The organism is Serratia sp. N21D137, from assembly GCF_047530005.1.
Taxonomy (GTDB): Bacteria; Pseudomonadota; Gammaproteobacteria; order Enterobacterales; family Enterobacteriaceae; genus Chania; species Chania fonticola_B.
In genome coordinates this window covers 1-55,059 of the sequence record NZ_JBLJAJ010000018.1, presented here as the reverse complement: position 1 = coordinate 55,059, position 55,059 = coordinate 1, and the positions used below count along the sequence as shown (strand labels likewise).

Annotated in this window: 61 protein-coding genes and 2 tRNA genes (1 of these 63 only partly in view); 25 read left to right on the top strand and 38 right to left on the bottom strand. The window is 53.7% G+C overall.

Annotated elements, in window-relative coordinates; translation table 11 throughout:
- The 6 genes from sufB to ACMV5H_RS15295 all read left to right on the top strand — a co-directional run.
- Positions 1-480, top strand: the final stretch of a protein-coding gene (gene sufB, locus ACMV5H_RS15320) for a Fe-S cluster assembly protein SufB (RefSeq protein WP_414822056.1). Its footprint begins 1,020 nt before the window's first position; only the last 480 of its 1,500 coding nucleotides appear in the window; its start codon lies beyond the left edge, outside the window; the stop codon is at positions 478-480.
- 43 nt (positions 481-523) lie between these two features.
- The gene (sufC, locus tag ACMV5H_RS15315) at positions 524-1,270 is read left to right on the top strand and encodes a Fe-S cluster assembly ATPase SufC (RefSeq protein ID WP_021804565.1); all 747 of its coding nucleotides are present in this window, start codon (positions 524-526) and stop codon (positions 1,268-1,270) included.
- Positions 1,245-2,531, top strand: a complete 1,287-nt coding sequence (sufD, locus tag ACMV5H_RS15310; protein ID WP_179247406.1) for a Fe-S cluster assembly protein SufD — start codon at positions 1,245-1,247, stop codon at positions 2,529-2,531. The genes sufC and sufD overlap by 26 nt, the downstream gene beginning before the upstream one ends.
- Positions 2,528-3,748: a cysteine desulfurase SufS gene (sufS, locus tag ACMV5H_RS15305; RefSeq protein ID WP_209523580.1), complete on the top strand. Its 1,221-nt coding sequence runs from the start codon at positions 2,528-2,530 to the stop codon at positions 3,746-3,748. Before sufD ends, sufS begins: the two co-directional genes overlap by 4 nt.
- 17 nt (positions 3,749-3,765) lie before the next feature.
- Complete coding sequence (sufE, locus tag ACMV5H_RS15300) at positions 3,766-4,182, top strand: cysteine desulfuration protein SufE (RefSeq protein ID WP_021804562.1); 417 nt, start codon at positions 3,766-3,768, stop codon at positions 4,180-4,182.
- 281 nt (positions 4,183-4,463) lie between these two features.
- A complete protein-coding gene (locus tag ACMV5H_RS15295) occupies positions 4,464-5,483 on the top strand; it encodes a L,D-transpeptidase family protein (protein ID WP_414822055.1) in 1,020 nt (339 codons plus the stop codon).
- A gap of 148 nt (positions 5,484-5,631) precedes the next feature.
- Here the strand turns inward: ACMV5H_RS15295 and ACMV5H_RS15290 are convergent, their stop codons facing one another.
- The 6 genes from ACMV5H_RS15290 to ACMV5H_RS15265 form a co-directional block, all read right to left on the bottom strand.
- Entirely contained in the window at positions 5,632-5,868 is a 237-nt protein-coding gene (locus tag ACMV5H_RS15290; protein ID WP_005165631.1) for a major outer membrane lipoprotein, read from the bottom strand.
- 307 nt (positions 5,869-6,175) lie between these two features.
- Positions 6,176-7,588, bottom strand: a complete 1,413-nt coding sequence (gene pykF, locus ACMV5H_RS15285; RefSeq protein ID WP_021178107.1) for a pyruvate kinase PykF — start codon at positions 7,586-7,588, stop codon at positions 6,176-6,178.
- 429 nt (positions 7,589-8,017) lie between these two features.
- The gene (locus ACMV5H_RS15280; RefSeq protein ID WP_414822054.1) at positions 8,018-8,323 is read right to left on the bottom strand and encodes a cupin; all 306 of its coding nucleotides are present in this window, start codon (positions 8,321-8,323) and stop codon (positions 8,018-8,020) included.
- Between the two features lie 122 nt (positions 8,324-8,445).
- Positions 8,446-8,522: transfer RNA gene (locus ACMV5H_RS15275), tRNA-Val, on the bottom strand.
- Between the two features lie 21 nt (positions 8,523-8,543).
- Positions 8,544-8,620, bottom strand: a tRNA-Val gene (locus tag ACMV5H_RS15270).
- Positions 8,621-8,812: 192 nt separating this feature from the next.
- Positions 8,813-10,189: an MATE family efflux transporter gene (locus ACMV5H_RS15265; protein ID WP_115158436.1), complete on the bottom strand. Its 1,377-nt coding sequence runs from the start codon at positions 10,187-10,189 to the stop codon at positions 8,813-8,815.
- Positions 10,190-10,522: 333 nt separating this feature from the next.
- Here ACMV5H_RS15265 and ACMV5H_RS15260 point away from each other — a divergent pair, with 333 nt between their 5' ends.
- Positions 10,523-11,173, top strand: a complete 651-nt coding sequence (locus ACMV5H_RS15260) for a riboflavin synthase subunit alpha (protein ID WP_414822053.1) — start codon at positions 10,523-10,525, stop codon at positions 11,171-11,173.
- 36 nt (positions 11,174-11,209) lie between these two features.
- Positions 11,210-11,503 (top strand): I78 family peptidase inhibitor, encoded by a 294-nt coding sequence (locus ACMV5H_RS15255; RefSeq protein WP_179247409.1) that lies wholly within the window; start codon positions 11,210-11,212, stop codon positions 11,501-11,503.
- A gap of 40 nt (positions 11,504-11,543) precedes the next feature.
- Here the strand turns inward: ACMV5H_RS15255 and cfa are convergent, their stop codons facing one another.
- Both cfa and punC read right to left on the bottom strand, forming a co-directional pair.
- A complete protein-coding gene (gene cfa, locus ACMV5H_RS15250; protein WP_115158438.1) occupies positions 11,544-12,695 on the bottom strand; it encodes a cyclopropane fatty acyl phospholipid synthase in 1,152 nt (383 codons plus the stop codon).
- 340 nt (positions 12,696-13,035) lie between these two features.
- Positions 13,036-14,241, bottom strand: coding sequence for a purine nucleoside transporter PunC (gene punC, locus ACMV5H_RS15245; protein ID WP_059200715.1), 1,206 nt, complete (start codon positions 14,239-14,241; stop codon positions 13,036-13,038).
- Between the two features lie 125 nt (positions 14,242-14,366).
- On the opposite strand from punC, the gene punR reads away from it, so the two are divergent.
- Entirely contained in the window at positions 14,367-15,287 is a 921-nt protein-coding gene (punR, locus tag ACMV5H_RS15240) for a DNA-binding transcriptional activator PunR (protein ID WP_021804553.1), read from the top strand.
- A 32-nt stretch (positions 15,288-15,319) separates the two neighbouring features.
- On the opposite strand, the gene purR is transcribed toward punR, so the two are convergent.
- Complete coding sequence (purR, locus tag ACMV5H_RS15235; protein WP_021804552.1) at positions 15,320-16,345, bottom strand: HTH-type transcriptional repressor PurR; 1,026 nt, start codon at positions 16,343-16,345, stop codon at positions 15,320-15,322.
- Positions 16,346-16,669: 324 nt separating this feature from the next.
- On the opposite strand from purR, the gene ACMV5H_RS15230 reads away from it, so the two are divergent.
- Positions 16,670-16,759, top strand: a complete 90-nt coding sequence (locus ACMV5H_RS15230; RefSeq protein ID WP_158006235.1) for a YnhF family membrane protein — start codon at positions 16,670-16,672, stop codon at positions 16,757-16,759.
- Between the two features lie 64 nt (positions 16,760-16,823).
- Here ACMV5H_RS15230 and sodB read toward each other — a convergent pair whose 3' ends face one another.
- Positions 16,824-17,402 carry a superoxide dismutase [Fe] gene (sodB, locus tag ACMV5H_RS15225; protein WP_021178097.1) on the bottom strand — a complete coding sequence of 193 codons (579 nt, stop codon included), beginning with the start codon at positions 17,400-17,402 and terminating at the stop codon, positions 16,824-16,826.
- A gap of 214 nt (positions 17,403-17,616) precedes the next feature.
- A complete protein-coding gene (locus ACMV5H_RS15220; protein ID WP_021804551.1) occupies positions 17,617-18,432 on the bottom strand; it encodes a C40 family peptidase in 816 nt (271 codons plus the stop codon).
- A 410-nt stretch (positions 18,433-18,842) separates the two neighbouring features.
- Here ACMV5H_RS15220 and ACMV5H_RS15215 point away from each other — a divergent pair, with 410 nt between their 5' ends.
- A complete protein-coding gene (locus ACMV5H_RS15215; protein ID WP_172413932.1) occupies positions 18,843-19,190 on the top strand; it encodes a Grx4 family monothiol glutaredoxin in 348 nt (115 codons plus the stop codon).
- An 84-nt stretch (positions 19,191-19,274) separates the two neighbouring features.
- Here the strand turns inward: ACMV5H_RS15215 and rnt are convergent, their stop codons facing one another.
- From rnt to ACMV5H_RS15185, 6 genes are all read right to left on the bottom strand, one after another.
- Positions 19,275-19,955, bottom strand: a complete 681-nt coding sequence (gene rnt, locus ACMV5H_RS15210) for a ribonuclease T (protein WP_021178094.1) — start codon at positions 19,953-19,955, stop codon at positions 19,275-19,277.
- Between the two features lie 69 nt (positions 19,956-20,024).
- Positions 20,025-20,432 carry a lactoylglutathione lyase gene (gene gloA / locus ACMV5H_RS15205; RefSeq protein WP_414822052.1) on the bottom strand — a complete coding sequence of 136 codons (408 nt, stop codon included), beginning with the start codon at positions 20,430-20,432 and terminating at the stop codon, positions 20,025-20,027.
- Between the two features lie 310 nt (positions 20,433-20,742).
- Positions 20,743-21,840 (bottom strand): alkene reductase, encoded by a 1,098-nt coding sequence (locus ACMV5H_RS15200; RefSeq protein ID WP_021178092.1) that lies wholly within the window; start codon positions 21,838-21,840, stop codon positions 20,743-20,745.
- 82 nt (positions 21,841-21,922) lie between these two features.
- Positions 21,923-22,528, bottom strand: coding sequence for a TetR/AcrR family transcriptional regulator (locus ACMV5H_RS15195; RefSeq protein WP_021804550.1), 606 nt, complete (start codon positions 22,526-22,528; stop codon positions 21,923-21,925).
- 161 nt (positions 22,529-22,689) lie between these two features.
- Complete coding sequence (gene eptA / locus ACMV5H_RS15190) at positions 22,690-24,321, bottom strand: phosphoethanolamine transferase EptA (protein WP_414822051.1); 1,632 nt, start codon at positions 24,319-24,321, stop codon at positions 22,690-22,692.
- A 122-nt stretch (positions 24,322-24,443) separates the two neighbouring features.
- Positions 24,444-25,085, bottom strand: a complete 642-nt coding sequence (locus ACMV5H_RS15185) for an NAD(P)-dependent oxidoreductase (protein WP_021178089.1) — start codon at positions 25,083-25,085, stop codon at positions 24,444-24,446.
- Positions 25,086-25,223: 138 nt separating this feature from the next.
- On the opposite strand from ACMV5H_RS15185, the gene ACMV5H_RS15180 reads away from it, so the two are divergent.
- The 4 genes from ACMV5H_RS15180 (at position 25,224) to sodC (ending at position 28,247) form a co-directional block, all read left to right on the top strand.
- The gene (locus tag ACMV5H_RS15180; protein ID WP_037374794.1) at positions 25,224-26,153 is read left to right on the top strand and encodes a LysR substrate-binding domain-containing protein; all 930 of its coding nucleotides are present in this window, start codon (positions 25,224-25,226) and stop codon (positions 26,151-26,153) included.
- A gap of 21 nt (positions 26,154-26,174) precedes the next feature.
- Positions 26,175-26,414, top strand: a complete 240-nt coding sequence (locus tag ACMV5H_RS15175; RefSeq protein ID WP_021804547.1) for a DUF1289 domain-containing protein — start codon at positions 26,175-26,177, stop codon at positions 26,412-26,414.
- Positions 26,415-26,522: 108 nt separating this feature from the next.
- On the top strand, positions 26,523-27,419 hold the full coding sequence (locus ACMV5H_RS15170) for an aldo/keto reductase (protein ID WP_021804546.1): 897 nt from the start codon (positions 26,523-26,525) through the stop codon (positions 27,417-27,419).
- 303 nt (positions 27,420-27,722) lie between these two features.
- Positions 27,723-28,247 (top strand): superoxide dismutase family protein, encoded by a 525-nt coding sequence (gene sodC, locus ACMV5H_RS15165; RefSeq protein ID WP_021804545.1) that lies wholly within the window; start codon positions 27,723-27,725, stop codon positions 28,245-28,247.
- A gap of 14 nt (positions 28,248-28,261) precedes the next feature.
- Here sodC and ACMV5H_RS15160 read toward each other — a convergent pair whose 3' ends face one another.
- From ACMV5H_RS15160 to ACMV5H_RS15150, 3 genes are read right to left on the bottom strand one after another with little or no spacing between them, the layout of a single operon-like run.
- Positions 28,262-30,289 carry an FUSC family protein gene (locus ACMV5H_RS15160; RefSeq protein ID WP_059200719.1) on the bottom strand — a complete coding sequence of 676 codons (2,028 nt, stop codon included), beginning with the start codon at positions 30,287-30,289 and terminating at the stop codon, positions 28,262-28,264.
- Positions 30,290-30,292: 3 nt separating this feature from the next.
- Complete coding sequence (locus tag ACMV5H_RS15155; protein WP_059200720.1) at positions 30,293-31,156, bottom strand: HlyD family secretion protein; 864 nt, start codon at positions 31,154-31,156, stop codon at positions 30,293-30,295.
- A gap of 3 nt (positions 31,157-31,159) precedes the next feature.
- Positions 31,160-31,396 (bottom strand): DUF1656 domain-containing protein, encoded by a 237-nt coding sequence (locus ACMV5H_RS15150; RefSeq protein ID WP_024486868.1) that lies wholly within the window; start codon positions 31,394-31,396, stop codon positions 31,160-31,162.
- 179 nt (positions 31,397-31,575) lie between these two features.
- Here ACMV5H_RS15150 and slyA point away from each other — a divergent pair, with 179 nt between their 5' ends.
- The gene (gene slyA, locus ACMV5H_RS15145; RefSeq protein WP_021178082.1) at positions 31,576-32,010 is read left to right on the top strand and encodes a transcriptional regulator SlyA; all 435 of its coding nucleotides are present in this window, start codon (positions 31,576-31,578) and stop codon (positions 32,008-32,010) included.
- Positions 32,011-32,098: 88 nt separating this feature from the next.
- Here slyA and ACMV5H_RS15140 read toward each other — a convergent pair whose 3' ends face one another.
- On the bottom strand, positions 32,099-32,563 hold the full coding sequence (locus ACMV5H_RS15140) for a glycine zipper 2TM domain-containing protein (protein ID WP_021178081.1): 465 nt from the start codon (positions 32,561-32,563) through the stop codon (positions 32,099-32,101).
- Positions 32,564-32,931: 368 nt separating this feature from the next.
- Here ACMV5H_RS15140 and anmK point away from each other — a divergent pair, with 368 nt between their 5' ends.
- The 4 genes from anmK (at position 32,932) to tyrS (ending at position 36,558) form a co-directional block, all read left to right on the top strand.
- Positions 32,932-34,053, top strand: a complete 1,122-nt coding sequence (gene anmK / locus ACMV5H_RS15135; protein WP_414822050.1) for an anhydro-N-acetylmuramic acid kinase — start codon at positions 32,932-32,934, stop codon at positions 34,051-34,053.
- Positions 34,054-34,097: 44 nt separating this feature from the next.
- Positions 34,098-34,400, top strand: a complete 303-nt coding sequence (locus ACMV5H_RS15130) for an MliC family protein (protein WP_021178079.1) — start codon at positions 34,098-34,100, stop codon at positions 34,398-34,400.
- Between the two features lie 88 nt (positions 34,401-34,488).
- Complete coding sequence (gene pdxH / locus ACMV5H_RS15125; RefSeq protein WP_021804541.1) at positions 34,489-35,142, top strand: pyridoxamine 5'-phosphate oxidase; 654 nt, start codon at positions 34,489-34,491, stop codon at positions 35,140-35,142.
- A gap of 141 nt (positions 35,143-35,283) precedes the next feature.
- On the top strand, positions 35,284-36,558 hold the full coding sequence (gene tyrS, locus ACMV5H_RS15120; RefSeq protein ID WP_024529915.1) for a tyrosine--tRNA ligase: 1,275 nt from the start codon (positions 35,284-35,286) through the stop codon (positions 36,556-36,558).
- Positions 36,559-36,612: 54 nt separating this feature from the next.
- Here tyrS and gstA read toward each other — a convergent pair whose 3' ends face one another.
- From gstA to ACMV5H_RS15095, 5 genes are all read right to left on the bottom strand, one after another.
- A complete protein-coding gene (gene gstA / locus ACMV5H_RS15115) occupies positions 36,613-37,215 on the bottom strand; it encodes a glutathione transferase GstA (protein WP_021178076.1) in 603 nt (200 codons plus the stop codon).
- A gap of 97 nt (positions 37,216-37,312) precedes the next feature.
- The gene (dapA, locus tag ACMV5H_RS15110) at positions 37,313-38,194 is read right to left on the bottom strand and encodes a 4-hydroxy-tetrahydrodipicolinate synthase (RefSeq protein ID WP_021804539.1); all 882 of its coding nucleotides are present in this window, start codon (positions 38,192-38,194) and stop codon (positions 37,313-37,315) included.
- Between the two features lie 357 nt (positions 38,195-38,551).
- A complete protein-coding gene (locus tag ACMV5H_RS15105) occupies positions 38,552-38,815 on the bottom strand; it encodes a DUF3811 domain-containing protein (RefSeq protein WP_021178074.1) in 264 nt (87 codons plus the stop codon).
- A gap of 71 nt (positions 38,816-38,886) precedes the next feature.
- Complete coding sequence (locus ACMV5H_RS15100; RefSeq protein ID WP_094981782.1) at positions 38,887-39,552, bottom strand: HD domain-containing protein; 666 nt, start codon at positions 39,550-39,552, stop codon at positions 38,887-38,889.
- A 38-nt stretch (positions 39,553-39,590) separates the two neighbouring features.
- The gene (locus ACMV5H_RS15095) at positions 39,591-39,860 is read right to left on the bottom strand and encodes a hypothetical protein (RefSeq protein ID WP_094981781.1); all 270 of its coding nucleotides are present in this window, start codon (positions 39,858-39,860) and stop codon (positions 39,591-39,593) included.
- 187 nt (positions 39,861-40,047) lie between these two features.
- Between ACMV5H_RS15095 and ACMV5H_RS15090 the strand changes: the two genes are divergently transcribed.
- Complete coding sequence (locus tag ACMV5H_RS15090; protein ID WP_115158448.1) at positions 40,048-40,359, top strand: hypothetical protein; 312 nt, start codon at positions 40,048-40,050, stop codon at positions 40,357-40,359.
- A gap of 31 nt (positions 40,360-40,390) precedes the next feature.
- Complete coding sequence (locus ACMV5H_RS15085; protein ID WP_021804535.1) at positions 40,391-40,771, top strand: nuclear transport factor 2 family protein; 381 nt, start codon at positions 40,391-40,393, stop codon at positions 40,769-40,771.
- A 10-nt stretch (positions 40,772-40,781) separates the two neighbouring features.
- On the opposite strand, the gene ACMV5H_RS15080 is transcribed toward ACMV5H_RS15085, so the two are convergent.
- Positions 40,782-41,159 (bottom strand): RidA family protein, encoded by a 378-nt coding sequence (locus ACMV5H_RS15080; protein WP_037374920.1) that lies wholly within the window; start codon positions 41,157-41,159, stop codon positions 40,782-40,784.
- A gap of 123 nt (positions 41,160-41,282) precedes the next feature.
- Here ACMV5H_RS15080 and ACMV5H_RS15075 point away from each other — a divergent pair, with 123 nt between their 5' ends.
- Entirely contained in the window at positions 41,283-42,137 is an 855-nt protein-coding gene (locus ACMV5H_RS15075; RefSeq protein ID WP_037374919.1) for an aminoglycoside phosphotransferase family protein, read from the top strand.
- Between the two features lie 6 nt (positions 42,138-42,143).
- On the opposite strand, the gene ACMV5H_RS15070 is transcribed toward ACMV5H_RS15075, so the two are convergent.
- Positions 42,144-43,328, bottom strand: coding sequence for a benzoate/H(+) symporter BenE family transporter (locus ACMV5H_RS15070; RefSeq protein ID WP_414822049.1), 1,185 nt, complete (start codon positions 43,326-43,328; stop codon positions 42,144-42,146).
- Between the two features lie 111 nt (positions 43,329-43,439).
- Between ACMV5H_RS15070 and ACMV5H_RS15065 the strand changes: the two genes are divergently transcribed.
- Positions 43,440-44,003 carry a helix-turn-helix domain-containing protein gene (locus ACMV5H_RS15065; RefSeq protein ID WP_059200724.1) on the top strand — a complete coding sequence of 188 codons (564 nt, stop codon included), beginning with the start codon at positions 43,440-43,442 and terminating at the stop codon, positions 44,001-44,003.
- Between the two features lie 93 nt (positions 44,004-44,096).
- Here the strand turns inward: ACMV5H_RS15065 and ACMV5H_RS15060 are convergent, their stop codons facing one another.
- From ACMV5H_RS15060 to rsxD, 6 genes are all read right to left on the bottom strand, one after another.
- Complete coding sequence (locus tag ACMV5H_RS15060; RefSeq protein WP_059200725.1) at positions 44,097-44,249, bottom strand: Hok/Gef family protein; 153 nt, start codon at positions 44,247-44,249, stop codon at positions 44,097-44,099.
- A 293-nt stretch (positions 44,250-44,542) separates the two neighbouring features.
- Positions 44,543-46,051, bottom strand: coding sequence for a dipeptide/tripeptide permease DtpA (dtpA, locus tag ACMV5H_RS15055; protein ID WP_414822048.1), 1,509 nt, complete (start codon positions 46,049-46,051; stop codon positions 44,543-44,545).
- A gap of 594 nt (positions 46,052-46,645) precedes the next feature.
- Entirely contained in the window at positions 46,646-47,287 is a 642-nt protein-coding gene (nth, locus tag ACMV5H_RS15050; RefSeq protein ID WP_414822047.1) for an endonuclease III, read from the bottom strand.
- Positions 47,284-47,985, bottom strand: coding sequence for an electron transport complex subunit E (locus ACMV5H_RS15045; protein ID WP_059200728.1), 702 nt, complete (start codon positions 47,983-47,985; stop codon positions 47,284-47,286). Before ACMV5H_RS15045 ends, nth begins: the two co-directional genes overlap by 4 nt.
- Positions 47,982-48,611, bottom strand: coding sequence for an electron transport complex subunit RsxG (gene rsxG, locus ACMV5H_RS15040; protein ID WP_021804527.1), 630 nt, complete (start codon positions 48,609-48,611; stop codon positions 47,982-47,984). The genes ACMV5H_RS15045 and rsxG overlap by 4 nt, the downstream gene beginning before the upstream one ends.
- A gap of 9 nt (positions 48,612-48,620) precedes the next feature.
- Positions 48,621-49,706: an electron transport complex subunit RsxD gene (rsxD, locus tag ACMV5H_RS15035; protein WP_414822046.1), complete on the bottom strand. Its 1,086-nt coding sequence runs from the start codon at positions 49,704-49,706 to the stop codon at positions 48,621-48,623.
- A gap of 295 nt (positions 49,707-50,001) precedes the next feature.
- On the opposite strand from rsxD, the gene ACMV5H_RS15030 reads away from it, so the two are divergent.
- On the top strand, positions 50,002-50,895 hold the full coding sequence (locus ACMV5H_RS15030) for a helix-turn-helix domain-containing protein (RefSeq protein ID WP_021804525.1): 894 nt from the start codon (positions 50,002-50,004) through the stop codon (positions 50,893-50,895).
- Between the two features lie 35 nt (positions 50,896-50,930).
- On the opposite strand, the gene rsxC is transcribed toward ACMV5H_RS15030, so the two are convergent.
- From rsxC to ACMV5H_RS15010, 4 genes are all read right to left on the bottom strand, one after another.
- Entirely contained in the window at positions 50,931-53,030 is a 2,100-nt protein-coding gene (gene rsxC / locus ACMV5H_RS15025) for an electron transport complex subunit RsxC (protein ID WP_414822045.1), read from the bottom strand.
- Entirely contained in the window at positions 53,023-53,598 is a 576-nt protein-coding gene (gene rsxB, locus ACMV5H_RS15020; RefSeq protein WP_021804523.1) for an electron transport complex subunit RsxB, read from the bottom strand. Before rsxB ends, rsxC begins: the two co-directional genes overlap by 8 nt.
- Positions 53,598-54,179: an electron transport complex subunit RsxA gene (rsxA, locus tag ACMV5H_RS15015; protein ID WP_414822044.1), complete on the bottom strand. Its 582-nt coding sequence runs from the start codon at positions 54,177-54,179 to the stop codon at positions 53,598-53,600. Before rsxA ends, rsxB begins: the two co-directional genes overlap by 1 nt.
- Positions 54,180-54,323: 144 nt before the next feature.
- The gene (locus tag ACMV5H_RS15010) at positions 54,324-54,764 is read right to left on the bottom strand and encodes a DUF2569 domain-containing protein (protein ID WP_021178055.1); all 441 of its coding nucleotides are present in this window, start codon (positions 54,762-54,764) and stop codon (positions 54,324-54,326) included.
- Between the last annotated feature and the right edge of the window lie 295 nt (positions 54,765-55,059).

The window sequence follows — 55,059 nt, the reverse complement described above, 5'->3', positions numbered from 1 at the left end:
GACAACTCGATCGGTGAGTTTTTCTCGGTGGCGCTGACCAGCGGCTACCAACAGGCGGATACCGGCACCAAGATGATCCACATTGGTAAAAACACCAAGTCGACCATTATTGCCAAAGGGATCTCCGCTGGGCACAGCCAAAATACCTATCGTGGGCTGGTGAAGATCCTGCCCGGGGCGGAAAACGCCCGTAACTTTACTCAGTGCGACTCGATGCTGATCGGGCCCAATAGCGGGGCGCATACCTTCCCTTATGTGGAGACGCGCAATAACAGCGCCCAGCTTGAGCATGAGGCTACCACCTCGAAGATTGGTGACGACCAACTGTTCTACTGCCTGCAACGGGGCATCAGCGAAGATAACGCCATCTCGATGATCGTCAATGGTTTCTGCAAGGACGTGTTCTCCGAGCTGCCGCTGGAGTTTGCCGTAGAGGCACAGAAGTTACTGGCTATCAGCCTGGAACACAGCGTCGGTTAAGCACCCGTATTTATAGCGCAGCAGCGCGATTAGAGGACACAGCATGTTAAGTATCAAGAATTTGCACGTCAGCGCCGAAGGTAATGAGATCCTCAAGGGGCTGAGCCTGGACATCAAACCGGGCGAAGTGCACGCCATTATGGGACCCAACGGCTCTGGCAAAAGCACGCTTTCCGCCACGCTGGCTGGCCGGGAAGAGTATGAGGTCACCGCAGGGGAAGTGACGTTTAAAGGCAAAGATCTGCTGGAGCTGGCTCCTGAGGATCGGGCCGGTGAGGGCGTATTCCTGGCGTTCCAGTATCCGGTAGAGATCCCCGGCGTCAGCAACCATTTCTTCCTGCAGACCTCGGTGAATGCGGTGCGTAATTACCGTGGCCAAGAGGCGCTGGATCGCTTCGACTTCGCCGACTTTATCGAACAGAAGATCGAGTTGCTGAATATGCCAGCGGATTTGTTGACCCGTTCGGTCAACGTCGGTTTTTCCGGCGGTGAGAAGAAGCGCAACGACATCCTGCAAATGGCGGCGCTGGAGCCGGAGCTGTGCATTCTGGATGAAACGGATTCCGGGCTGGATATCGATGCCCTGAAGATCGTCGCCAACGGCGTCAATTCGCTGCGTGACGGCAAGCGCGCCTTTATTATTGTCACCCACTATCAGCGCATTCTTGATTACATCAAACCGGATTACGTTCACGTGCTTTCCCAGGGGCGCATCGTGAAGTCCGGTGATTTCTCATTGGTGAAACAGTTGGAGGAGCAGGGCTATGGCTGGCTTTCCGACCAACAGTAATTCACGGGCACTACAGCAGATGTACAGCCTGTTCGAAGCCCGCGGCGGCGAGCAGTCTGCGCATGCGTTAGCCCATTGGCAGCAGGTTTTGCGCCAAGGCTGGCCGACTCGCAAGCAGGAAAACTGGAAATATACCCCGCTGGAAGGCTTGTTGGAGCAGCAGTTTCTGGAGCCTGTAGACCACGTGATTAGCGAGGAGCAGCGTGACCAGTTAGCGTTGAAGATTGATGCGTATCGCTTGGTGTTTGTCGATGGGCGCTTATGTCCGCAATTGAGCGATGAGGATCTTGGTGACTACCAGTTGAACAGGGTGACCTATGATGCGCCAATAACGCTGCCAGAACCGATCCAGCCAGAAATTTTTCTGCATTTGACCGAAAGCCTGGCGCAGGAAACCAGTGTGATTAGCCTGGCGGCAGGCAAAGCTCCGGCTAAACCGCTCTATCTGTTGCATCTCAGCACTGGTCGCGAGCAGCCCGGAGAAGTGAATACGCTGCATCACCGGCACCACCTGGAGATTGCAAGTGGTGCACGAGCTTCGGTCATCGAACACTATGCCAGCGTCAGCGCTGCGGCCCACTTCACCGGTGCGCGCCTGACCGTGACGGTGGGTGATAATGCCGAGCTGCATCATTGCAAACTGGCGTTTGAGAGCCAGGCCAGTTATCACTTTGCCCATAACGACCTGCTGGTTGGCCGCGATGCGCGGGTTAAAAGCGACAGCTTCCTGTTGGGAGCGGGGCTGACACGCCACCACACCAGTGCACAGTTAAACGGTGAGGGGAGCAATCTGGTCATCAACAGCCTGGTGCTGCCGGTAGGTAAAGAGGTATGCGATACCCGTACCTATCTGGAACATAACAAAGGCTACTGTGAAAGCCGCCAACTGCACAAAACGGTGGTCAGCGATCGGGCCAAGGCGGTATTTAACGGCATGATCAAGGTCGCGCAGCACGCGATCAAAACCGACGGCCAGATGAACAACCACAATCTGTTGTTGGGCAAGGTGGCGGAGGTCGATACCAAACCGCAGCTGGAAATCTACGCCGATGATGTCAAATGCAGCCACGGTGCCACCGTGGGCCGGATCGATGAAGAACAGCTGTTCTATCTGCAATCGCGCGGTATTGATAAGCACGCGGCGCAGCAGATGATCATCTTTGCCTTTGCCGCTGAACTGACGGAGGGCATTGCCGACCCGGTCATTCGGGAGTTGGTGCTGGCGCGTATCGCCGATCGTTTACCCCAGGAGGCGGCATGAGTTATCCCCTGGAACGGGTACGTAGTGATTTTCCCCTGCTGGCTCGGGAGGTCAATGGGCAACCGTTGGCTTATCTGGACAGTGCTGCCAGCGCGCAGAAACCGCAGAGCGTGATTGACCGCGAACTGGATTTCTACCGTCACGGTTATGCCGCGGTTCACCGCGGCATTCATACGTTGAGCGCCGAAGCTACCCAGCAGATGGAGGGCGTGCGTGAGCAAGTGGCGCGCTTTATCAATGCGGGCTCGGCGGAAGAAATCGTGTTCGTCAAAGGCACCACCGAAGGCATCAATCTGGTGGCTAACAGCTTTGGCCGCCATTTGCTGACGGCGGGCGACAGCATCATCATCACCGAGATGGAGCACCACGCCAACATTGTGCCGTGGCAAATGCTGGCGCAAGAGCGAGGCATCACGCTGCGTATCTGGCCATTGCAGCCAGACGGCACCCTGGACCTGGCGCAACTGCCGGGTCTGATCGATGCCTCCACCAAGCTGTTGGCGATTACCCAGGTATCGAACGTGTTGGGAACCGTCAACCCACTGCATGAGATCGTTCCCGTGGCCAAAGCTGCTGGGCTGAAGGTGCTGGTGGACGGGGCTCAGGCGGTGATGCATCAGCGTATCGATGTCCAGGCGCTTGACTGCGATTTCTATGTGTTCTCTGGCCACAAGCTCTACGGGCCTAGCGGTATCGGCATTCTGTATGGCAAGCAGTCGTTGCTGGAACAGATGCCACCATGGGAAGGCGGCGGCGCGATGATCCAACGTGTCAGCCTGACGCAAGGCACTACCTTTGCAGCGCCGCCATGGCGGTTTGAGGCCGGTTCACCTAATACGGCGGGTATGATGGGGCTGGGGGCTGCCATCGACTATGTCGAGGCTCTGGGGCTGGAAAATATCCACGATCACGAGCAATCTCTAATGCGCTACGCATTGGATGGACTGCAGCAGGTGCCAACGCTGAAGATTTATGGCCCTGCGCAACGTGCCGGCGTGATTGCCTTTAACCTGGGTGAACATCATGCCTACGACGTGGGCAGTTTTCTGGATCAATACGGCATTGCGATCCGCACTGGGCACCACTGCGCCATGCCGCTGATGGAGTTCTACCAGGTACCAAGTATGTGCCGTGCCTCGCTGGCGTTGTACAATACCCGCGAGGAAGTGGATCGGCTGGTCGCCGGTTTGCAGCGCATCCACAGCTTGTTAGGCTAATCATTAAAGGGAACCCCATGGCGCATTTGCCAGACAAAGATAAATTGGTGCGTAATTTTTCCCGCTGCCTGAACTGGGAGGAGAAGTACCTGTATGTGATCGAACTGGGTAGCCAGTTGCCACCGCTGGATGAAAGCGAGCGGCAGGCGGCCAACCTGATTTCCGGCTGTCAAAGCCAGGTCTGGATCGTGATGAGTAACAACGCGCAAGGGCAGGTTGAGTTTCATGGCGATAGCGATGCTGCTATCGTCAAGGGGCTGCTGGCGGTGGTGTTTATTGTTTATCATGAGCTTACGCCGCAGCAAATCCTCGATCTGGATATACGCCCATTCTTCAGCGAACTGGCCTTGAGCCAACATCTGACGCCTTCTCGTTCTCAAGGTTTGGAGGCGATGATCCGCGCTATTCGCGGTAAAGCGGCACAGCTCGCCTGACCGGATATCCCAAGGCTTATTGATGGCACGCTATGTCAATGAGCCTTTACAAATCCAGCCAAACCCCGCCTTTTTTCTACAAATCATAAGTATTTCAGCCGCTTACCCGTTGACGAGTCATTGACAATTCCTGCGTTTGATTACGTTATAACATGTTGATTTTTTGCAATTTATTGCCTTTAAATCGGATCTTGCTAATATCGAACGAGCATTTATCTTATTTACCTGCTGGCCAGCGATCGCTAGCCTTGCAATGAACCGTAATAACAATAGGGATCAGAATGAAACGTGCGTTGACTCTAATGGGCGTGCTATTCGCCACTGTACTGACCGGCACCCAGGCCGCCAGTGCGAACGAATACCCATTGCCGCCGCCAGGCAGCCGTCTGATTGGTGAGAATACGATTTACAACGTGCCAAACGATGGCCGTTCGCTGGAAGCCATTGCGGCTGACTACAAGATTGGGCTATTGGGCATGCTGGAAGCCAACCCGGGTACCGATCCCTATCTGCCTAAACCGGGGTCGGCGCTGACGATCCCGACACAGATGCTGCTGCCGGATACCCCACGTGAAGGCATTGTGGTCAATCTGGCGGAACTGCGCTTGTACTATTACCCGAAAGGGGAAGATAAGGTGATCGTCTACCCGATCGGTATTGGCCAGACCGGTATGAATACGCCGCTGAAGGTGACCTCGGTCAGCCAGAAGATCCCGAATCCAACCTGGACGCCCACTGCCAACATCCGCAAGCGCTACCAGTCACAGGGCGTGACTTTGCCTGCGGTAATACCAGCCGGGCCAGAGAATCCGATGGGGTTGTTTGCCATGCGTCTGGCCATGGGGCACGGTGAATACCTGATCCACGGCACCAATGCCAACTTTGGTATCGGGATGCGTGTGAGCTCAGGCTGTATCCGCCTGCGCCTGGACGATATCGAAGCGCTGTTCAACCAGGTGCCACAGGGCACCAGAGTGCAAATCGTCAATGAACCGCTGAAAGTCTCCGTTGAGCCAGACGGCAAACGCTATGTAGAAGTGCACCAGCCATTGTCCAGAGTGGCCAGTGACGATCCGCAGACCATGCCAATCGCGCTTTCTAAAAATCAGAAAGCCTTTGCTGCCGATCCACAGACCGATAAGGCAATGCTCGACAACGCCATCGTACGGCGTTCTGGCATGCCAGTGCTGGTCAGTGTAGGGCAAGACCCTTCCGAGGTCACTACACCGCCTACAGCACTTCCTGGTGAGGGTGCTGATACCTCTGGCGAGTCTGGTGCACCGATTAGCTCAGTGAACTAAACCTTGATGGTGCGAAAGTCATGGGGTCCGGCATTGAGCCTGGCCCTTTTTTTGTGCCTAAGGTATTGGATGGGGTGATGTGCAGGGGAATTTATAGGCAAAAAAAAACGGTGCACAATGTGCACCGTTTTCAATAACCGAAGCAAACTTACTTTTTGTAAGCGTGTGCTTGGTTGTCCAGACGCTGGTTAGCGCGCGCTGCGTCGTCTTTAGCTGCTTGAACGTCAGAACGGATTGCGTTCACGTCGTTGCTCAGCTGATCAACTTTAGCGTTCAGAGTCTGAACGTCAGAAGACAGTTGATCGATTTTAGCGTTGCTTGAGCAACCAGCCAGCATAGTAGAAGCCAGGATTACCGCGCCCAGTACCAGTTTAGTACGATTCATTATAACACCCTCTAGATTGAGTTAATCTCCATGTAGCGTTACAAGTATTACACAAACTTTTTTCGAAAGAGAATAAATTTTTTGTATTAGGGCCCTTTATTTTGATCGTTCGCTCAAACTTGCATCTTCTTTTGCAAAATAGTTAAAAAATCGAAGGAAAACAGCCTGATTCTATGGGACAACTCTCAAATGAAATTGGCGAAATAAACCGCTTTAATGGTTGCGTTTTTCTGAAAGTGCGTTATTGCAGATAAAAAAAACGCCGCTAAGCGGCGTTTGGGTCACAGACTGGTTGTCACGTTTATTATTACAGCACGTGAACCGAGGCAGTATTGGTCGTGCCGCTTGGTACCAGAGCACCAGAAACCATCACCACGACGTCGCCTTTCTGTGCCAGGCCGCTGGCCAAAGCAACTTCTTTACCAATGCGGTAGAAGTCGTCGGTAGAAGCGATTTCTTTGACCATCTGAGTGGTGATACCTTTGCTCAGGATCAGCTGACGGGCAGTGACTTCGTTGGTCGTCAGCGCCAGGATCACGGCGTTAGGGAAGTACTTACGCACGGATTTGGCTGATTTGCCGCCGCTGGTGGCAACCACAATCAGTGGCGCGTCCAGTTTTTCAGCAGTTTCTACCGCACCGCGGCACACCGCTTCGGTGATACGCAGTTTACGGTTGTCGTTCAGGGTGTCGATACGGCTAGGCATCACGCGATCGGTACGTTCGCAGATGGTTGCCATGATGGTAACGGCTTCCAGCGGGTATTTACCCTTGGCGCTTTCACCAGACAGCATCACCGCATCGGTACCGTCCAGGATGGCGTTGGCAACGTCACCGGCTTCTGCACGGGTAGGGCGCGGGTTCTTGATCATTGAATCAAGCATCTGGGTCGCGGTGATAACCACTTTGCGTGCACGGTTACACTTCTCGATCATCATCTTCTGCGCGAAGATCACTTCTTCAACCGGGATTTCAACACCCAGATCGCCACGAGCTACCATGATGCCGTCAGACGCTTCGAGGATCTCGTCGAAGTTGTTCAGGCCTTCCTGGTTTTCGATCTTGGAGATGATCTGAATGTTTTCGCCGCCGTGAGCTTTCAGGTGCTCACGGATTTCCAGCACGTCGGAACGCTTACGGATAAAGGAAGCCGCAACGAAGTCTACGCCTTGCTCACAACCGAAGATCAGGTCACGTTTGTCTTTTTCGGCCAGCGCTGGCAGCTGAATGGATACGCCCGGCAGGTTAACGCCTTTGTTTTCGCCCAGATCGCCGCTGTTCAGTACCTTACAAACAACTTCGCTTTCGGTAACCGCAGTCACTTCCATACCGATCAGGCCATCATCCACCAGCACGGTGTTGCCAATTTTCAGGTCGGCAGCAAAGCCAGGGTAGGTCACCGCAACGCGTTCGTTGTTGCCGATAACGCTCTGGTCGGTGGTGAAGGTGAAGGTCTGGCCAGCAACCAGGGCTGCATCAACGCCGCCTTCCAGTTTCATGGTACGGATTTCCGGGCCTTTGGTATCGAGCAGGATACCGGCATTTTTACCGGTTTTGGCAATCACCGCACGCATGTTCTTGATACGGTTACCGTGTTCTTCATAATCGCCGTGGGAGAAGTTAAGGCGCATTACGTTCATGCCCGCGTTCAGCAGGCTGGTCAGCATTTCTTCCGACTCGGTTTTCGGGCCGATAGTACAAACAATTTTGGTCTTTTTCATGACGATTTTTTCTGCAAGTTGTGATGGATTATAAAACTAACGGTACCGGTGGCTAGGCCATCGGTAAGGGATTTGGGCTGTGCCTGGCAATGCAAAACATAGTTAAGGATAGGTGACCTTGGTCGAAATGGGGTGGAAAAATTCGGCCGATGCCCAGGTGCGGGTAGGCTGCGCAAAAAGCGAGGATGAGAATTTTTTGTAATTGCGTTTTCGCAGATCAAGGGCTGAAACCATTCAACTGAAAGACGTTGCGCATTATAAGGCTATGCGGCTGGAAACAAAACAAAAAACCGCAGTCGTTGGCAGTTTTGTACATAAAGTCAGCAAATGTGGCGCAAATAAGCCGCCTGCTAACGGGTTTGTTGCGCAATTAGCATTACTGTAACGGATTATGTTTTCGAAAAAAATAAAGTGACGGCGATCGCGTTTTCAAACATTTTTCTGGATTTCCAGCAGGACTCCGTCATCCAGACAGAAACAGCCAAAAACGGTAGTGGCAGGGATCGCCAACGTTTCCTGGGCCATCAGAGTATGCACGTCACTGCCGACGGTGAATTCGAAGATCCCAGAAAGGACGCGGATGTGTTGGGGGTAGGGGCGTTTTTGCAGTTGGTCAAAGGTGCCTGCGGCAAACTTGACTTCCCAGGCGGTGCTTCCATCGCTCATTAGCCCTTGGCGGCGGGCGAGGCCATTGTCGAGTTGTTCGAACGGCAGCTGTGAATTAAAAACCGACATCAAAATTACCTCCATCAGGATACTGTGCTGATGATACGCGACGGGCTGACGCTCTGTCCGGTATTACTGTTAAATTGGGTTACCGTTAGGCGAGAGATAATACTGGGAAGCGAAACAAGAAGTGGTGCGTCCGAATGGACTCGAACCATCGACCCCCACCATGTCAAGGTGGTGCTCTAACCAACTGAGCTACGGACGCACTGTGCTACTTTCAGGAATTTGGTGCGTCTGAATGGACTCGAACCATCGACCCCCACCATGTCAAGGTGGTGCTCTAACCAACTGAGCTACAGACGCATCTTTTTCCTCTCTGTCATGGCTGACAGCGGGGACGAATATTAACGAGCAACCTGGCCGCTGGCAAGGGGAAAAACGCAATTTTATTCGGTATTTCACGCGATTGCTGAGCTTATGTGCAGTAAGGCGGTTTTTTCTGCAATGGCTGGCGAGGAACTCGCCGGTTTGCCTGGGGCAAACCGGCGAACGCTATTAACGTGTGGAACGCTGCAAAATCAACGCTGGGGGTTGGCGTTGTAACCAGCGCATCCGCAATACCATCATGATGGCGGCGAAGGTCAGGCCGATAATAAAGCCGAACCAGAATCCGCTCGGCCCCATCGCCGGCACGATGTAGTCCGTCAGCGCCAGCAGATAGCCGCTGGGCAATCCGAGAACCCAATAGGCCACAAAGGTGATATAGAAGATCGCCCGAGTATCTTTATAGCCCCGCAAAATACCGCTACCGATCACCTGGATAGAGTCGGATATCTGGTAAATCGCCGCCAGCAGCATCAGATGGGATGCCATGGTCACGACCGCAGGGTTATCGTTATACAGCAGGGCGATAGATTCGCGGAAGGCAGCGGTGAACAACGCCGAGCAACTGGCCATGGCGATGCCGACGGCAATCGCCGCATAGGCGGCAATCCGAGCGCCCTCTACCGAGCCTTCGCCCAGACGGTGCCCAACGCGAATGGTGGCCCCAACGCCGAGCGACAGCGGCAGTACAAACATCAGTGAGCTGAAGTTCAGGGCAATCTGGTGTCCGGCAACCGCAACGATGCCTAGCGGTGAAACCAATAATGCCACCACGGCAAACAGCGTCACCTCAAAGAACAAGGCCAGGGCAACCGGTAGACCAATGCCGATCAGGCGTTTTAACGCCTGCCAGTCCGGGCCACGGCGTGCGCCTTCCTCCAGCTTGATATCCCGCAGCGAGGATGCACGTTTGGTATACCAGCGCATCATCAGGAACATCATCCAATACACGCTGGCGGTGGCGACACCACAACCGACGCCGCCCATTTCCGGCATGCCAAACTTGCCGAAAATCATTATGTAGTTGATCGGGATGTTGATCAACAGCCCCAAAAATCCTATTACCATGCCGGGCTTGGTTTTGGATAAGCCTTCACACTGACCACGGACGACCTGGAAGAACAAATAGCCGGGAGCCCCCCACATAATGGCATGCAGGAAACCAACGGCCTTTTCAGCCAGCAGCGGATCGATGTTGTGCATCATGTCGATCACCAACTGGCTGTTATAAATCACGGCGATAATGAGGAGTGAAACCCCCGATGCCAGCCAAAAGCCCTGACGCACCTGATACGCGATACGATCGCGGCGGCCCGCGCCGTTGAGCTGGGCGATAACTGGGGTCAAGGCCAGCAGTAAACCGTGGCCGAACAGAATGGTCGGCAGCCAGATAGAGGTCCCGACGGCAACGGCGGCCATATCCGTGGCGCTATAAGAGCCAGCCATGATGGTATCGACCACGCCCATTGCGGTTTGGGATATTTGCGCGATGATGACCGGAATTGCGAGGGCCAATAAACTACGCGCCTCAATAAAGTACTTCTGCACGTATACACCTTTCTAATTATTTATGGGAAGGGGTGTCGCTGCATCAGCAACAACTAAAAACTGCGGAATATGCCGAAAAGATTGTACCTGCTAGTCGGGGTTAAGCAAAGGTTGTAAAGAAATAGTTATACTCGTCGTCTTTCAAGCTGTAGCTTGAAATCCAAGAGTCTCTATTCGTCGCCTTGAAACTACAGCGCAGTTAGCTGGGGACGCTAACCCCAGGATATAAACTAGGCAAGCACTGCTTTTTTGTCGCTGTGCGTTTGGTTTTCTGCCATAACTGGGGCAAACTGCTTACAGCGCGTTGAACATAGTCATAAAGAAGAGGCCAACATGTTTACCGGTATCGTACAAGGCACCGCCCCGCTGGTTGCCATTGATGAAAAACCCAACTTCCGTACCCACGTTGTTGAAATGCCTGATGAGCTGTTACCAGGGCTGGAGTTGGGGGCCTCGGTAGCCCACAACGGCTGCTGTCTGACCGTCACGGAGATTGCAGGCAATCGCGTCAGCTTTGATTTGATCAAAGAGACTCTGCGGTTGACCAATCTTGGCGATCTTAAACTGGGTGATGTGGTCAATCTGGAAAGAGCCGCCAAGTTTAACGATGAAATCGGCGGACACCTGATGTCCGGGCATATTATCTGTACGGCGGAAGTCACCAAGATTTATACCTCGGAAAATAATCGTCAGATCTGGCTGCGTATGCCGAATATCGATTTGATGAAATATGTGCTGCATAAAGGGTTCATCGGCATCGATGGCATCAGCCTGACCATAGGCGAGGTGGTCAATAACCGTTTCTGTGTGCATTTGATCCCGGAAACCCTTGAGCGCACCACGCTGGGTAAAAAGCGTCTGGGCGATAAGGTCAATATCGAAATCGATTCGCAAACTCAGGCGGTGGTGGATACCGTCGAGCGCGTATTGGCTAATCGTGAGGCTGCGTTAGCTGTCACCAAGCTGCCAGTACCCAAAGTCTGAGAACCGTGCACCAATAACCACACATAGGAGCCAAACGTGAAGTATTACGGGAAAACGATGATGTTAGCGGCGCTGTTGGCACTGACTGCCTGTTCAAGCTCCCCGGAACAGGCGAACTCACAGTCTGCCGAGGCCGAAGATGATACCTGTGGTGCATCGCAGTATCAGAATTATGTGGGTAAACCGCTGTCAGCGTTGGACGGGGTCAATATTCCCCAGCAGGTACGAACTATTCCTTATAACTCTATGGTAACCATGGACTTCAATTTAAAGCGCTTGAACTTCCTGGGTGACAGTGAAGACAAAATCATTCGCGTTTATTGCGGTTAATAACCCTTTACCCCAACCCTGTGGGTTGGGGTAAAGGATTTTAGCGGGGAACTCGCAGACCGCCTTCGACGCCTTTAGGGCTGAATACCACCTGCCAAAGTTGAATATCGCGAGCGCGGAACGCTCCTGCGCAGGCATTAAGGTAATAACTGAACATCCTTTCAAAACGTTCGGAATAGCGCGATGCCAGCTGTGGCCAGCTCTGTTTGAAACGTTCATACCAGGCCATCAGGGTGCGATCGTAATCTGCGCCGATATTATGCCAATCTTCCATGACGAAGCGGCCTTCGCTGGCCTGGGCAATATGTTTCACCGACGGCAGGCAACCGTTGGGGAAGATATATTTATTGATCCACGGATCAACGTTCATATCGGTCTCGTTGGAACCAATGGTATGCAACAGGAAAATGCCATCGGGTTTTAAATTACGTTCCACCACCTCGAAATAGGTTCGGTAGTTTTTCGGCCCAACGTGTTCGAACATGCCGACCGAGACGATGCGGTCAAACTGCTGGTAGAGATCGCGGTAATCCTGCAGCAGAATTTCCACGTCCAGCCCGGCACAGCGCTCTTGCGCCATTTTCTGCTGTTCGGCGGAGATGGTGACGCCCACCATGGAAACGCCGTAGTGCTTGGCCGCATAAGCAGACAGACCGCCCCAGCCACAGCCGATATCCAATACCCGCATACCGGGCTGCAGGTGCAGTTTTTCGCAAATCAACCGTAACTTGGCCTCTTGTGCTTCTTCCAACGTCGTGGCCTGTTGCCAATAGCCGCAGGAATATTGCATATAGGGATCCAGCATCTGGGTAAACAAATCGTTACCCAGGTCGTAATGCTCTTTGCCAACAATCCAGGCACGTTTTTGGGATTGCAGGTTGGTCAGGCGGGCGGCGACAATACGCAAGATATCCTTCAGGTGGTGGGGCAGTTTCTTTTCCAGGCCAGCTGCGACAACCCGCTGAAAAAATATGTCCAGCCGTTCGCACTCCCACCAACCGTCCATATAACTTTCGCCCAGCCCCAGAGAGCCGTCTTGCAGTACGCGTTTAAAGAAATTGGGATTATTGATCTGAATATCGAAAGGGCGTGAACCATTGATTTCAATGCCGGCCATGCTAAGCATTTCATGAGCGATACGATACCAATGGTTGTCCTGGATGCTCAGATCTTCTATACACGATGAACTCATAGCTTCTCCATCACCTTCTTCTGACTTATGATCCTGCAGAATTTAGCGTAGACAATTTCTACAGGGACATACGTATACCTACGGTAAAAATTCACCGTGGTGTCTGAAATCCGACTTGAACAGAGGAAATTTAAGAGACTCCCTGCGTCAAAGGACGCGGGTAAATGCAACCTTAAATAAAGTGTGATGCCATCCACGTACGCAGCAGTTGCTGCAATAAGAACTTAGTATAACTGTTATTCTAAAAGGTCGTTTTTGAGTATAGGCTTGCCGAGGCGTAGACTCAACTGCAAATCGCGCTCGGCAAGAATTTTCATTAAGTGACTATTTACAGAGATAATTATGACACGGAGTCGGCACGCTTCTGCTGTGTCATCTGCGTTTCATCCGTTCCTTTCCCACGCTGGATCAGATAACCCAAGGCTGCCAAAAATACGGTAGCCACCATTACGGTAGCCGTGGCTAACAGCGGTTGGGCGATAAATGCCGAAACCAACAGGCTGGCGATAAAACATAATCCCAACTGCAGCGTGTTTTGCAGCGCAGCAGCTTTGCCACTGTTGTTGGGGAAGGGCATCAACGCATTGGCTACTAAAATAGGATAGCTGGCACCGTTTACTAACGCCATAAAGCAGAACGGGATCAGCAGAGTGGTCAACGTTGGCTCACTTAGCGTGGCGATCAGATACAACGCCACCATGCTGACACCGTAAGCTAACAGCAACCACGGCAGCAAGGTTTTGCCAGAGATGCGATTTAAGGCGCTACGGCAGCTATAACCCCCTAATAAGAAAGCCAGCGTTTGCGGCACATAGCTCAGACCAATATCGTTGGGGCTATACCCCATATCGCCGAGGATAAAGGGTGAACCCGTCAGCCAGGCGAAGAAGCCAGCAGAACAGGCAGCAAAAACCATCACGTTGCCGCTGAACACCGGGGATTTCAAGATCTGCATAAAGCCAAGGCTCGGCTTTTTATCGGCGGAAGGTACCAGTCTGCTACGGTCTTTCAGCAGCAAGGTGGGGATCAGCAGCAGGGCGGTGATCCCCAGCAGCACGGCGAAAATGGCCCGCCATCCCATATGGTTGAGCAACCAGGCACCCAGCAGTGGGGCCAGCGCCGGAGAGAGGGCGACCAGCGGCATAATGGAGGCGAAAACACGGTTGGCTTTGCCATCGCGGTAGCGATCGACCACGATCGCCTGCCAGGTGACGGCGGCGGAACAGACGCCAATGGCTTGAATAAAGCGCAGTGACCACAGCTGTGCCACGTTCTCGACCCAAAGCATACCGAGGCAGCCGACGGCGAACAGCGCCAGGCCAATCAATAACACGGGCTTACGGCCAATACGGTCGGACAGCGGCCCCCACAGCAACTGGGCAAAGGCAAAGCCTGCCAGGAAGATACTCAGGCTGGCGCTGATCGCCCCAGCGGAGATTTGCAGATCCTGCTGCATTGCCCCAAAGGCGGGCAGGTACATATCGGTAGCCAGATAGCCCAACATACTCAGGCCGGCCAGGTAGAACATAAATCCAAAATTTCGCATTGCTATTTCTCGTTAAAATTATGTTGTCGCAGGTTTTGAAGCGCCGGCAAGTGTATACGGCTGGATCTCTGCTTGTGAAACGGTAATATTTGCAAGGTGCTGTTAAAAAATTTGAAGGCAAACATGTGTGGTCTGAATATTCACTCGATGTAGTAGATGCGGTAGCGCGGACCGGCAGTTTCAGCGCGGCGGCACAGGAGTTGCACCGCGTTCCTTCTGCTGTGAGCTATACGGTGCGTCAACTGGAGCAATGGCTGGCAGTGCCTTTGTTTGAACGCCGTCACCGCGATGTGGAACTCACGCCAGCGGGGGCGCTGTTTATTAAGGAGGCGCGAGTTGTTATCAAAAAAATGCTCGATACCCGACGGCAGTGTCAGCAGGTGGCAAACGGTTGGCGCGGGCAACTGCGGATTGCGGTCGATCTGATCGTCAAACCCCAGCGCAGCCGCCAGCTGGTGCTGGATTTTTATCGCCATTTTCCCGACGTGGAACTGATGGTACAGCCGGAAGTCTTCAACGGCGTGTGGGATGCGCTGGTCGATGGCCGCGCTGAGATGGCCATTGGTGCAACACGTGCGGTGCCGGTGGGCGGCGGTTTTGCCTTTCGCGATATGGGCTTTATGAATTGGCTCTGCGTAGTCCATGCTAAACATCCGCTGGCCGCCTTGCAAGGAAAGCTGCGAGACGATCAGCTACGACCTTATCCCTCGTTGCTGTTGGAAGATACTTCGCGCAATTTACCCAAGCGGGTGACCTGGTCGCTGGACAACCAGCGGCGATTGACCGTGCCAGACTGGGTTTCTGCGGTAGATTGTTTGCGTGCCGGGCTGTGTGTGGGCATGGTACCCGCGCATCGGGTATTGCCGTTGGTACAAAGTGGCGAACTGGTGGTATTACCACTGCATGAGCCTTTCCCGCCTAGCGCCTGCTGCTTGACCTGGCAGCAAAACGCCCAGTCTCCGGCCATGGCCTGGCTGTTGGACTATCTGGGCGACAGCGAAACGCTCAATCAGGAATGGCTCAGTGAAGAGGAGTCGGGTGCTTAATCGGGCGCAGTATTGCAGCGCCCCAACAGGAGTTAACGGCGGTAATCGACAAAAGGACCATCGGCAACTGAGCGGCGCTCGATGAGTTTTGGATGCACTTCAATCACCTGCGATTCTTCACGCTTGCTGATAATGCGATCCAACAGCATGGTAAAGGCCATCTCGCCCAGGCGCTCTTTCGGCTGGTGAATGGTGGTCAGCGCCGGGGTGAAGTAGCGGGCATTACGCACGTTGTCGTAGCCAATCACCGAGATATCCTGCGGTACACGCAACCCCAGCTCATCGGCGGCGCAGATCGCCCCCATGGCCATAATATCGCCGCCACAGAAAACGGCGGTTGGACGATGCTTTTGCGACAGGATCTGATGCATGGCTTTGTAGCCAGATTCAGGCTCGAAATCCCCCTGCACGATCCATTCTTCGCGCACTTCGATGTTGGCTTCCTTCATGGCTTTCAGAAAGCCCTGGTGGCGACCTCCACCGGTATTACGCGCCAGTTGACCAGGAATGGCACCGATGTCACGGTGGCCACGTTCGATCAGGTAGCGGCCTGCCAGGTAGCCGCCCTCGAAGGCATTGTCGATAATGGTATCGGTGAAGTCTCCGCGCGCGGTACCCCAATCCATCACCACCATGGGAATGTTACGGTAATCTTCCAGCATGCCCAGTAGCTGATCTGGATATTCTGAGCACATCACCAGCAAGCCATCGACGCGTTTTTGCGCCAGCATTGCCAAATAGGCTTGCTGTTTATCCAGATTATTGTGCGAGTTACACAAGATCAGGGTATAGCCTTTGCTGTAGCAGCTGTTTTCCACCGCTTCGATCACTTCGGCAAAATAGGGGGCCTCGCTCGAGGTGGCGAGCAAACCGATCGATTTGGTGTGGTTGACCTTGAGGCTGCGGGCCACGGCGCTAGGTGAATAGTGAAGCTCTTTGATGGCGGCCCAAACGGCCGTTTTGGTATCTTCGGCGACGAAACGCGTTTTATTGATAACGTGCGAAACGGTAGTGGTAGAAACGCCAGCGCGTTTGGCCACATCTTTAATCGTTGCCATGTAAAAAATGACTCCTAAACCCACATGTTACAGCATGTAAGTATGATGTTAATCGTTTGCCTGCGTAGATCCTTCCCCAGATAAGCGAAAACTGAGTTTTTAGTGCTGAAGTCGTAAATCGCTTGAACAGGGAGGGGCAGTTTATCGGTACGCAGTTGTGAACTGCGGATTTTGTCGCATATTGAAGAAAAGTGGAAGAGCTAATCGGTAATTATCAGCGGGGAAATCATAACAAGATTTTAATCACGAACTGTGGGAAAATGATTTGACGTATAAACTGTGTGGCTTATGCTCTGGAAAAGCCAATCTGAGAGGGAGTTGTATATGGATACCAATTTGAAGATGTCATTACTCACCACCGTGGGTGCTTTGGCAATGATTATTGCTTTCAGTTTTATTGCCGCATTGAACTGATCCGCAGCAGAAAAACAAAGGCGCAGCTTGATGCCGCGCCTTATTATTAGCTAGTTACCCGCCGTTAAGCCAGGTTTTCTGCCACGAATGCCCAGTTAACCAACGCCCAGAAGTTTTCCAGGTACTTTGGCCGCGCATTGCGGTAGTCGATATAGTAAGCATGCTCCCACACGTCAACGGTCAATAGCGGAACGTCTGCGCCGGTCAGCGGGGTTGCCGCATTTGAGGTGCTGACGATCGCCAGACTACCATCCGCTTTTTTCACCAGCCAGGTCCAGCCCGCGCCGAAGTTTTTCACGGCGGCATCGGTGAACTGCTCTTTAAAGGCGGCGAAGGAGCCGAATGACTTATTGATGGCCTCTGCTACTGCACCCGTTGGCTCGCCACCACCTTGCGGTGATAAGCAGTGCCAATAGAAGGTGTGGTTCCAGACCTGAGCGGCGTTGTTGAACACGCCGCCGGTGGAGGTCTTGACGATCTCGACCAGGGATTTGCCTTCGAACTCGCTACCTTTCACCAGATTGTTCAGGTTAACCACGTAGGTGTTATGGTGCTTGCCATAGTGGTATTCCAGCGTTTCTGCGGAAATGTGCGGTTCGAGAGCGTTTTTCTCATATGGTAATGCAGGTAATTCAAACGACATTGCTTTCTCCTTTTATAGACAATACGCCTCTCCGACGCTGCAGGCCTAAGGGGCCGAGGGCGGAAAAACGCAATTGCACCACTTTTGTTATGGTTATTAATCTTAACAACTTTCCGAGCGAAAAGAACATCCAAAGTGTGCCAAGTGACTGATTGTTTAAAGTTGCAGCGGGTGATAGAGAGCACGGCCGAGCAGTTGGCTCAGCCGTGAAAGGTTAACGGATGGTGGTAGGGGTCACTACGCGGCGGGCACCAATGTAATGGTTTTGCCAATAGTCGTTATCTAACTGACTGATGCGAATTTCTTCACCGGTACGCGGTGACTGGATGAACTTACCGTTACCAAGATAGACGCCAACGTGATCGGCGGTGCCACGGTTGTTGATGCGGAAGAACACCAGATCGCCTTTCTCAAGCTCATTACGCTTGATCGGCGCTGCATCACGCAGGTGGTACATTTCGTTGGCGGTACGCGGCATTTTAATTTTCACCACGTCTTTGTACGCGTAATAAATCAGCCCGCTGCAGTCGAAGCCTGTACCAGGTGAAGACCCACCCCAGCGGTAGGGCTTACCCATTTGCCCCATCAGCTTGGCCATGGCTGTCTGCTTGGCGTGCTGATAACGTTTTTTGTGAGCGGCGGAAAGTTTCAACGGCTTTTCGCGGCCAGCCAATTTTGCCGTAGCTTTGCCTTCTTCACGATGGCGACCATAACCTTTTTTATAGCCTTTTTTAGGCGGAGTTACTTTTAGCTTGGCCGTTTTGGTTGCCTGGCTTTTAGTTTTAACGCTGGTGGTTTTTTTTGCGGTCTTTATCGTTGCTGGTTTGGTTTTTAGCGTTTTCGGAGGGGTGGCTGCCTTCACTTTTTTATTGGCTTTCTCCGCTTTCTTTTTCTTGCGGTCGTCTGGCCGGGCTTCATTAACGTGACTCTTGCGCTGCTCGGCAGAAACACGTGCCTGTGGCGCAGCGTGCGCCAAATTGAAGAAGAGCTGCGTAAATAGCAGCACAAAAAGTGTAATAATTAACCGCATATCGACGTTACCAACCTTGGCTCCGAAACAGAAATCGAATGAGTCACAGTATTCCCGAAATTCACCCTATAAAACAGCGTGGATCTCATAAATACTAATCCATATTGTGAGAAAACGTTAATGGCATTTTTATTGTTGCAAAATCAAACGCCTGGCGCCTAAAAAAGCGACAGAGATCATGTGGTTGGCTTATTGCTCGCCGGCATTGCGCAGGGCAAAGATAATAGTGAAACGTCCCGATTAAAAATGTTATTCTGGGGCCATGTTTTAACCGGTTCGGTGTGTCCGCCGCTTTTGCTGAGGCAATCAGAGAATGTCCCTGCAAAAGATGGCGTTTTCTTGGCACCGGTCCTGCCGCTACAATAGCCAGTGTGATGCATGTTGTAGCCATGATGTGGCTTGAGGAAGCAATAATGACGACGATTGAAAAAATTCAGCAGCAAATTTCTGCCAACCCGATCCTGCTGTATATGAAAGGCTCACCGAAATTGCCAAGCTGCGGTTTCTCTGCTCAGGCCGTGCAGGCGCTTTCAGCCTGTGGTGAACGTTTTGCCTATGTTGATATTCTGCAAAACCCGGACATCCGCGCTGAGCTGCCAAAGTACGCCAACTGGCCAACCTTCCCGCAGCTGTGGGTCGATGGTGAACTGGTTGGCGGCTGCGATATCATCATCGAGATGTACCAGCGTGGTGAACTGCAGCCGTTGATCAAAGAAACGGCCGAAAAGTATAAAGATCAGGAAGACCAGCAGCCTTAATGGCGCAGGGTTTTACCCAATAAAATCGGGCGGCACCTTTAACAGTGCCGCCCGATTTTTTATGTCTGTCAGTTTGCCAGCAAGCTATTGCGATTCAACGTTGGCAATCGGCCAGCCACCGAGACGTTTCCAGCGGTTGACCAGTTCACAGAACAGTTGGGCGGTTTGCTGGGTATCATACAGGGCTGAGTGTGCCTGGCTGCTATCAAACGGCATACCGGCGGCGATACAGGCTTTGGCCAGCACCGTCTGCCCTAATACCAGCCCACTAAGCGCAGCGGTATCAAAGGTGGCAAACGGGTGGAACGGGTTGCGTTTCAGGCTGGCGCGCTCGGCGGCGGCCATCAGGAAACTGTGATCAAAGTTGGCATTATGCGCCACGATGATCGCCCGGTTACAGCCCTGATCCTTAATGCCTTTACGCACGGCTTTGAAAATCGCATGCAGCGCATCATATTCACTCACTGCACCACGCAGTGGGTTATGTGGATCGATACCGTTGAAGGCCAGCGCTTCCGGTTGCAGGTTCGCCCCTTCAAACGGTTCTACGTGAAAATGCAGCGTTTCATCTTGCTGTAACCAACCATTTTCATCCATTTTCAGCGTGACGGCGGCAATCTCTAGCAGCGCATCGGTCTGAGCATGAAACCCGGCGGTTTCCACATCAATAACAACGGGATAAAACCCACGGAAACGGCCACTCAGGGCGTTAAGATCACTTTTTTCGGCCATCAGTTTCTTATCTTTAGCGAATTCAGCGCGCATTATGACAAATTTCTTGTCTTGGTGCAGCGGAGATAGAAAGCAGGGCGCATGGCGCGCCCTGGAGAAACCTCAGTTACCGAGGCCGTGACCTGCATGCTTGTTCTCGATCAGTTCGATCTTGTAGCCGTCTGGATCTTCGACGAAGGCAATCACGGTGGTACCGCCCTTGACTGGACCGGCTTCGCGTGTGACTTTGCCACCGGCCTGTCGGATGTTGTCGCAGGTGGCGGCTACATCATCGACGCCCAGAGCCAGATGACCAAAGGCGGAACCCATGTCGTAGCTGTCGACGCCCCAGTTATAGGTTAGTTCGATGACCGAGCCTTCGCTTTCATTGCTATAACCCACGAAGGCCAGCGAGTATTTGTACTCGGTATTTTCGCTGGTACGCAGTAAGCGCATGCCTAATACCTTGGTATAGAAGTCGATGGAGCGTTGCAGATCGCCGACACGGAGCATGGTATGGAGTAAGCGCATAATTTCCTCTGATTGGATATGCCGCGGCTGACGGCAGGTGACTTGAACAGCGTCAGACAGTATAGCCTTGTCGCATAAGGCAATTCAACGCGTGCGGTTGGTGATAGGGAAGGTTACGTTGTCACAAACAAAAATAGCTGCGAATAATAGTGCAGCAGGCGGGAGCCATACAGAACGCCGACACGCCGTGGATCCTTCCATGGAGGCTCGTATCGCGCGTCGATGCGCTCAACGGTCGGCTAACCTGTATGACCCCACCTGTCAGAGGCTTAGTGTATTGCGGTATTTAGCGCCCCTATTTAGCTGAGCGTCACAGTGTCGGATAATCGGTATAACCCTCGGCACCGCCGCCGTAGAAGAAATCGGCACGCTGCTCGTTGAGTGGAGCCTGCTGTTTAAAGCGTTCCACCAGATCTGGGTTGGCAATATAGCTGCGGCCAAAGGCGACGGCATCAATAAAGCCTTGGGCGATCAGCTCTTCCGCTTTCTCCGCCGTATAGGCACCCGCGCCAATAATCACGCCTTGGAAGTGCGCTCTTACTGCATCGCGGAACGCGGTTGAGTAAGGCTTGCCACCGGCCCAATCCGGCTCGGAAATATGCAGGTAGGCGATACCGCGCTTGTTCAGCTCTTCGATCAGATACAGCGCCGCTTCTTCCTGATCTTCGCCGTTGTCCAGGCCATTGAACGGGCCCAACGGTGAGATACGGATACCAACGCGATCGGCACCGATTTCGGCAATGCTGGCATCGACCACTTCCAGCGTCAGACGGGTACGGTTTTCAATGCTGCCACCGTATTGGTCAGTACGTTGGTTGGACGCCGGAGACATAAACTGGTGCAGCAGGTAACCGTGCGCGGCATGCAATTCAATATAGTCAAAACCGGCTTCACGCGAGTTGGCCGCAGCCTGGCGGAAATCGTTGACGATCCCCGGGATTTCGTTGGTTTCCAAAGCACGTGGGGTAGAGGTTGGCACACGGACCCAGGCACCAGTTTCATCACGCACCGTGGTGCGGGTTTCGGCATTGATCGCTGAAGGTGCGACGGGAGCCTGCTGGCCCGGCTGCAAGCTTGAGTGGGAGATGCGGCCTACGTGCCAAAGTTGCACAGCGATATGACCCTGTTTGTCATGTACCGCCTGGGTGATTTTTTTCCACGCGGCGATTTGTTCTGGCGTATGCAGACCAGGAGCTCCGGCATAACCTTTTGCCTGGAAAGAAATCTGAGTGGCTTCGGTGATCAGCAGGCCAGCGCTGGCACGCTGAGCATAATATTCCGCCATCAACGGCGTAGGGATGTCACCTGGCTCGATGCTGCGCAGACGAGTCAGCGGGGCCATGAACACTCGGTTGGGTAAGGTGGTGTGGCCAACTTTGAGCGGAGAGAACAATTTTTCAATCTTCATAGTGCATCCTATAGTATTAGACCAGTCGACTAGTGATGATAAACAATATCGCTACAATGTCTTTCGGGTAAAAAAAGGGAGTTTATGGCTGCGCTGGGCGCAACAGCAATTCGATACTTTCCAGCGCACAGGTCAGTGGGGCGACAGAGTGGCGGATTTTAGCCCGCAACGATGCGCCCAACCACAGCGAATACAGCGTTTCCGCCGTGGCCGCCGGGCTCATAGTGATAGCCAGTGAGCCTTCACGGATACCACGTTCGATAGCGTCTTGCAGATGGCCGATCACGCGGCTGGTGCCAGCTTCCAACGCATGGCGCATAGGTTCAGAAAGATCGCTGACCTCTGCGGAGAGTTTCACTGCCAGGCAAGCGTTATGGCACTCACTGCGGCAGTGGAAGCTGATGGCCTGGGCATAATAACTTAATAACTGATTACGCGCGTCGCTGCGAGAGTCGGCAAAAAGCGCCTGCATTTGAGCGTCGTAATGGGCAAAATAGCGTTGCAACATCGCTTCGCCGAAGGCTTCCTTCGAGCGAAAATAGTGATAGAACGACCCTTTGGGCACGCCAGCGGTAGCGAGCAGCTCACTGAGGCCCATGCCGGTAAAACCAAGGCGCAGGCTGAGCGTTTCGCCGGTAGCGAGCAGATGTTCTCGGGTATCCCCGTTGCAATTCGTCTGTTTTGTCATAATGAAAATGAGAATAATAGACCGATTGGTCTAGGTCAAGTCGCAGATAAAAAAAACCGGGAAAAAAATCCCCGGCTCTGACGGTAAAAACGTCGACTAACTTACATTCTATCGAGTTGCTGCACAAGACCTCATGCCGGTGCGCAGCATGCTGCGTCAGTCTAGCTGCGGCAGCGCTGCAGAATATCCAGGTTGGGCTGATATTGCTGTGTCTGCACGCTCAACATGCCCAACAGGGTATGGAACAGATTATCCTGTAAAACCTTGTCGTTATCCGCCAAGGATTGCAGGCATTGGCGGTTAATGCCGAAATTGCGTTCATAATCGGCCGACATCCACATCAGGAAAGGCACGTGGGTCTGCTGAGAAGGCGCGAACATATAAGGCGTACCGTGCAGATACATGCCATTCTCCCCGAGCGATTCGCCGTGATCGGAAAGATAGACCATCGCCGTATTGAATTTGCCGCTGTATTGCTGCAACAGCTTGATGGTGCTGTCCAGCATGGCGTCGGTGTACAGTAGCGAATTGTCGTAGGTATTCACCAGTTGCTCGTGGGTACAGTCCTGGATCTGGTTGCTGTCACAGGTGGGTGAGAACTGGCGTAATTCGGGCGTACTGCGGCGGTAGTAGGCCGGGCCGTGGCTTCCCATCTGATGCAGTACGATCACACCGTCCCCTTTCAGGCCGTTGATATAATCGTCCAGTTTATGCAGCAGCACGTTATCCATGCAGACATCGCCGTCGCAATACTGTGAAAGCTTCAGCTTGGTCATGTCGATATGTGGGATGCGATCGCAGGCCCCCTTACAACCGCCGTCATTTTCGCGCCACAGCAGGTTCACTCCGGCATGAGCCATCACGTCCAGCATGCCTTCCTGGTGTGCGGCCAAGGTGGCGTCGTAGTCGCCGCGTGGCATGTTGGAGAACATGCAGGGCACGGAGATAGCCGTTTCGGTACCGCAGGAGCTGGCATTCTTGAAATAAACCACATGGTCCTGCTTCAAGCGGGGATTGGTCTCCCGTGAGTAACCACCTAGCGAAAAATTCTCTGCCCGCGCGGTTTCACCGACCACCAGTATCACCAGGGTTTTCTTGGTCTGGCTGCTAATGACTGGGCCTAAATGAGCATCTTCACCAATCTTGACCAGCGGCAGATTTTGGTGGAAATAGCGGTGTTGAGCGTACTTGATGGTGCCAGACACAAAATTGCTTGGGGTGAGCATTTTCACCACGCTTTTATTGTTGCGGATCAGCGAGGCGTAATCTTTATAGAATAACGCTGCAACCAACAGGATCACCACCACGGAAAGCATCACATTGGCCGCGCGCAGGCCAATCATGTACCACCAAGGGCGGGTTTTATTGATGCGGACAAAGCACACGAAAACGGCAGGCAAAATGCCCAGCAACAGCAGCCATAGCCCCATACGAGGGGTGAGCAATGCCGTCGCTTCCTGAGGGTTGGTCTCGAAGGCGTTCTGCATCATATTGCCATCAATCACCACGCCGTAGCTGAACATAAAATAGTTGGCCGCCGCGCTGCCGAGCAGTAACAGAATAACCAGGGGTTTACGCAGGAACGGAATGGTTAATACGCTGAAGATAATATTCAGGGCACAGAAAATAACCACTGGCATAGTCGCCGCAAAAATGACGCTATGTACGCTATCAAAGGTGATATATGACCAGGCCTGGTGAATAAATAGCAGATTCTGGAAAACCGTGAAGAATAGGGCGCAAGCCAGGATAAAACCCAAGCTGTTGCATTGTAATGATGGACGTAAGCGCATTGCCAAATCTGGATCCTGCCATGAGGTAATGCGCCGAAATTTATCAGATGAAACTTAAGATAACCTTAGACGTAGTGAGTGGCAGGACAGCGGCTGCAACGATTACAGCCGCTGGCGGACGATTAATAGGCAGCGGTAAACTGTGCCTTGATGAACTGCGGTTTTTCCACTTCGTCGATAATGGCAACCGCGAGGTCTTCTACCGAAATACTGGCCGGCGCGTCACCCTTCATCAACAATTGTGTCGTGCCCAAACGGAACTGACCGGTACGCTTGCCGGGTTCCAGCAACGCGGCAGGAGAAAGGTAGGTCCAATCCAACTGGGTTTCTTTTTTCAACGCATTACGTAAATCTCGTACCGCCTGGGCCCCTGGACGAATATTTTCCGGGAACTGCGGAGTATCAACCAGCTCAACTCCCGGAGCGACTTCCAGGCTACCGGCACCGCCAACGTACAGCAGGCGTTTAACCGCGGATTGTTTTACCGCCGCCAGGATTTGTTGGGCACCTTTAGCGGTTTTCTCATACAGGTCCGTTTCTGCCCAACCTGGGTTATAGGCGCTGATCACGACATCATGGCCAGCTAACTGTTGTGCCAGCCACGGGCCGTCGGCCACGTCACCCAGGGCGACGGTGAGATTGGCATTATCCGGCAGATCTTTTTTCTGACGGGCGATGGCGGTCACTTGCAGGCCGCGGGCCAAAGCTTCATCCACTACGCGGCGGCCAACAAAACCGGTTGCTCCAATAATGGCGACTTTCATGAGGTCTCTCCTGTGAAATATTTTTTAGCGGGTTGCCGTACCACTCAGTGGCGGCGCAGTAGAAATACTATAAGCCTTAACAATGCGGCTGATTAGTGCCATATTTATGCTTTCTTGATTAAGTAAAACTTCATAATCATGGATAAACTGAATCGAATGGCGGTATTTGCCACCGTGGTAGCCGAGGGATCTTTTGTTGCGGCGGCCCGTCGGCTAGAGATGACGCCTTCTGCGGTCAGCCAGCATATGAGGTCGTTAGAAAAGTCGCTCGGGATGCCGTTATTGCACCGCTCGACTCGCCGCTTGGCACTGACCGATGCGGGGGAAGCCTTTTATCCCGGTTGCGAAGCCATGTTGCAGGAAGCACAGCGCGCGGAGCAGCGGCTGGCGGAACTGCGGGATACGCTGGTGGGCGAACTACGTATTGCCACCACCGTCGGGATCGGTAGCGGCCCCTTGGCTGAGGCTCTGGCTCCCTTGCTGCTGGCGCACCCAAAGCTGACGCTGCGCATTCTGGCAGATGACCAGGTGGTGGATATGATCGAGCAGCGGGTAGATATCTCGCTGCGCGTAAATCTGCAACTGGCAGATACCAACCTGATTGCTCACCCGCTGACCGCCTGGCCCATGGTGCTCTGCGCCGCGCCGCGTTATCTTAGCCAGCATGGCGTGCCGGAAACGCCCCAGGAGCTGGTGCAACACCGCTGGATCACTGGTAGCGGTCACGGGCTGCATCTCGATTTACATCACCATGCGGGCGAAACATTCAAACTACGCCTGGCGGCGGGGCAGGTTGTCAGCGGTAGTATGAACGTGATCCGGGCCTTTACCCGCAATGGTCTGGGGATTTCCGGTCAACCGCTGTATGAAATTGGTGATGAACTGCGCAGGGGGGAATTAATCGCCCTGTTACCGCAGTGGAGGCCAGCGCCATATCGGCTGCATGCGTTAACTCTGGAGCGGGTTCTGCCGGAGAAAACGCGCCAGGCGTTGCACTATTTGCGAGAATATTTTCGCCGTCATGGGGAAAAGCCACTTGCCAATGGCCCCGATGACGTCTTCAATTAGCATGACAACGCAGGAGGACGTGTGGCGCAGCAACTCGAGTTCTTTGACATCCCAAGCCCGTGTCGTGGCATTTGCCAGGCCGATGAGCGCGGCTATTGTCGTGGTTGCCTGCGCAGCCGCGAGGAGCGCTTTGGCTGGATGCAAATGAACGATGTCCAGAAAAAGGACGTTCTGCGCCTGTGTCGTCAGCGTTACCTGCGCTCACTGCGTACCGGCAAGCAGCCGGAAGAGATCCCGCCAGAGCAGCCCTCACTGTTTTAACTTTAATGCTGATTTTCTCGATCTGCCGCACGTAAAGGCCACTTTTGCGTTTCCTACGTCTTGGACGCTTGTGTATGCTGGCGTTAACTATTGTCATGAGGTTTAACAATGCTGAATCGTACTAAGCTGGCACCCCTTGGGCCAGAGTTCTCACGCATGATTTGCGGCTACTGGCGTTTGATGGAGTGGGGCATGTCTCCGCAGCAGTTGCTGACGTTTATCAAGCAACACGTTGAGCTGGGGGTGACCACGGCGGACCACGCGGATATTTATGGTGGCTATGCCTGCGAGCAGGCCTTTGGCGAGGCTATCAAGCTACAGCCCTCGGTGCGCCAGGGGATGGAGCTGGTGTCGAAGTGCGGCATCGCGACCACCGCCAAGCCGGGTAACCCTATCGGGCATTACATCACCGATCGCGAGCATATCGTGCATAGCGCAGAGCAGTCATTATCGCACCTGCATACGGACTACCTGGATTTATTGTTGATCCATCGCCCCGATCCGTTGATGGAGGCCGATGAGGTAGCAGAAGCCTTTGTGGCGCTGCATAAAAGCGGCAAGGTGCGCCATTTCGGCGTTTCGAACTTTACGCCAGCACAGTTTTCCTTATTGCAGTCGCGTCTGCCGTTCTCGCTGGTGACTAACCAGGTCGAAATTTCCCCGATCTATCAGCCTGCGATCCTCGACGGCACCTTGGATCAATGCCAGCAGTTGCGTATCAAACCGATGGCCTGGTCTTGTCTGGGTGGCGGGCGGTTGTTCAGCGATGCTGAGTTCCAGCCGTTACGCGATGAACTGCAAACGGTGGCGCAAGAGATTGGTGCCGAAACCATTGAGCAGGTGGTGTATGCCTGGGTGATGCGTTTGCCTTCGGCACCGCTGCCAATTATCGGCTCCGGCAAGATCGAGCGCGTACGTTCGGCCCTGAAGGCGCAAGAGCTGACCTTGAGCCGCCAGCAGTGGTTCCGCATTCGTAAAGCGGCACTGGGTTACGACGTACCTTAAGTTGAGCGGGTAAGGCTGGCATCGTGCCAGCCTTATCCGATGTCCTTTGCCGCTACTTCACTTGCACCCCTTGGCTAAATATTATCAGTAAGCTTGCAGCCCAAAACATTAAGAATGCCAGTATCTTTATGTTAATGACACTTGCCGACGCAGGGGGGCAGAAAACCAAGGAATATGGGAGCAAGGTCACAAAATATTATAACCGGCTCAGTGGCTGCGCTGATTAACGACGGTTTCCCCTGTAGCAAGGTTTAATCGGTATATACTCCCTAAGGACTATAACTATCGCATGGAGATTGAGTGATGAAACGTTATTGGTGTGCGGCATTGGGTTTGATGGCCTGTGGCGTTGCGCAGGCGGCAACGGTTGATGTCGAAATGAATCTGGTGACCGGCCAGGGAATTGGTCAGGACATTGGTAAAATCACAATTAGCGAAACGCCTTACGGCCTGTTGTTCACCCCGCAACTGAAAGCCTTGCCTGCCGGTGTGCACGGTTTTCACGTTCATGAGAAAGGCAGCTGTGAGCCGGGTATGAAAGAGGGCAAGGCGGTAGCCGCACTGGCTGCGGGGGGCCACTTTGATCCTGAGAAAACCGGCAAGCATCTCGGGCCTTATGATGCCAACGGGCATTTAGGCGATTTGCCAGCAATCTATGTCACGGCGGACGGCATGGCTGACACTCAGGTGCTGGCTCCGCGCTTGAAGAAAATCAGCGAAATCGAAGGCAAGGCGCTGATGGTACACGCCGGGGGGGATAACCACTCCGATCAACCCAAACCGCTGGGTGGTGGTGGCGATCGCTTCGCCTGTGGCGTAATCAAATAAATCAGCTGCCCGCGTCAGCCTGGCGTGGGCGCTGTTATCGCTTCCGGTGGAATGATCGCCTGCTGTAACTGCTGCAGTGAGCAGTACAGCCGCCAAATCAAGCCCGCCAAATCACGTGCTGCCTGTTCTGGATGTTGGGCAAGTGCGTTACTCATACGCTGCAACTCCTGCAAGGTGGCGTCCAACGACGCATGCTGCACTCCTTTCTCAGTCATGACTCCCTTCAAACAATGAATACAGACGTCACGTACGGCGGCCAGCGGATCTGATCGGGTTTGCCAATCACGGAGTTGCCAGACCACGTGGCTGCAGTTCAGCAGCACTACTCCCCAACGTAATAGCCAGGTGCGGGCCTCCTGATCCAGGCTTTGATTCAGTTGACTGATGCGGTGATAGATACGCGACTCAAACTGGCTTTCGCTTTGCTGCGGTTTCTTACTCAACTGATCGATAAAATCACGGCGTAATGCGCGGATAATCCGTCGGCTTTTACGTTTGTCCGAACTGGGCCGCAGGATTTGGAACGCCAGCCCTGCCAACAGCACACCGGCAATCTTGGCGAGACTGTCATTGATATAGCCTTGATAATCGTAGCTCGGCGGGTTGGTCACGGCGAGAAACGATCCCATAAACACGATCAACTGACCCCAGAGTGGGGCATAGGGTGGATTTTGCAGTTTCATCATCTGCATCGTGACCAGGGTCGGGAACAGGAAGGCGCAAAACACCCAGAAGTCGTCGATCTGGATCATCAGGCCAAACTTCATCACAAAGCAGAAGGCAAACAGCAGGGAAACGGCCTTCAGTAAGGTGGTGATGGATTTGATCGGCGAAGGGGTAGAGGAATAGAGCACGCAACTGATGGCGATCAGCGTCAGCGCAGAGCTACCTGCGTCCCACTGGGTCGTGATCCAATAAGCGCAACCGATCAGGATACACAAGAAGGTGCGTAGCCCGTTGTAGGCGGCCTCAACGCTGTCTGTATGGCGCGCTAGTGAGGTAACCCGCGGTGGTTCGATATCGCTGACCTGGGTAGCGCTTTCCAGCCGTTGCAACCAACGGGTACAGCGCAGATAGAGCCAGCAAAAGTGGCGCAGGCGCAGGAAGAAGGCCCGATGGCGATAATCTGTCGGATCCTGAGGGGCGATGGTGACCAGAATATGCGCCAGCCGATATTTGTCCGTGGTGGGATCGCGTAATTCATTCAACAACTGCTCTAACACCGCCGCCAGATTCTCCGGGCGGTCTGGCCAGTTTAACAACATGCGGCGCAGGCTGGAGATAACGCTGGTGATGCGCAATTGCTGGTGCAGCATGTAATTGAGGATATTGTTTTGCCGACGCAGCCGGTAATGGCTCCAGAAGGCCTGAATACGCAGCAGGTTCATGGTCAGGATCTGGCCGATAACGCCCTCGTGGGAGGTACGCATCCGCAGGCTGATTTCCGGTTGCCACAGCATGGCGGCGTGTTCCAGCAGGCGTAAGTGCATGCGGCGTAGCGATACCAGCAGAGTTGCGCCATCCGAGGTGCTTGGCAGGATCATCATCATCAGGCCGCCGCACAGGATACCGGTGATCACCTCACAGACGCGTGCCTGGGTGATATCAAAAATTTGCTGGGTGTCGGTAATATTAACCGTGCCAAACACGATGATAGCGGCGGTATAGCCCGCCAGGGCAAAGGCGTAGGAGACATTGTTCTGGTAGTGGTTGGAAATGTAGGTACACAGCCCCAACCAACTGGCAATCGACAGGGTGAACAACCAGGGATCGTTCAGACAACCGGCAATCAGCAGTGACGCCATGGCACCAAGCAGGCTGCCAAAAATGCGGCCAATGCTCTTGCTGATCACGCCGCCAACCGTCGGGAAACTGACGACGGCGGCGGAGGTCAGCGCCCAATAGGGTTCATCCAGCTGTAAAACGAAGGCGACCCACAGCGCCAGGCACATTGCCAGGGTGTTGCGTAACGCATAGCGCCACTGCCCTGCGGTGGCTTTACCCCAGGGCGAACGCTTCCATTCAAGAAAGGGCAGGTTCACACATTAGTCCTGCTGATGAATTGAAATGGTGCAGGTGGTACCGGCTACCAGAGTCAGGTCGGCCGGAATATCGATCAGCTTGATACGTACCGGCACCCGTTGTGCCAGGCGCACCCAAGGCACGTTGGGTTTCACATCCATCAACAAATCACTGCTGCTGTCAGCGCTTTGGTCGTAAATGGCCCGGCCAATGCTTTCGACCACCCCTTGCAGCCGAATATTGCCGTTATACAACACGATATCCGCTTTGCGGCCCTCCCTGATATGCCTGAGCTTGGTCTCTTCGAAATAACCGAGCACATAGAACGAATGGGTGTCTACCAGCGCCACCAACGGCGTTCCTGCGGTGGCGTAGTTGCCGACTCGGGCCTGTAAGTTGGTAATGTAACCGTCGGTTGGGGCATAGATCCGCGTCTTACTGAGGTTCCATTTGGCCTGTTCCAGATTGGCCTGAGCCGCCTTATACGAGGCTTTCATGGAGGCGGCAGCCAGGTTTGACTCATCCAGATCTTCAGAGGAGATGACGTTACGGGGCAGGCTACGGCGACGGGACGCTTCGTGATCGGCCTTGGCCATATCGGCCTGTGCTTTGGCCAGCGCCGCCTCGGCATTGTCCAACGCAATTTGGTAAGGCACTGGGTCAATGCTGAAAATCAGGCTGCCCGCAGTAACGAACTGGTTATCATGAACCAGTATCTTCTCCAATCTGCCAGAGACTTCAGGGGTAATGTTGACGAGCTCAGCCCGCACTTTACCGTCGCGTGTCCAAGGGGATTGCATGTAGTAATTCCATAACCACCAGCCGGCACAAAGCGCGATGGCGCAAACAATAACCGTCGAAAAATACTTTAATGTCTTATGCTTCATGAGCTACCAACTCGCTAGGAGCCACAGGGAACCGCTGACGGTAATGACGAAAATGGATAGATCCATCAGCATAGGGTGCCAGATATCACCGGAGTACATCCAGTCGCGTAGCAAATGATGCACCAGCAGCCAGAAGACTAATCCGAGTAAGAAAGCTTTAAAGAGAGGAGGGAAATAAAGCGATGCACCCAGCACCAGATCGGGCAGTGGTGACGCAGTGTGGAGCCAGGTCGTATTCACGTTAGCAATCCCGATGAGTGAATATGAAGGATGTTTGCATAGAGGATAACCAATTACCGAGAGAAATGTGTCTATTTTTGCGATTTGGATTATATACATTTGTGTTTTTAATGTTAATTAACCAAAATGGGCTACACTTTTGGGAGTAATGTTAGCATGCTAACTATAAGGAGGGGGAAGTGGAATCAACGTTAGGTTCAGATTTAGCACGATTAGTTCGTGTTTGGCGTGCGCTGATCGATCATCGGCTAAAGCCGTTGGAGCTTACACAAACGCATTGGGTGACATTGCACAATATCAATCGATTACCGCCTGAACAGTCGCAAATCCAATTGGCAAAAGCGATCGGTATTGAGCAGCCTTCCTTGGTACGTACCTTGGATCAGCTGGAAGAAAAAGGGTTGATCACCCGTCACACCTGCGCTAACGATCGACGTGCCAAGCGCATCAAATTGACCGAGGCGGCAGAGCCGATTATTCGTGAAGTGGATAGTGTGATCACGTCGACCAGAGGTGAAATACTCAGCGGTATCTCGGCAGAAGAAGTGAGACTTTTAGTTGGTCTGATTAGCAAGCTGGAACAGAATATCATCGAACTGCAAGAAAAACAATAAATCCAGCGCCTTTTTATTATGCTTAGTCACAGCAACAAACAGAAACCGGAGGCCCAGGGGCCTCCGGTTTTACATTCAGGCAAGGACGTTACAGTGGAGAAACGGTAACGGTACTGCCATTTTGCGCCATACGAACGCGCTGACCTGGGCTGAATTTAGTTGACCCGGCTTTCTGTACCACCACGATATTTTCTTTGTTATCGGTTTTGATTTCCAGCTCCCAGGCGTTGCTACGGCTAGCAGCGCTACCGACGCTATCGCCTACCACACCACCGGCTACGGCACCCGCTGCGGTTGCCAGGCTACGGCCAGTACCGCCACCAATAGTATTACCCAGGAATCCACCCAGGACTGCGCCGCCGATAGTGCCAAGCATGCTTGAGCCTTCACCGCCCTGAATTTGCACCGGGCGTACGGATACCAAGGTCCCAAAGGTCACGGTTTGTACCTGTTTGGCCTGAGAGGCGGAATAGACATCACCGGACGCGGTTTGGTTTGCACAGCCCGCCAGTGTGACGGAGGCGAGAGCGACAACAAGAAGACGCTTGATCATATAAAGCTCCTGCAGTTGGTAATCCAGATCTGGGAGATAGACCCAAACCAAGTTCTATAAATATTACAGCAATGATGGTTGAATCGGTTTGATATCACCCATGTGTTGCCTTCTGTATACAGCTTAGCTTTTCTCTGTTCAACCAATAATAAACGGTGGTTTAACTTTGTGACAGAACTGAAAACAAATAACCGGCGCTTTATCCTCCCTTGAGTTGCTTATTATGTAACCAATGCTCGACATGAAATAAACAACTTCGCTCACAGCCTGTAAAAAAGACATCATAATTCATGGCGTTAATCGCACAATTCTGGTCTATTTAAAGGGTGAAAACGGTTGCAACCTGGAAAGGGTAAAGGATAGTGCTGATGAAGTCAGGCCGCTATATTGGTGTTATGTCCGGCACCAGTCTGGATGGGATCGACGTGGTGCTTGCCGCGATCGATGAACGTATGGTGGCGCAACAGGCAAGCTATAGCCACCCAATGCCGATCCAACTGAAAAAAGATATTCTGGGGATGTGTCAAGGGCAGCAGACGACGCTTTCTGCCGTAGGACGGCTGGATGCCCAGTTAGGCAAGCTGTTCGGTGAAGCGGTGCTGGGGTTGTTAAAACAGACCGGTATTCCGGCCCATGAAATCACCGCCATTGGCTGTCATGGCCAAACGGTGTGGCATGAACCGGAGGGTGACACACGCTTTTCGATGCAGCTAGGGGACAATAACCGGGTGGCGGCATTGACGAATATCACTACCGTGGGGGATTTTCGCCGCCGTGATATGGCCTATGGTGGCCAAGGGGCGCCCTTGGTTCCGGCGTTTCATCAGGCTTTGTTAGCTCACCCAACCGAGCGCCGCATGGTGCTGAATATTGGCGGCATCGCTAATTTGTCACTGCTACTGCCCGGCGCACCGGTGCGCGGTTTTGATACCGGGCCGGGGAATATGCTGCTGGATGCGTGGGTATGGTGCCACCGCTCGAAACCTTTTGATAAAGATGGCCTTTGGGCGATGGAAGGGCGCGTTTGCTTACCGCTATTGCAGCAGATGTTGGCCGATCCTTATTTCGCCTTACCGGCACCGAAAAGTACCGGTCGTGAATATTTCAATATCAGCTGGCTGGAAAAACAGCTGGCGACGTTGCCGGGGTTAGCACCGGTGGATGTGATGAGCACGCTAGTGGAGCTGACCGCCACCACCATTAGCGAGCAGGTGATGCTGGCTGGGGGCTGTGAGCGGCTGCTGGTCTGCGGTGGTGGTGCCCGTAATCCACTGCTGATGTCGCGAATGTCCGCTTTACTGCCGGGGACCGAGGTGGCTACCACCGATCACTTTGGCGTCAGTGGGGATGACATGGAGGCGTTGGCCTTCGCCTGGCTGGCATTCCGAACCATTTCCGGTCTGCCGGGAAATCTGCCTTCGGTTACCGGTGCCAGTTGTGAAACGCTGCTGGGTGGGATTTATCCGGTTTTGCCGTTGGGCCACCGCTAGCTCTGTTAGGATAAAGAAAGGGTTAATATCTTAAGGAGCACCTGATGAAAAAAATAGTGATGGTTGCCGGGGTTCTCGCGTTGGCGGGTTGCAGCTACGTGGTTCCACAAAAGAGCGAAACGCTGCATTATCAATGCGGAACGACGCCGCTCACCGTGGAGCTCAATGGTGAAGAGAGCACGGTCAGCTTCCTGATGGACGGCGAACAGCTGAAGCTGAAACAGGTGGTGGCGGCGTCCGGTGCCAAATACAGCGACGGTAAATACACCTTCTGGTCGAAAGGGCCAAACGCCTTTGTCGAGCGCAATGATAAAGTGATCATGAGCGACTGCGTGCTGGCTCAATAAACCTACCTTGTAGCAGCAGAATGATTGAGATCCTGCTGCTACAGGCGCAGAATATGACAACGAATTTACCGCTTGGTTGCTAATCCAGATGACTGATAATAATGAGTTTGATGTGGCGGATCTGCGCCGTGAATATACCCGTGGCGGGCTGCGCCGTAACGATTTGACCGCCAACCCCCTGGATTTGTTCGAACGCTGGCTCAAACAGGCCTGTGAGGCGCGTCTGGCGGATCCTACCGCCATGTGCGTCGCTACCGTGGACGAGCAGGGACAGCCTTTCCAACGTATCGTGTTGCTCAAGCACTTCGATGACCAGGGCCTGGTGTTTTATACCAACCTGGGCAGCCGCAAAGCGCAGCAGCTGGCGCAAAACCCGCATATCAGCCTGCTGTTCCCGTGGCATATGCTGGATCGCCAGGTGATCTTCCTCGGCAAGGCCGAGCGGCTATCGACGCTGGAAGTGATGAAGTATTTCAACAGTCGACCCAAAGACAGCCAGATAGGCGCTTGGGTATCGCAACAGTCAACGCGCATTTCTGCCCGTGGCATCCTCGAAAGCAAGTTCCTCGAACTGAAGCAAAAGTTCCAGCAAGGAGAAGTGCCATTGCCCAGTTTCTGGGGCGGTTTCCGCGTCAGATTCGACTCCGTTGAATTCTGGCAAGGGGGCGCGCACCGCTTGCATGACCGTTTCCTGTATCAACGCGAGGGAAATGACTGGAAAATTGACCGACTGGCACCCTGATAGACGGAAAATCCCCCTTAAGCGCTGGCACTGATGCCGCTGGCGCTTTATTCTATGCGCTACCCCGAATTTTGTGATTTTCGCCAATGGGCGAAGGCCGTGTACCGGCAAAGGTGCATTCGTTTATACATGGAGAAATTGATGGCTAGCATCAACCTGATTCAACAACTGCAAGAGCGGGGCCTGGTGGCTCAAGTGACGGACGAGGAAGCGTTAGCAGAGCGACTGGCGCAAGGGCCAATTGCACTGTATTGCGGCTTCGATCCGACCGCTGACAGCTTGCATTTGGGCCATCTGGTGCCTCTGCTGTGCCTGAAGCGTTTCCAACTGGCCGGCCATACGCCGGTAGCGTTGGTAGGTGGCGCGACCGGTATGATCGGCGACCCAAGCTTTAAAGCCGCCGAACGCAAACTCAACACCACGGAAACGGTCAACGAATGGGTCGAGAAAATCCGCAAGCAGGTTTCTCCGTTCCTCGATTTCGACTGTGGCAGCAACAGCGCCATTGCGGCCAACAACTACGATTGGTTTGGCGGCATGAACGTGCTGACCTTCCTGCGTGACATCGGTAAACACTTCTCAGTAAACCAGATGATCAACAAGGAAGCGGTCAAGCAGCGCCTGAACCGTGATGACTCCGGGATCTCCTTCACCGAGTTTTCCTACAACCTGCTGCAGGGGTTCGATTTCTCCGAGCTGTATAACCGCCATCAGGTGGAGCTGCAGATCGGTGGTTCCGACCAGTGGGGCAACATCACCTCGGGTATCGACCTGACTCGCCGTATGCACCAGAAACAGGTGTTCGGCCTGACGGTGCCATTGATCACCAAGTCAGACGGTACCAAGTTTGGCAAAACCGAAGGCGGCGCAGTATGGCTGGCTCCGGAAAAAACCAGTCCGTACAAATTCTACCAGTTCTGGATCAACACCGCGGATGCGGACGTTTATCGCTTCCTGAAGTTCTTCACCTTCCTGAGCATTGAAGAGATTAATGCGCTGGAAGAAGAAGACAAGAACAGCGGCAAAGCACCGCGCGCCCAGTATGTGCTGGCAGAAGAAGTGACCGGTATGGTGCATGGCGCTGAGGGGTTGGCCGCGGCGAAACGTATCACCCAGAGCCTGTTCTCTGGTGCTCTGCACGAAATGACCGAGGCGGACTTTGCGCAGTTGGCTCAGGATGGCATGCCAACCATCAAGCTGGAGAATGATGCGGATCTGCAACAGGCGTTGGTGAATGCAGAGCTGGTTCCTTCTCGCGGGCAGGCTCGCACCATGATCGGTTCCAACGCGGTGACCATCAACGGTGAGAAACAGTCCAACCCTGAATATCTGTTTACCGACAGCGATCGCCTGTTTGGCCGTTACACGCTGCTGCGTCGTGGCAAAAAGCATTACTGCCTGGTTGACTGGAAATAATCTGTTTTGATACTGACAAGGGGCCCAATGTGGCCCCTTTCTTTTATTCAGGCTTTATAGACCTTCGGCACTCAACGTGGCTGCCACTGCCGGGCGAGCCGCTACGCGATCGAAATAAGCCGTCAGGTGTGCGTGCTTCGTGAGATCAAACTGTAACGCCTTCGCCCAACGCAACACGGTGAACAGATACGCGTCCGCCACGCTGAAACGCTGGCCCAACAGGTAATGCTGCTTCTCCAGCACTGAATCCAGGTAGCTGAACTGGCTAGCCAGCTTATCGCGGGCAATCGCTTTGTATTCGTCCGGCGTCTTCGGGTTAAACAGCGGGCTGAAGCCTTTGTGCAACTCGGTAGCCACGTAGTTCAGCCATTCGATCGCATGATAGCGAGAAAGCGTGCCAGCGGCTGGGATCAGGTTACGATCCGGTACGCGATCCGCCAGGTATTGCACAATCGCCACGCCCTCGGTCAGCAGGCTGCCATCGTCAAGTACCAACGCCGGGACTTGCCCCTTCGGGTTGATCGCCAGATAGTCGGCACCACTTTCGGTTTTCTTGTGAGCTAAATCGACTTTCTCTGCGGTGAAATCCAACCCGGCCTCACGTAATACGATGTGAGGGGACAGGGAACAGGCGCCAGCTTTATAGAACAATTTCATCGAAAACTCCTTGATGGTGATGAAGGACAGGCAGGTTTAACTTCCCATCCTAGTCCTAGGCCGGAAAAATTACAGCGGTTTTGCGAACAATATTTTATTACTCCGCCAGGGCGAGAGGTTGCAACTGCGCCAGTAAATCGGCGATCTGCTGCTGCAACGCCTGTGGTGCGGTTTGCATTGGGGAACGAAGCTCGTTTTTTATCAGCCCCTGCTGCGACAGTGCCGCTTTAACCGGGCCTGGGTTCGGGTAGCTGAACATCTGCTGGATCATCGGCAGCAGGGTATAGAAATTGCTGCGTGCGGCGGCCAGATCCCCTTGCGCGACTTGTTCCACCAGAGCAACAAAGCGTTCCGGGTGCAGGTGTGCCGCAGCGGAAATTGCGCCACTGCCCCCCAGACATAGCGTGGTCAGGATCAGATGGTCTTCGCCGGTCAGCACGTCGATCTCGCCGTCGTGGATCAGCGCCATGGTGGCCTCAGGGCAGCCGCCACAATCTTTGATCGCCTTGATTTGCGGGTGACGGGCGAGTTGCCGCAGCGTTGCCAGCTCAAAGGTTGCTCCGGTGCGATAAGGCACATTATACAAAATCACCGGCACGCGAGAGGCATCGGCAAGGCGGGTAAAATACTCCACCAGGCCCGCCTGCGAAGGGCGAATATAGTATGGCGCGGGGATCAGCACACCGGCGATATCGCGCTGGTTGATGGCCTGCTGCATCTGCAAGGTGCTAGCCATGTTATTACCGGAAAGGCCCATGATCACCTGGCGGGCTGGCACCACTTCGAGAACGGCATCCAGCACCGCCAACTGTTCTTCTTTGCTCAGGGCCGCGGCTTCGCCGGTCGAACCGCAGACCACCACGCCAGCGACGCCTTTGGCGATCAGATGCTGAGCCAGCCTTTTGACTGCCGGGAAATCAACGTCGTCATGATTGAATGGGGTAACCAGTGCTACCCAAATACCGGAAAATGAAGCCATGTAAAACTCCTGCTGCGTGACCGACTAGGAGTCAGATGAAAAAACCAGAGAGGGGTATCGCGTTGCACACCATCCAGTCAGCTCATCTGACGGGACAGCGCGCCCCGGTCAAATGAGCGGCTGTTTCTTCGAAGTAAACGCCAAAGCTTCACCCACGGTCAACGCGGTTTGCTGCGGTGTGGCCTGTTGGATGAAAGGGGACATGGCGATCTCATAACCTGTGAATGTCCCCCGATAGTGGACAGGTCACGGTTAACTGTCAATGGATAACCGGATGATAATAGGGATATTAATAATGGCAGGGCGTAGATGAATCTGGCTTATCAAACAGAGACCCCGCCGAAACGGGGTCTGTGATCAACGATGTGGGCGCGTGCTGATGGAGGCAGTCCAACTGAAGGTGGCACCTGTTGGCTGTGCCCGGTTGGCTTTGCGTTCTGCGCGGGTCGCTTTGGCAATCTTTTCACGTGCGGCCATAATGCGATCGATGGCTTCGTCTTTAATTTTATTATGTTCGGAGTTGGTTAACTGGCGCTCGAGGTTTTTGCTTGCTCTGTCCAGATCGGTCTTTACTTCACGTTGTTCGCTTTCTGTCATCTCTTTCAGCGTTAGTCTCTTCATTTTGGCAACCTGTGTTGTGAAGTTGACTTTCAGTGTACAGCATTTATGGCAAAGATATTGCTCTGTAGTTATCAAACTTCTTCCAGCAGTTCGCTGAGAAAGCGGCGCATGCGTTGCGTGCGTAATGCCGCCATCCTTCGGCCTGCCTCAGTCTGAAACCCTTCCTGTAGTTTGAACAGCTTGGTTTCGAAGTGATCCAGAGTGAATCGCTTGTCATCATACTGGCGCTGTTGCGCCAGCGGGTCGGCGGCATCGTATAGGGCGCTACGCATGCGGCCACCGATGTAGAAACAGCGGGCAACGCCGATCATGCCAATCGCATCCAGTCTGTCGGCATCCTGCAGGATTTTGGCCTCCAGCGTTTGTGGGGGAATAGCGGCAGAAAAGCTGTGGGCTTCGATCGCGTGCGCAGTTTTGCTGATATCGCCAACAGACCAACCAAGGCTTGCCAGCGCGATGCTGGCTTTTTCTGCCGCCATGCGTGAGGCCAGGTGGCGCTGAGGAGAGTTTTTCTCTACCGCAACGCAGTCATGCAGCAACACGGCGGCACACAGAATTTGCTGGTCTCCTCCTTCATCCTGACTGATTTGGCGGCTATTTTTCCAAACGCGGTGCAGGTGGGCCACATCATGCGAGCCATCATCGCCCTCTAGCGTCAGCGGCAGTAACTCTTGGGCTAATGCCTGAAACGGAGAGAAGGGTTGTAGCAGCTCTGGGGAGACAGTTGGAGAATGCACAAATCGATCCTTATCAATAGGCTGGAAGTGAGGAGGGATTACTCGTTGAGAGAGTTGCCGTATTTGTCGTCGTACTCACGCCGATAGCCGCGCGCTTTATTGCGATCGCGGATCCACAGATAGCCGCAAACCAGTGCCACCAGGGTTGAAAATGAAACATTACGCATATCCCGGTCATAATAAAACACCAACAATGCATCCAGCGCCGCCACCAGGAAAATCCACTTATACATGTGCGATTGCCGCCGCGTTGCGGCGTTAAGGCGTTTCAACTGTCTGGCTTCGTGCAAAACCGGCTTTTGCTGCATAGTCACTCATCATCAATCAGTCCAGTTGCTAAATTAGCAGATTATTCCCGACAGCGTCATAGCGGATAAGGGCTGTCATGTCACTTTCTGCATCGGTTTAAAAATCATGCGTTGACGGATTGAAATCGGCTAAAAACATGATAGGTTATTTATTCACTATTTCCGGTTTTATATTCAGTGGGTGGCGATGATTGTCAGAACCTGGCACGGCTGCGTGCCACTACAACATCGGCAAGGATTTGCCGATCATTTGCATGTCACAGGCGTCAAGCATGCTAAAGCGATTGCGGGCAACCGTGGGGCTTTTGTCAGACAAGAGGTGCAGGGAGACTATGCGCATTTCTTTCTGGCAACTTATTGGACCTCGCTGGAGGCCATCAAATGTTTTGCCGGTGAAGCCTATCAAGTTGCGGTCACTTATCCGGATGATGAAGCCTTCGCGCTGATCTCCGATCCTTACGTGTTTCACCATCAGGTGGATGAAATCGTCGAGCTTTAACCTCGGATTCAACGTTATGCAGGGGATTACGATGAACAGCAAAACAGTACGCCCAGAAGAGATCGTGCAACAGCAGCTTGATGCCTACAATGCCCGTGATATAGACGCCTTTATGGCCTGCTGGGCAGACGATGCGCTGTATTATCAGCATCCGGATACGCTGCTTGCCCGTGGTAAAGGTGAAATTCGTGAGCGTCATCTTGCCCGCTTCCAAGAGCCAAGCCTTTACGGTGAGCGTATCAAACGTATGGTGGTTGAGAATTTGGTCATAGACCAAGAGGTAGTCACGCGCAATTTTCCGCAGGGGCGCGGGAAGATGGATGTTATTGCCATCTATGAGATTGAGCAAGGGAAGATCGCCAAGGCCTGGTTCAAGATTGGGCCTTGTGAACTGGATGAGGGCGCGTTATAGCGCCCCTGATTTACAGTGCCAAAATGGCTTCGATCTCGACGTTCAAATCGGGCGAAAACAGGGCGCTGACGGCAACCAGAGAACTGGCAGGGAGTGCACCGTCCAGATAGTCGAACAGGACGTCACGAATGGCGGCCAAGTCGGCTATTTCGGTCAGAAAAACGGTGATCTTGATCAGTGATTTAAGATTGGTGCCCTCACTGGCAGCCACGGCCGCAAGTTGTTCCAGTATGGCGCGAGCCTGGTCTTGTACCGCTTGCCCCTGGGCTTCGGTGGCAAAGGCGGTCAGGCCAGAGACGTACAGCGTATCGGCGTGGCGTACCGCGTGCACATAGGGCCCACCCGGCTTAGGTAATTTTGCATAGTTGGTGCGTTTTAATGACATGATGACCCCACGAGATGACCAAGAGCACGCACTCATCAGCGCGTGCAGCCGAAAGTTTTGCAGGATGCTGCCTGGTAATACTATCATCCCAGGCAGTCGTTCATGCAATAAGGGTGCATAAGGGTGATCAACCAGGCATTTATTCCTTATCTGCAACGTTGGCAACTTGAGCCAGACGGGCCAGCGTTTGAAACCCACAGCAGCCTGTTGATGCCGGTACGCTATCAAATGATGCCCGCAATGTTGAAAATTGCCCGCGAACAGGAAGAAAAATTTGGCGGCCTGCTGATGTGCTGGTGGCGTGGAGAAGGTGCTGCGCGGGTGCTGGCCTGGCATGATGACGGCATTTTGCTGGAAAGGGCCATGGGGCCTTTGTCATTGGCACAACTGGTACGCAACGGTGAAGACCAACGGGCAACCGCTATTCTGTGCCAGGTCATTGCCCAATTGCATGCGCCGCGAGATGAGCCTTATCCCGAACTGATCCCCTTGCATCAATGGTTTAACGCCTTATGGCCAGCAGCACAGGCTCATGGTGGTATGTTGCGTCTGAGTGCTACCGCTGCGGCAGAACTGTTGACCAGCCCAAGGGATCAAGGGGTGTTGCATGGGGATATTCACCATGACAACGTGCTGGATTTTGCCGAACGCGGCTGGCTAGTGATCGATCCCAAGCGTCTGTATGGCGAGCGTGGATTTGATTACGCCAATATCTTCTGCAACCCCAATTACGGTGTCGCCACCGATCCCGATATCTTCCATCGTCGCGTTGACCAGGTTTGCTCCTTGGCTGGTTTGGAACGTTACCGTCTGCTGCAGTGGATCCTGGCCTGGGCGGGGCTTTCCGCGGCCTGGTTTTTGGAAGATGGTGAGCCAGCGGATATCGATTTTCGTGTGGCAGAACTGGCAGCGCGTGCCTTGGGTATCGCGCTGCCGCAGGGTGATAGCGGATTTATCCTGCCAATCGTTGAGAGCCAATAGCGGGATTCAAGGCATTTTGCGCCGTGGTAATGAGAAAATAGCGTAAGCCAGTACACCGCCAATCAGTCCCCAGAAGGCAGCCCCCACGTTTAACAACGTCAGCCCGGAAGCGGTGATCAGAAAAGTGATCACCGCAGCGTCCCGCTGTTTATCATCCTGGAGCGCGCGTTGCAAACTACCGGCAATGGTGCCTAATAACGCCAGCCCGGCGATGGTATGGATCAAGGTTACCGGCAGCGCGCTGAACAGCATGCCAATGGTACCGCCGAACACCCCAGCTAACAGATAAAAGCCGCCGGCGGCCACGGCAGCCATATAACGGCGCTTGGGATCGGGATGTACGTCCGGCCCCATGCAGATGGCGGCGGTGATGGCGGCAATACACACCGTGAAGCCGCCAAAGGGGGCCAGCACCAGAGCCGTCAGGGCAGTCCAACTAATTAAGGGGGAAGTGGGAACGTCATATCCGCCGGCCTTGAGAGTGGCGATGCCTGGCGCGTTCTGCGAGGCCATCGTCACGACAAAGAAAGGAATACCTATGCCCAGCAACGTCGACAGCGTGAAGTGCGGAGCGATAAATTCCGGCTTGGCGAAGGACAGCGTTTGTTGGGTGAAATGAATGTTACCCTGTAACGCCGCGATGATCAGCCCGGCCAGCAACGTCAGAACGATCCCGTAACGCGGCAGATAGCGGCGGGTGAACAGATACACCAGGCACATGCCGGCGCTGAGTGAAAAATTGATCTGCAAGGAAGCAAAGGCATCTAACCCGAAGCGGAGCAATATGCCGGCCAGCATCGCTGCCGATATGGCCTGCGGGATATGATTCATCAACCTGGCAAACAGGCCGGTGACACCACACAGCAGGATCAGCCCGCTGGCAAAAATAAATACCCCGATGGCCTCATTGAGCGGGGTTCCAGGCAAGCTGATGACCAGTAACGCGGCACCAGGCGTCGACCAGGCGGTGAGGATTGGCGTACGGTAATAGAGCGAGAGCCCCAACGAAGTGATACCCATACCTAGACCAAGCATGCTCAGCCAGCCGCCAATTTGTATCGGGCTGGCCCCTGCGGCAGCAGCGGCCTGAAAGATAATCGCTGCAGAACTGGTATAGCCGACCAGCACGGCGACAAAACCGGCAACGATGGCAGAAAAGGAGATATCACGTAATGAGAGTGCAGGACGCATAACCGCTCCCGAGTCAGTGTGCGTTATAACGTACGAATTGACGGAGCATAGCATCGTGCGTTATAGCGCACAAGGGGCTATAATCGCCGCAGGTTTATCAGGAGAACCGCTATGCAGGATCTTGCCAGCCATTTGGCGCAAACGCTGAAGTCATTACGTACGCAACGCGGTTGGAGCCTTAATCAGGCTGCCGAAAATACGGGCGTCAGCAAGGCTATGCTGGGGCAGATCGAACGGGGTGAGTCCAGCCCAACGGTGGCGACCTTATGGAAAATTGCTACCGGGTTTAACGTGGCTTTCTCTGCCTTTCTGGAAACGGCGCCGCTGCAACCGGCGGCTATGCTGCATCGTTATGGCGAGTTGCCAATCTTCAATCAAGACAATGCCGACATGCGTGTGGTGCCGCTGTTCCCATTCGACCGCCAACTGGGTTTTGATATGTTTGTGATCGACTTGGCTCCTGGCGCGCTCAGTGAATCCTCGGCTCATGAGCCGGGCGTGATTGAACATGTCATTGTCATTAGTGGCCAACTGGAACTGGCGATTAATGGCGAGTGGTACAGCCTTGCCAGCGGCGAAGCCATGCGTTTCCAGGCGGATTGCCCACATGCGTATCATAATGCCAGCGTAGAGCCGGTACGCATTCACGACTTGATCCATTACCCACGGATTTAATCGTAGCCGTGAATTTTGACGTGCAAAAAAGGGTGCTCACGGAACGTCTCCCAGAAAGTTACGGACGGGGCGCACCCCATCCGTGGGATCGCCTTACCGCTGTTTCAGGCAAGACAGAATGGCGGCAATTTCCGTTGTTCCTTGCCTGACACGTAACTCACACAGCGAATCACGTGTTATCCAGGTGAATGCGATCAGCGTCACACAGATAACGATCAGGCATAAAACCAGCAGTTTTTGCGGCATTCTTAACCTCCTTGTCCCTTGATTTTGGGATTTTAAGAGGCTAACCTCACCTTGCTTAGGAGTGAGATCGGCCTCGGATTGATGTAAATCGGTCCGGGGCTTTTCTCTTTCCATCCTTTACCAAATGCTCCAGACGGAAAGATCCAGAGCACTCACCTGCAGTCTACTTAATACCCATGCTGTTGAATGCACTCGATTGTTCAGATAGCGAAGCGTTTCGCAATTTTTCTGTGCACCATAAAAAAACGCCGAAGCTAGGCTCCGGCGTTTTTGAGGTCAGGTTACAGCAGAGATTAGAGAACTGCAGCTTTCGCTTTTGCTGCCGTATCTTCTGCGGTATCCAGCGTCATGCGGTACAGCTTCGGTGCGGTCAGCATCATCAGCACGGCGATCACCGCCGTGGCGATACCAATCTGCATAAACACGTGGCTATAGATAGCCAAAGAAGCATGCGCATCGTTAATGTCGCTTGGGACGGCGGTCAGACCCGCGACCTTACCGGCGATCAGCGCGGCGGCGGCGGTGGTCAGGAACCAGGAGCCCATGATAAAGCCCATCAGGCGCTGTGGCACCAACTGAGCCACCATAGCCAGGCCCAGACCAGAGATCATCAGCTCACCGATACTCTGCAGCGCATAGCTCAAGATTAGCCAGTTAACGGACACGATGCCCTGGTCGTTGGCGAAGCTTGCGCCCCACGGCAGCACCAGGAACGCCCCGGAGCACAGGATCATGCCGAAGGCAAACTTGTGCGGCATCGGCAGACGATCGCCCATCTTGTTATACAGCGCAGCGAGAATAGGGCTGGCCATCATGATCCAGAACGGGTTCAGTGCCTGATACTGCTCCGGTTCAAACGCGATCCCCAGAATATTGTGCTCAACGTTGTGGATAGCAAAGAAGTTCAGTGAGGTTGGCATCTGGCTGTACAACACGAAGAACACCACCGCTTCGAGCATCAGCAGGAAGGCCACGATCATTTTACGACGTGCTGCGCCGTGCAAGGCGAAGGTTTCCTTGGCGAACACGATGACGATACCCACAGAGATGATAGCCAGTGCCCAGCGCGCGATAATCTGGTTGTGCAGCAACCAGCTGGAAACCGCGATCAGTGCTACCACACCAACGATCACCATCAGCAGTTTTTTGACCTGCAGGGGCTTAAAGTCAGGTTTTGAACCGTATTGCTTAACCCAGCCGTGGCACATCATAAAGTTGACCAGGGTGATCAACATCCCCACCACGCTCAGTGAGAAGGCGACGCTCCAGCCATATTTGGCCGCAAGCCACGGGGTTGCCAGCATGGAGAAGAATGAACCGATGTTGACGGACATATAGTACATGGTAAATGCACCGTCCAAACGCGGATCGTCTTTCTCATAGCAGGTAGACAGCAGGGAAGAAGGGTTGGCTTTAAACAGACCGCTACCCACGGCGATGGTGGCCATCCCCAGATAAACCCAGAAGATATCATGACCAGAATAGGCCACCATGGCGTAACCGGCGGCCAGCACGATGGCCCCCAAGACGATCACACGCTTGGAGCCGAGAACTTTATCCCCCAGCCAGCCACCAATGGCCACGAAACCGTACACCAGCGCACTGAATGAGGAGAACAGCGTAATCGAGTCGGCTTCACTCAGGCCAAGCATCTTGACCAGATAGACTGCCATGATGCCTTGCAGACCGTAGTAGCCGAAACGTTCCCAGAGTTCAATCGAGAAGATCAGGTAGAAGGCCTTAGGTTGCTTAAACGCGTTAAGGCTAATGTTGTCCGAAGAATTGTTGTTTGCAGTTGACACTGGTACCTCTGGTTTTTTCACTACCCGTATTGTCAGGACGGGAAATAGCAGAATGTGATGCAGGGCTGCACACTTCTGCATTGTTATAGGATGAATGCCGGCGGTTAATGTTCACTATCTTTGTCAACGTGGCAAGCTTTTTGACATGTTCTGTTACATATAACATAGACAACGCTATGCAACTATGTTGCAAATGTTATGCAGTATTAACGTTTGCCATTTTTAAATTTGCCGAGTTTTTGTTTTGATTAAAAGCTATCCTGAATTAATTTAGTTATATCTTCTGCTATTTAAGCCATATCCAGTCCATACCAATGCTCATGATTGATTAGGCCTTGGTTTGTTGTGCATAAATTGGGTTATGCAAAATTTCTGAAAATGGACAGATCGGTAGTGAGGTTTGTAAATGAGATGTGATCGTCAAGACGTGAGGTTAACCACAATTTTTGACTAATTTTACGGTTGAAAATATCTGAAACAGCGAGTTTGTAGGGTAATCCAGGGTTCCACCAAGGTTAATGCTGCCCGACGTCACATTTTTGATAAAAAACCGGAGGGAAGAGTCGCGGACACGGATCGCCGTGCCCGGTACTCTCAATCAAGCGGATAGACCTTCTCTTTAAACTCGCACAGGTCTTCGATAATGCATGAACCGCAGCGCGGTTTACGGGCGATACAGGTATAGCGGCCATGCAGGATAAACCAGTGATGGCAGTCGACTTTAAACTCGGCGGGAACCACTTTCAGCAGCTTTTCCTCTACCTGCTCCACGTTTTTCCCTGGGGCGAAGTGGGTGCGGTTACAGACGCGGAAGATATGGGTATCAACGGCAATGGTCGGCCAACCGAAGGCCGTGTTCAACACTACATTGGCCGTTTTACGCCCCACGCCGGGCAGGGCTTCGAGTGCTGCGCGATCTTCCGGCACTTCACCGTCATGCTTTTCCAACAGAATACGGCAGGTTTTGATCACGTTCTCGGCTTTGCTGTTAAACAGGCCGATGGTTTTGATGTATTCTTTGACGCCGTCTACCCCTAACGCCAGCAAGGCCGCTGGCGTGTTGGCAACCGGGTAGAGCTTGGCCGTGGCCTTGTTAACGCTGACGTCGGTTGCCTGAGCGGAGAGCAGCACGGAAATCAACAGCTCAAAAGGTGTGGTATACACCAGCTCGGTGGTCGGATGCGGGTCGTGATCCCGCAAGCGGGTCAGGATCTCCAGGCGTTTCTCTTTATTCATAGCGCTTTCTCTGCGTGTCCCTGTTCCATGTTAGCTTCAACTGCCAAGGCCTTGGCTTTACGCGCCTTCATTTTTTCATCAATCAGATATTTGGTTGCCAGCATCAAGCCCAGACCGATAAAGGCACCTGGTGGCAGCATGGCCAGCAGGAAAGGGGTGTCGAAATGGACAATCTCAATGCGCAACACCTTGGCCCAACTGCCCAGCAGCAGGTCAGCGCCATCAAATAGCGTACCGTTACCAATCAGCTCGCGTAGCGAGCCCAGCACAAACATGGCACTGGTGGCACCAAGGCCGATAGCCATACCGTCGATCAATGCCAGTCCTACCGGTTTTCGCGCCGCTACTGCTTCAGCCCGGCCCACCACGATGCAGTTGGTGACGATCAGCGGGATAAAAATCCCCAACGACTGATACAGGCCGAAAGCGTAGGCGTTGATCAGCATCTGCACGATACTCACTGCGGCGGCAATGATCATCACATAAATCGGAATGCGGACCTCGCTCGGGATCCAACGGCGCAGGGCGGAGATGGAACCGTTGGTAATGGTCAGCACCAGCGTGGTAGCCAGTCCAAGCCCCAAGGCGTTGGTGGCAGTTGACGTTACCGCCAGCAGCGGACACAGCCCCAATAATTGCACTAACGCAGAGTTGTTTTTCCACAACCCCTGTACGATTAACTCTTTGGCTTCACTCATTCGCTGGCTCCGCAGGCAGGCAAAGTATCCAGTTTAGGCGGCAGCGTCTCCATAAACAACGCTGTACGACGCACGGCGTTGACCACCGCTCGCGGGGTGATGGTGGCCCCAGTGAACTGATCAAACATGCCGCCGTCTTTCTTCACTGCCCAACGTTTATCATCCGGGCCGTCGATCTTTTTACCGCTGAAGAAGGTGATCCAGTCGGTGATACGTAATTCGATTTTGTCGCCCAGCCCAGGCGTTTCGTGATGTTCTATCACGCGGGTTCCCAATACCGTGCCGTTAAAATCGGCCCCGACCAGCAGTTGGATCGCCCCAGAATAACCGTCTGGCGCGGTCGTTTCCAACGCGGCTGCCACCAGTTGACCATTTTTGCGGGCCAGATACAGATGGTGCGGCGCGCCATTGCCTAAAGCCGGATCGCTGACTAGCAGGCATTCGCTCTGCATATCATTGTCATAATGTTCCGGCGGGACGACCTGGTCCAGCAACGCTTTTTGTTGCAACGCCGCCTGATGTGCAATGGTGGTTTTGGTTAACTGGTACACCACGGCGGTCAGGCCGGTGGTGACCGCGGCAAACACGGCCAGTGTGGTGCCATGCTTTCTCATGGAATTAAGCATAATGACTCCTCAACGGTGGCCATACACGCGTGGCTGCGTGTAGTGATCGATCAACGGTACGGTAATGTTGGCCAGCAGTACGGCAAAGGCTACCCCGTCGGGATAACCGCCATACACGCGGATCATCCAGACCAGCAAGCCAACCAGGCCGCCGTATATCAGCCGACCTTTGGGCGTAGTAGAGGCACTGACCGGGTCGGTGGCAATAAAGAAAGCCCCGAGCATAGTGGCCCCGGAAAACAGATGGATCAACGGGGAAGCCTGATGGGCCGGATCCAACGTCCAGGCCAATCCTGAGCACAAGGCAATGACGGCCAACATGCTGAACGGGATTTGCCAGTGGATCAGCTTACGGCCCAGCATAAACAGGCCGCCGAGCAGGAAGCCCAGGTTAATCCACTGCCAGCCGATACCGGCCAGGGTGCCACCGAACAGCGGTTGCTGGAGCACTTGCTCGACCGAGTGGCCGCTGCGTAGGCCGGTTTTAAAACCGTCTAATGGCGTGGCCTGGCTGATGCCATCGACGCCCATCTGCAATTCGTGCAGAGTGGCCCCCTGGGCAGTGTGGCCGCTGAAAATAGCTAGCAGGGTATCTGGCAGGGTCAGGGCGGTTGCGCGCAGCTCTTCCGGCGGTAACCAACTGGTCATCTGTACCGGGAAGGAGATTAACAGCACCACGTAACCCACCATGGCCGGATTGAAAGGGTTTTGCCCAAGTCCGCCGTATAGCTGTTTGGCGATCACAATGGCGAAAAAGGTGCCGATAACGATCATCCACCAGGGAGCTAGAGGTGGCAGGCTAATGCCCAGCAACAGCGCAGTGAGCAGGGCGGAATTATCTGCCAGCCGAGCCTTGACTGGCTGTTTACGTAGCGCAAGAATGGCGGCCTCGGACCCGAGGGCGGTCACCATGGCCAGCGCGGTCTGAACAAGGTTGCCATAGCCAAAGAACCATAACTGTGCTGCCATGCCGGGAATGCAGGCCAGCATCACCCAAAGCATGATGCGGCTGGTGCTTTGCTGGTTATGGGTAAACGGAGAGCTGGCGATGTGTAAGCCCTTGGGGGCTGCCTGTTGTACCGGCCTGAACTTCATAGAATAACTACCATTTCTTTGCCATGTTAATCAGTGCATTCACGGTGCGGGCACCGGGGGAAATTACAGCGCTGCATTCTACCTCAATCATATGCCGGGTAATACGTGCTAATCATAAGGATATTCAGCTTTTGCGGTGAGAAAAAGCCAGGCTGGGTGTAAAACGTGCAGTATGGGTTGTCATACTGATGATCGAGCTGCTATTTTTGGACTGCTTGGCGCACGGAATAACAACTTTCATATAATTAACGTAGGTTACTATCCTGAGCATTTTTGAAGTAGCGAACAATTAATAATGACTAATGAAGATATTTTATTTATTGAAGAACTGATTGAATGGGTCGAAATTCATCTGGAGACTCGGCCAAATCTGGATGAAGTTGCGCGTATCTCCGGCTACTCCAAGTGGCACCTGCAGCGCAAGTTCAAGCGAATCACCGGTATCCAGCTCGCCACCTATATTCGCTCACGCATTCTTACCCGTGCGGCGGTCGCGCTGCGTATCAGCAACCGTACGATTATCGATATCTCCGATGAGTTGGGCTTTGATTCACAGCAGACCTTTACCCGGATGTTTAAGCAACGTTTTGGCATTACGCCAAACCGCTACCGTACCATGGAAAAATGGGACGTGAAGAGCCTGATGCCGCGCTTCGACTTCGAAGCCGTGTATGAGGCAGGTTTTTATCCGGAGATACAACGGCTGACGTTACCTGATACGCACCTGGTCGGTTTTACGCGTGAGATGGAATTTGATACTGCCCAAGAGATGGCTATTTCTTCCTGTATCGCCATGAAGGGGGAAATCTTTAATGACTTCTTCAAAGGGCTGAATATGGAGTGCCACAAGGTTTACAGCATCCATTCTGCCAATGAGCGTGGCGAAGGCGAGTGTTCAGTCACGCATACCATGGCGGTGGAGCCGGAATTCAAGAAGGACATCCTTTCTGGCCACAAGATTGAAGATATTCGCTTGCCAGCGCGCGAGTACATCGCGATTACCCATCAGGGGACGGCCAAAGAGTGCGTGAAATTTATCTCTTACCTGATCTCGCACGTGATGCCAGGGCTGCGCAATGAAGTACGCGGAAGTGTTGAGATGGAGATAATCGAAGCTAAAGCGTGGAATCAGGATGCCAAACTGCGGCAGATCGATGTCAATTACACCTACCTGATTTCTATCGATTAAATGGGGCCTTACGTTCGGCAAGACCCCCATACCGCTTACTCTTTATCTACCGTAGCTAGCTGTTGTGCGGCCTTTTTAGCTTTGACTCGGGCCAATGCTGCGGCAACGGCAGCCTTGCGTGGATCCTCCGGTTCAGCCGTTGGGATAGGTTCCTCGTCAACTAGTGGTTGAGAACGCTCAGCTTGCTGCGCCGCTTTTTTGGCTTTGACTCGGGCCAGCGCGGCAGCTACGGCAGCCTTGCGTGGATCCTCCGGCTCAGCCGTAGGGATAGGTTCCTCGTCTACTTGCGGTGGTGAAAGCTCGGCTTGCTGCGCCGCCTTTTTCGCCTTCACGCGGGCTAATGCTGCCGCTACTGCAGCCTTACGAGGATCCTCTGAAGCTACAGTTTCCGCCACGCTCTCTGCGTCTTGTGCCTGCGCCGCTTTCTTGGCTTTGACTCGAGCCAACGCCGCAGCCACGACCGCTTTACGCGGGTCTTCCTCTTGCACCGCTGTCGCCGCAGGCATTTCGCTTGCTCGCTCGAGCTTGCGCTCTCTGGCCTGTGCCTTACGCGCTTCGCGGGCAGCTATGGCAGCGCTGTTATCCGGCTCCTGGCCACTGATAGCAATGCCAGCAGCCTCACTGTTTTTGCTGCGCACGCGAGCCAAAGCCGCCTGGACGGCATCTTGATCGTTGTCGGTCAGTTTCACCGCGGCCTTTTTATGACGCTCTTCGCGCGCCAGCTTCTCACGCTCTAAACGGGCCAGCTTGGCTTCATAACGTGCCTTGGCTTCGGCGGTACGTGCCGCTTCCTGATCCAACGCGTTAATCTCAGCCTTCTCTTGGCGATAATATTGCACCAGCGGAATATTGCTGGGGCAGACGTAGGCACAGGCACCACATTCGATACAGTCGAACAGGTTGTGCTTACGCGCCTTCTCGTGCTCTTCGCCACGGCTGAACCAGTAAAGCTGCTGCGGCAACAGCCCGGCAGGGCAGGCATCAACGCACAGGCCACAGCGGATACAGGACTGCTCTGGTTCTTGTACGGCCATTTCGTCAACCGTCGGGGCCAGTAAGCAGTTGCTGATTTTGACGATCGGCACATCTAACGTTGGCAACGTAAAGCCCATCAGCGGGCCGCCCATTACCACCATCTGTTGGGATTGAGGTTGATAGCCGCCAAAGGCCAGCAGGTGTTGCACTGGCGTGCCGAGGCGCGCCCAGACGTTGCCTGGTCGGCTCATGGCCTCACCGGTTAAGGTGACGACACGTTCAATCAACGGCTCGCCATCGACAATCGCCCGCTTGATAGCAAAGGCGGTGCCCACGTTCTGCATCAGCACGCCGATGGTGGATGAACGCTTGCCGTGAGGCACTTCTTTGCCCGTCAGAATTTTGGTTAACTGCTTGGCACCACCGGAAGGATATTTGGTGGGGATCACCCGCAGGGCGATGCCATCCTGCCCGCGCAAAGCGGCTTTCAGAGCGGCGATGGCTTCCGGCTTGTTATCTTCGATGCCGATCAGCGTCACTTTGGGTTGTAGCAGGTGGCGCAGGATCTGGGTGCCTTCGATAATTTGAGCGGCCTGTTCCTGCATCAGCCGGTCGTCGGCGGTGATATAGGGCTCGCATTCGGCAGCGTTGAGGATCAGGGTTTCCACCTCTTCACGGCCACCTTGCAGCTTACTGGCCGTTGGGAAACCCGCACCCCCCAGTCCGGCAATCCCGGCCTGATGAATACGTTGGATCAGCTCTGCCGCATCCAGTTGGCGGTAATCGGCGACCGGCGTCAGTTCGCACCAGCGATCTTCACCGTCTGGATCGATAATCACGCACAGTTCCGCCAGCCCTGAAGGATGGGCGGTAACGTGAGGTTCAATGGCGCGGATGGTGCCCGAGGTTGGTGCATGTACCGGCAAGGTGCGGCCACGGCCAAAGGTCAGTGGTTGGCCTTTCAGTACGTGGTCACCGGCTTTGACGCACAGCTCACCTTCTGGTCCCAGATGCTGTAGCAAGGGGACGATAAAAATGTCGGGCAGGGGAGCCACGCGCAGTGGCACACCGCTGGACTGGGTCTTCATTTCGGGTGGATGAATGCCACCGTCAAAATCCCAAATCCGATCTTTTTTCAAAGCGGCGAACAGATTAAACATGTTGCTCCACGGGGATCACTTGCACCGGAATGGTTTGCATATCCCACTTCCAGCTGGCGGTCGTGGTGGCGACCGGTTTCATTTCAATACAATCGGTTGGGCAGGGCGCAACACACAGATCACAGCCGGTACAGAGATCGGTAATGACCGTGTGCATGGCGCGGGTGGCACCCACGATGGCGTCCACCGGGCAGGCCTGAATGCACTTGGTGCAGCCGATGCAGTTGGCTTCGTCAATAAAGGCGACCTTACGCACCGGCTCTGCCACGGCGGCACCGCCGTCCAGCGGTTGTGGCTCGACGTTGAGTAATTCGGCCAGCTTGAGCATCACCTGCTCGCCACCCGGGGCACATTTGTTGATCATCTCGCCATTGGCAACCGCTTCGGCATAGGGGCGGCAGCCGGGATAACCGCATTGGCCACATTGGCTCTGCGGCAGAATTTCGTCGATCTGTTCGGCAACCGGATCTTCTTCCACTTCAAAGCGGCGTGCGGCAAAACCCAGCACCAGGCCAAACAGCAATCCCAAGGCGCTTAATGCCGCCACCGCAATCCACAACGCAGTCATTAGAATCTCACCAGCCCGGTAAAGCCCATAAAGGCCAGAGACATCAGGCCAGCGGTGATCAAGGCGATAGAGGAACCGCGAAACGGCGCGGGCACATCGGCGACCGCCAGGCGTTCACGGATGGCGGCAAACAGCACCATCACCAATGAGAAGCCTGCGGCGGCACTAAAGCCATAAACCGCAGACTGCAGGAAGTTGTAGCCAAGGTTGACGTTGAGCAACGCCACGCCTAACACGGCGCAGTTGGTGGTGATCAGCGGCAGGAAAATCCCCAGCAGGCGATACAACGACGGGCTGGTTTTACGCACCACCATTTCGGTGAATTGCACCACGACGGCGATCACCAGAATAAAGGACAGCGTGCGCAGATAAACCAGATCCAACGGGATCAGGATAAAGCTGTTGATTAGCCAGGCGCAGACCGAGGCCAGCGTCATCACGAATGTGGTCGCCATGCCCATGCCGATGGCACTTTCCAGTTTCTTGGAAACGCCCATAAAGGGGCACAGACCCAGGAATTTCACCAGGACAAAGTTGTTCACCAGTACGGTGCCAACAAACAAGAGCAGGTATTCGGTCATTGCAATGCCTAAAAAAATAAAAGCCGCCTATTATCGGTAATCGGCGGCGTAACGACAACATACTAATCGCAAGGGTATTGCGCTTTTTTGCCTGTTTTGTTGAAAATTTACACAGCAGGGCGATCAAATCGTGCCTTGCCGTGGTTACTTCTCGGTGAAGGTGCCTTTCACGCGCTGGGAACGCTTAAAATAGGGCACCAGCAGGGCGGCCATCACCAACGGCCATAGCAGGCTACGCACGGCAAGTTCATCGGGCACGGGGGCAAAGGCGAACGCCTTGATCGCCAATAGCACGGTGATCAGCAGCCAGACCAGGAACAGCTTTGGAAAACGTTGTGAACGCTGGCAGAACAGCCACAGCAGGTACAGGGTAAAGCACCACATTACCAGCGTGGTGAGCACCGATAAATACCACTGCGTGGAGAAAGCCTGAGCATTGGTGCTCAGATACTCGCGTGATTCCGGCATAAAAATGGCCATACCGTACAGGGCCAACATCAGGCTGGCGCTGAGCAGGGTAACGATCAGATAGGCCATCGGGGCTAGCAACCAACCGCCAATGCGCGAGTATTCAGCTTGGGTCATACGAGATCCTGAGTGGTATTCCAACAAAGTAAGCGGCATAGCTTACTCAAATATGAGCCAATGCGCGAGGAGAAGGCGGTACCAACGGCAAAATGCCAGTCAGATTGCACTGACTGGCATGACATGGTTTACAAACCTCAGCCGGTTCTCATTGTAGGGGCGCTGCATGTGAACTGAACCCCAAATGTTGGACAAACATCTGACATTTGGAGGTACAGTTCTGATGAAGTATTCACTTCAGTTCAAACTTGACGTTGTCCGGTACTATCTTGCCGGACTCGGCGGTCAAAAACAG

What these genes read in the sequence shown, in the direction of transcription:
- sufC (WP_021804565.1), top strand. Translation starts at nt 524, where the DNA reads ATGTTAAGTATCAAGAATTTGCACGTCAGCGCCGAAGGTAATGAGATC.
- sufD (WP_179247406.1), top strand. Translation starts at nt 1,245, where the DNA reads ATGGCTGGCTTTCCGACCAACAGTAATTCACGGGCACTACAGCAGATG.
- sufS (WP_209523580.1), top strand. Translation starts at nt 2,528, where the DNA reads ATGAGTTATCCCCTGGAACGGGTACGTAGTGATTTTCCCCTGCTGGCT.
- sufE (WP_021804562.1), top strand. Translation starts at nt 3,766, where the DNA reads ATGGCGCATTTGCCAGACAAAGATAAATTGGTGCGTAATTTTTCCCGC.
- ACMV5H_RS15295 (WP_414822055.1), top strand. Translation starts at nt 4,464, where the DNA reads ATGAAACGTGCGTTGACTCTAATGGGCGTGCTATTCGCCACTGTACTG.
- ACMV5H_RS15290 (WP_005165631.1), bottom strand. Translation starts at nt 5,868, where the DNA reads ATGAATCGTACTAAACTGGTACTGGGCGCGGTAATCCTGGCTTCTACT.
- pykF (WP_021178107.1), bottom strand. Translation starts at nt 7,588, where the DNA reads ATGAAAAAGACCAAAATTGTTTGTACTATCGGCCCGAAAACCGAGTCG.
- ACMV5H_RS15280 (WP_414822054.1), bottom strand. Translation starts at nt 8,323, where the DNA reads ATGTCGGTTTTTAATTCACAGCTGCCGTTCGAACAACTCGACAATGGC.
- ACMV5H_RS15260 (WP_414822053.1), top strand. Translation starts at nt 10,523, where the DNA reads ATGTTTACCGGTATCGTACAAGGCACCGCCCCGCTGGTTGCCATTGAT.
- cfa (WP_115158438.1), bottom strand. Translation starts at nt 12,695, where the DNA reads ATGAGTTCATCGTGTATAGAAGATCTGAGCATCCAGGACAACCATTGG.
- punC (WP_059200715.1), bottom strand. Translation starts at nt 14,241, where the DNA reads ATGCGAAATTTTGGATTTATGTTCTACCTGGCCGGCCTGAGTATGTTG.
- purR (WP_021804552.1), bottom strand. Translation starts at nt 16,345, where the DNA reads ATGGCAACGATTAAAGATGTGGCCAAACGCGCTGGCGTTTCTACCACT.
- ACMV5H_RS15230 (WP_158006235.1), top strand. Translation starts at nt 16,670, where the DNA reads ATGGATACCAATTTGAAGATGTCATTACTCACCACCGTGGGTGCTTTG.
- sodB (WP_021178097.1), bottom strand. Translation starts at nt 17,402, where the DNA reads ATGTCGTTTGAATTACCTGCATTACCATATGAGAAAAACGCTCTCGAA.
- ACMV5H_RS15220 (WP_021804551.1), bottom strand. Translation starts at nt 18,432, where the DNA reads ATGCGGTTAATTATTACACTTTTTGTGCTGCTATTTACGCAGCTCTTC.
- rnt (WP_021178094.1), bottom strand. Translation starts at nt 19,955, where the DNA reads ATGCGCGCTGAATTCGCTAAAGATAAGAAACTGATGGCCGAAAAAAGT.
- gloA (WP_414822052.1), bottom strand. Translation starts at nt 20,432, where the DNA reads ATGCGCTTACTCCATACCATGCTCCGTGTCGGCGATCTGCAACGCTCC.
- ACMV5H_RS15200 (WP_021178092.1), bottom strand. Translation starts at nt 21,840, where the DNA reads ATGAAGATTGAAAAATTGTTCTCTCCGCTCAAAGTTGGCCACACCACC.
- ACMV5H_RS15195 (WP_021804550.1), bottom strand. Translation starts at nt 22,528, where the DNA reads ATGACAAAACAGACGAATTGCAACGGGGATACCCGAGAACATCTGCTC.
- eptA (WP_414822051.1), bottom strand. Translation starts at nt 24,321, where the DNA reads ATGCGCTTACGTCCATCATTACAATGCAACAGCTTGGGTTTTATCCTG.
- ACMV5H_RS15185 (WP_021178089.1), bottom strand. Translation starts at nt 25,085, where the DNA reads ATGAAAGTCGCCATTATTGGAGCAACCGGTTTTGTTGGCCGCCGCGTA.
- ACMV5H_RS15180 (WP_037374794.1), top strand. Translation starts at nt 25,224, where the DNA reads ATGGATAAACTGAATCGAATGGCGGTATTTGCCACCGTGGTAGCCGAG.
- ACMV5H_RS15170 (WP_021804546.1), top strand. Translation starts at nt 26,523, where the DNA reads ATGCTGAATCGTACTAAGCTGGCACCCCTTGGGCCAGAGTTCTCACGC.
- sodC (WP_021804545.1), top strand. Translation starts at nt 27,723, where the DNA reads ATGAAACGTTATTGGTGTGCGGCATTGGGTTTGATGGCCTGTGGCGTT.
- ACMV5H_RS15155 (WP_059200720.1), bottom strand. Translation starts at nt 31,156, where the DNA reads ATGAAGCATAAGACATTAAAGTATTTTTCGACGGTTATTGTTTGCGCC.
- ACMV5H_RS15140 (WP_021178081.1), bottom strand. Translation starts at nt 32,563, where the DNA reads ATGATCAAGCGTCTTCTTGTTGTCGCTCTCGCCTCCGTCACACTGGCG.
- anmK (WP_414822050.1), top strand. Translation starts at nt 32,932, where the DNA reads ATGAAGTCAGGCCGCTATATTGGTGTTATGTCCGGCACCAGTCTGGAT.
- ACMV5H_RS15130 (WP_021178079.1), top strand. Translation starts at nt 34,098, where the DNA reads ATGAAAAAAATAGTGATGGTTGCCGGGGTTCTCGCGTTGGCGGGTTGC.
- pdxH (WP_021804541.1), top strand. Translation starts at nt 34,489, where the DNA reads ATGACTGATAATAATGAGTTTGATGTGGCGGATCTGCGCCGTGAATAT.
- tyrS (WP_024529915.1), top strand. Translation starts at nt 35,284, where the DNA reads ATGGCTAGCATCAACCTGATTCAACAACTGCAAGAGCGGGGCCTGGTG.
- gstA (WP_021178076.1), bottom strand. Translation starts at nt 37,215, where the DNA reads ATGAAATTGTTCTATAAAGCTGGCGCCTGTTCCCTGTCCCCTCACATC.
- dapA (WP_021804539.1), bottom strand. Translation starts at nt 38,194, where the DNA reads ATGGCTTCATTTTCCGGTATTTGGGTAGCACTGGTTACCCCATTCAAT.
- ACMV5H_RS15105 (WP_021178074.1), bottom strand. Translation starts at nt 38,815, where the DNA reads ATGAAGAGACTAACGCTGAAAGAGATGACAGAAAGCGAACAACGTGAA.
- ACMV5H_RS15095 (WP_094981781.1), bottom strand. Translation starts at nt 39,860, where the DNA reads ATGCAGCAAAAGCCGGTTTTGCACGAAGCCAGACAGTTGAAACGCCTT.
- ACMV5H_RS15090 (WP_115158448.1), top strand. Translation starts at nt 40,048, where the DNA reads ATGATTGTCAGAACCTGGCACGGCTGCGTGCCACTACAACATCGGCAA.
- ACMV5H_RS15085 (WP_021804535.1), top strand. Translation starts at nt 40,391, where the DNA reads ATGAACAGCAAAACAGTACGCCCAGAAGAGATCGTGCAACAGCAGCTT.
- ACMV5H_RS15070 (WP_414822049.1), bottom strand. Translation starts at nt 43,328, where the DNA reads ATGCGTCCTGCACTCTCATTACGTGATATCTCCTTTTCTGCCATCGTT.
- ACMV5H_RS15065 (WP_059200724.1), top strand. Translation starts at nt 43,440, where the DNA reads ATGCAGGATCTTGCCAGCCATTTGGCGCAAACGCTGAAGTCATTACGT.
- ACMV5H_RS15060 (WP_059200725.1), bottom strand. Translation starts at nt 44,249, where the DNA reads ATGCCGCAAAAACTGCTGGTTTTATGCCTGATCGTTATCTGTGTGACG.
- nth (WP_414822047.1), bottom strand. Translation starts at nt 47,287, where the DNA reads ATGAATAAAGAGAAACGCCTGGAGATCCTGACCCGCTTGCGGGATCAC.
- ACMV5H_RS15045 (WP_059200728.1), bottom strand. Translation starts at nt 47,985, where the DNA reads ATGAGTGAAGCCAAAGAGTTAATCGTACAGGGGTTGTGGAAAAACAAC.
- rsxG (WP_021804527.1), bottom strand. Translation starts at nt 48,611, where the DNA reads ATGCTTAATTCCATGAGAAAGCATGGCACCACACTGGCCGTGTTTGCC.
- rsxD (WP_414822046.1), bottom strand. Translation starts at nt 49,706, where the DNA reads ATGAAGTTCAGGCCGGTACAACAGGCAGCCCCCAAGGGCTTACACATC.
- ACMV5H_RS15030 (WP_021804525.1), top strand. Translation starts at nt 50,002, where the DNA reads ATGACTAATGAAGATATTTTATTTATTGAAGAACTGATTGAATGGGTC.
- rsxC (WP_414822045.1), bottom strand. Translation starts at nt 53,030, where the DNA reads ATGTTTAATCTGTTCGCCGCTTTGAAAAAAGATCGGATTTGGGATTTT.
- rsxB (WP_021804523.1), bottom strand. Translation starts at nt 53,598, where the DNA reads ATGACTGCGTTGTGGATTGCGGTGGCGGCATTAAGCGCCTTGGGATTG.
- rsxA (WP_414822044.1), bottom strand. Translation starts at nt 54,179, where the DNA reads ATGACCGAATACCTGCTCTTGTTTGTTGGCACCGTACTGGTGAACAAC.
- ACMV5H_RS15010 (WP_021178055.1), bottom strand. Translation starts at nt 54,764, where the DNA reads ATGACCCAAGCTGAATACTCGCGCATTGGCGGTTGGTTGCTAGCCCCG.